Below are 57,671 nucleotides of genomic sequence, written 5' to 3'. Positions count from 1 at the left end.
ACGGTACGCACCAGGTGGTGGAACTGGGTTTCTATAGCCTCAAGATCGGCAAAGATATCCGCATGATCAAATTCCAGATTATTCAAGATAGCCGTGCGGGGGCGATAGTGTACAAACTTGGAACGCTTGTCGAAAAAGGCGGTGTCATATTCATCCGCCTCAATCACGAAAAAAGGCGAAATGCTATGCGCATCCTGTTGAGGTACGCCAGGCAGGCGTGCGGAAATGCCGAAATTCTGCGGCACGCCACCAATCAGGAACCCTGGCGCCAAACCCGCATATTCCAATATCCAGGCCAGCATGGAGCTGGTGGTAGTCTTGCCATGCGTGCCAGCCACAGCAAGTACCCACTTACCAGGCTCACCATTACGCACTTGCAAGATATTTTCTGCCAGCCATTGCGGGCCCGAGATGTAGGGCAAACCGCGATTGAGTATTTCTTCCATCAGCGGATTACCGCGTGACACCACATTGCCGATCACGTAGATATCCGGATTGAGGGACACCTGCTCAGGAGAAAACCCTTCTATCAGCTCTATGCCCTGGGCCTCAAGTTGCGTGCTCATCGGCGGATAGACATTGGCATCACAACCGGTGACGCGGTGACCAGCCTGCTTGGCCAGCACAGCGATACCACCCATAAAAGTACCGCAGATGCCGAGAATGTGGATATGCATATCTATAGTGATTATTTGGTTAGGTTCATTGTAGCAAAGTCAGTCTGACTGGCTAGGACAGGTTCGGTGCCAGCCAGCGTTCAAGATATTCTTTTGGTAATCCCCGACGACCCGCCATATCGAGCAACTGATCCTCACCTATCTTGTCCACACTGAAATATTTGGCTTCTGGATGGGCAAAGTAGAACCCGGACACAGCAGCACCCGGCATCATGGCAAACGAATCGGTCAATATCATTTCAATCTCTTCACACTTCATGACATTGAACATGTCTGGCTTCACCGTGTGATCGGGACAGGCGGGATACCCAGGTGCAGGGCGAATGCCACGGTATTTTTCCTTGATCAGCTCTTCATTGCTCAAGGCTTCATCGCTGGCAAAGCCCCATAAATCCTTGCGCACACGCTCATGCAGATATTCGGCAAATGCCTCAGCCAGGCGGTCTGCCAGCGATTTCAGCATGATGCTGCTGTAATCATCATGCGCATCTTCAAACCGTTTTTCGTATTTTTCTATGCCCAGTCCGCCAGTGACGGCAAACATGCCGATATAGTCCGCCACCCCTGAGGCTTTGGGCGCAACAAAATCTGCCAGACACTGATTGGGCCTTTGCTCGCCGTTCACCATGGGCTTTTGCGTCTGCTGACGCATGCCATAATAAGTAAAGGCGATCTCGCTACGACTGTCATCGGTATAGATCTCGATGTCATCCTCATGGACAGTATTGGCTGGTAACAAGGCGACCACCCCGCTGGCCGTCAACCATCGGCCATCAATGATTTTTTTCAGCATGGCTTGCCCCTCGGCAAACAGCTTGGTGGCAGCCTCACCGACAACCTCATCTTTCAGGATCGCAGGATACGGCCCTGCAAGATCCCAAGTCTGGAAGAAGGGGCCCCAGTCAATATATTGGGCTATTGTCGCCAGATCGATATTCTTGAACACGCGCCTGCCAATAAACTTGGGTTTAATCGGCGCATACTCGCCTATGAACTCCAGTTTGGCCTTGTTGGCTCGTGCATCCGCAATGGTCAGCATGGGCACACCCTTTTTGTTCGCATGCTGGGTGCGTACGCGCTCATAATCCAGCTCAATATCCGCAATATAAGTATCGCGTTGCTCAGGCGTCAGCAAGGATTGCATCACAGACACCGAGCGTGAAGCATCCGGCACGTAGATCACCGGGCCATCATAATGCGGCGCAATCTTGACTGCAGTATGGGCACGTGAAGTGGTAGCCCCACCGATCAGCAGTGGCATTTTCAGGCCATGGAAGTAGGGATCACGCTGCATCTCGCGGGCGACGTAGGCCATTTCTTCCAGTGAGGGGGTAATCAATCCGGACAGGCCAATGATATCTGCCCCGGTTGCCTTGGCCTGCTCGAGAATTTCGGCACAGGGCACCATCACACCCATGTTGACCACTTCAAAATTGTTGCACTGCAGCACCACGGAGACAATATTCTTGCCAATATCGTGGACGTCACCCTTGACGGTAGCAATCACCATTTTTCCCTTGGGCTTGGAGACGATACCGGTACGTGCTTCCTCTGCCTGCTTTTCTTCCTCGATAAACGGTACCAGGTGAGCCACTGCCTGTTTCATGACGCGCGCCGACTTCACGACCTGAGGCAGGAACATCTTGCCCTGGCCAAACAAGTCACCGACCACGTTCATGCCATCCATCAAGGCCCCCTCAATCACGTGTATGGGACGACCGCCGTTATTCATGACTTTCTGCCGGGCTTCTTCGGTATCTTCAACGATAAACTCGGTAATGCCGTGCACCATGGCATGTGCCAGGCGTTTTTCCACAGTAACCGGGCTGTCCTCGGTGCCACGCCAATCCAGCGTCGCTTCCTGCTTCTTGCCCCCAGCAACCAGATTGGCAGCAATTTCAATCATGCGCTCGGTTGCATCTTCACGGCGATTGAGCACCACATCTTCCACCCGCTCACGCAGCTCAGGGGCCAGATCGTCATATACGCCTATCATGCCGGCGTTGACGATGCCCATGGTCATACCGGCTTTGATCGCATGGTAAAGAAAGACCGTATGAATGGCCTCGCGGGCGGCTTCATTGCCACGAAAGCTGAAGCTGACATTGGATACCCCGCCTGAAATACGGGCATATGGCAGGTTTTCCTTGATCCAGCGCGTGGCATTGATAAAGTCCACTGCATAATTGTTGTGTTCTTCAATACCGGTGGCAACGGCAAAAATATTCGGGTCAAAAATAATGTCTTCAGGTGGGAAGCCCACCTTTTCCACCAGCAAGTCATACGCCCGCTTGCAAATCTCCGTCTTGCGCGCAAAGGTATCTGCCTGGCCAACCTCATCAAACGCCATGACAATGACGGCCGCACCATAACGACGACAAAGCCTGGCCTGCCGCAGGAATTCCTCTTCGCCCTCCTTCATGGAGATTGAATTGACGATGGATTTACCCTGCACGCACTTGAGACCCGCTTCAATCACAGACCACTTGGATGAATCGATCATGATGGGGACACGCGCGATATCCGGTTCCGAAGCCACCAGATTGAGGAAATGCGTCATGGCATGAATCGCATCCAGCATGCCTTCATCCATATTGATATCGATGACCTGAGCACCATTTTCCACTTGCTGGCGTGCTACCACCAAGGCTTCTTCATACTGCTCGTTGAGAATCATGCGAGCAAAGGCTTTGGAACCTGTCACATTGGTGCGTTCACCCACATTCACATAGAGCGAATCCTCATCAATGGTGAATGGCTCCAACCCGGCCAGCCGAGTGGCAACTGGAATTTTCGGCAAGCGGCGCGGCGGGATATTCCTGATGGTTTCCTCAATCGCCTGGATATGAGGAGGCGTGGTACCACAGCACCCCCCGGCGATATTCACAAAGCCACTCTCGGCAAACTCCTTGAGTAGCGCTGAAGTATCTGCCGGTTCTTCATCAAACCCGGTATCCGACATGGGGTTAGGCAGCCCGGCGTTGGGATAGATGCAGACAAAGGTGTCGGCAATCTTGCTCAACTCCTCGGCATAAGGCCGCATCAGTGCAGCACCCAGCGCACAGTTGAGTCCGATAGTCAGTGGGCGGGCATGGCGTACAGAGTTCCAGAAGGCGGGGACGGTCTGCCCTGAAAGAATACGGCCAGAGGCATCGGTCACCGTACCGGAAATCATGATGGGCCAGCGTTTGCCAGCTTCCTCAAAATAAGTTTCTATGGCAAACAGCGCCGCCTTGCAATTGAGCGTATCAAAGATAGTCTCCACCATGAGAATATCAGCACCCCCCGCCACCAAGCCACGCGTCTGCTCTAGATACGATGCCACTAGCTGGTCAAAGGTGACGTTACGTGCTGCAGGATCGTTGACATCCGGGGAAATGGAGGCAGTCTTGGGCGTAGGGCCCAGTGCACCCGCCACAAAGCGAGGCTTGTCCGGAGTGGAATATTTATCACAGGCAGCCCGCGCAAGCTTGGCTGCTTCCACATTCATCTCATAGGCCAGCTCGGACATGAAATAGTCATCCTGGGCCACGCTGGTCGCACCAAAGGTATTGGTTTCTATGATGTCGGCACCGGCCGCCAGATATTTCTCGTGAATTTCCTGAATAATCTGCGGCTGCGTCATGGTGAGCAACTCGTTATTACCCTTGACGAACAACTCACGCTCGCCGGCAGGCGCTGCAAAATCGGCAAAACGACCATTGGGACCGCCACGGTAATCCTCTTCCGTCAGCTTGTATTGCTGGATCATGGTCCCCATCGCACCGTCCAGAATCATGATGCGGCGCGACAATATGTCACGCAATAGCGTTTCAGTTGGGGAAATCACGTCTTGTGTCATGCAGAACCTTAAAAACTGGCGGCCGGATTAACGACCATACCGAAAATGTCAGGACGTGATTATAAAACACCTCTGGCGGTGAGGGCACTCATCAGCCCACTAAACCTCTGTATTTCTGTCATAAATATACACATTCCACTTTGGGTCAATGCTGCACCGTGTTTGCTAAGTCAGAGTGGCACCAAGCAAACTGCCTATCCAATAGGTCAGCCAACCTGCCGTGGCGCCAATCAATAACATACGCACACCTCCGTAAAGCATGCTGCGTCCACTGAACAGCGCCAGCATGGCGCCAACCACCAACAAAGCCGTGGCGGTCAAGGCAATCGCTGTTTCAAGCGTATAGCGCTGCATCGCCATCAACCAGGGCAACAAGGGAATCACACCGCCCAGCAGAAATGCCATCAAAGAGGAGATCGCCGCCAGCCAGGGCGAACCCAATTCATCAGGATTCAGACCCAGCTCTTCACGCGTCAGGGTATCCAGCCCCAACTCAGGGTCGGCAATCATGCGTTGCGCCAGTGCCTGCGCTTCCTCTGGATTCAAACCTCGCGCCTGATAGATCAGCGCCAGTTCTGCGGCCTCCTGCTCGGGATAATGCTCTAGCTCTTCTCGCTCCAGACCAATCTGATATTCAAACATCTCGCGTTGCGAGCGCATGGAAATATATTCACCCGCCGCCATGGAAAAAGCCCCGGCCAATAAACCGGCAATCCCGGTGAGCAGAATCACCTGCGCACTGGTGGCGGCACCAGCCACTCCCAATACAAGACAAGCAATGGACACGAGCCCATCATTCACCCCAAATACCGCCGCACGCAATCCCCCACTATTTCCCAGTGTGTGATGCCGCGCGCCTACGTCTTCCAGACTGGTAGGGATGGCATGGTCCGCCACTGTGCGTTTGCTAGAATACACAGAAAGCCCACGTATCTTGCTGGCAGCGAGCATATGCCGGACATGCAGCACTCCCAATCTACGCAATAGAAAACCCAACAAGCGTGTGCGCAAATCGGGTGTATAGACCGGCACTGAATGCCCAGCCTGAACAAGCGCGTGTTCCCAGATTGCGGCCTGTTTTGCCGCTTCATGTGCAAGCCCGACAAACATGGTGCGTATGACGTGACTCTTCTCAATTGCGGCAATCACATGATAGAGATATACCGCGCGTTTTTCCTCGCGCCAATTGTTCAATCCATGCGGCATATCAACCCTCGAACCGGCGATATTGCACGGCTTCAGCGATATGCATGGGTGCAATCTGCTCTACGCCAGCCAGGTCAGCAATAGAGCGTGCTACTTTAAGAATGCGCTGATATGCCCGTGCTGACAGATTTAATCGCTGAATTGCCTGCCTGAGTAAAGCCTGGCCAGCCACATCTGGTTGGCACAGTGCATCAACTTCCTTGCTGCCCAGCAGAAAATTGGCTTTCCCCTGACGCTTGAGCTGCATCGTTCTTGCGGCTTCCACCCGTTGCCGGATCACCGCACTGCGCTCACCACTTGCCGCACTGACCAGCTCATCCTCAGACAAGGCGGGCACTTCTATATGCATATCTATCCGGTCCAGCAACGGGCCGGATATTTTGGCTTTATAGCGCGCCACCTGATCCGGCGTGCATCGACATTTGCCGTTGAAATGACCTAAATATCCACATGGGCAGGGATTCATTGCGGCAATCAGCTGGAATCTTGCTGGGAAATCCGCCTGGCGCGCTGCTCGAGAAATGGTGATATGCCCAGATTCCATCGGCTCTCTCAGCACCTCCAGCACCCTGCGATCAAATTCAGGCAACTCATCCAGAAACAATACACCATGATGGGCCAGGGAGATTTCGCCCGGCCGAGGAATACCGCCACCACCTACCAAGGCAACGCCAGAAGCCGTGTGATGAGGCGCACGGTAAGGCCGCTTACGCCAGGCCTCATGCCGGAATGCCCCATTGAGCGATTGAATGGCCGCGGATTCCAGCGCCTCCTCCTCTGTCATCGCAGGCAAGATGCCGGGGAAGCGTACGGCCAGCATGGACTTACCCGTGCCAGGCGGGCCTGACATCAATAGGCTATGCCCACCTGCCGCTGCAATCTCCAGCGCTCGCTTGGCTTGCAACTGGCCTTTAACTTCATCGAAATCCGGGTAATCTGCTGCGCCCGGCAGCTCCGTCACTTCATGCTGCCCAAGCAATGTATGCCCTGCAAGGTGGGCACAAACCTCTAACAGGCTTTTTGCTGGCAACACCACAGCGTCACCCACTAGCGATGCCTCTGATGCACTATCATGGGGCAGAATAAATGCGCGGCCACTGCGGCTGGCTTTATGCGTCATGGCCAACGCACCACGGATGGCTCTTAGCTCGCCCGTCAATGCCAGCTCCCCTGCCACCTCATAATGATCTAGCTGACTGGCAGGAATCTGGCCCGAAGCAGCCAGAATGCCCAGGGCAATCGGCAGGTCATAGCGGCCACTTTCCTTGGGCAAGTCGGCAGGTGCCAGGTTGACGGTAATGCGTCGAGCGGGGAAATCAAAACGGGCTGTCTGCAAGGCAGCGCGAACCCTGTCCTTGCTTTCCCTCACCTCAGCCTCAGGCAAACCCACGATGGTAAAACTAGGCAGGCCATTGGCTAAATGGACTTCCACGACCACCTCGGGCGCATCCATTCCTACCAGCGCGCGGCTATGCAGAACAGCTAAGGACATCTCAGGCTTTAGACCCCACACGACCTTCTAATTCGGCTACCTGTTTTTCCAATTGCTGCAGTTTTTCACGGGTGCGGCGCAACACTTCAGTTTGCACATCAAACTCCTCGCGTGAAACAAGCTCCAGTTTGGTGAATGCGCCCTGTAACAGTGCATTCAAATTACGCTCTACGCCCCCTGCTGGCACAGAAGAATACATCTCTTTGATTTTTTTAGATAAATCATCAAAAAAAACTGAATCCATTTTTAATTTCCCTAGAAAAACGAATGAAGTTTATCAGGTTTTTTCATAGAAAAAATCCCATTAAAAACAATTAACTCAATCACTTATCGATATTTATCAGGTAAATATCCGCGATTTCATAGCGAAAACCATACAAAAATATCACTAACTCATTGTTTTATATAAATGTTGTTTTTATGGCACAGGTGTTGCTTATTAACCCATGCAGAATTCTCGTTGTTGTTAATTTTAAAATCCTTGAAAGGGTAAATCATGCGTACTTCGCTTCTACTTGCTGCCATTCTTGGCACTTTTGCAGCACCTGCCGCTCTGATGGCCGAAGAAGCTGCTCCAGCTGCCGAGCCAACCTCACCACATACCGTGACTTATAACATTGGCCTCACCAGCAACTACATCTTCCGTGGTACCAGCCAATCCGGTGACCGCCCAGCTGTGCAAGGTGGTGTAGATTACTCCCACTCAAGCGGTTTCTATCTAGGTACTTGGGCTTCCAGTATCAGCTGGTTGGGCGATACAGGCGCTGACGGCGCAGGTGGTGATCGTGCTTACAATAGCTCCAGCATGGAATTGGACTTGTACGGTGGTTACACTGCTGAAATCGGTGAAACTGGCATTACGTATGATGTAGGTGTATTACAGTACATTTACCCTGGTCGTAGAAACTCCGTTAGCGGCAGTTATAACGCAGATACAACCGAAATCTACGGCGGCTTGGCATACAAGTGGGTTTCAGCTAAATACTCCTGGTCCCCAAGCAAGTCTGCTTTCGGTTTTGAAGGCCGTGGTGCAAGCTACGTCGATCTGACAGCTGAAATTCCATTCGGTGACAGTGGCTACAGTGCGATCGCTCACGTGGGTCGTCAGGAATTCGGTAACGGCCCTAGCCATTTTGACTATACTGACTGGAAGCTGGGCTTGAGCAAGGCTTGGGATAACGGCGTAGTCGTTGGTGGTTACTACACTGATACCGATGCTGACCGTAGTGCATTTACTTATGGCCCAGTGTTCTCCGGTAAGGAAAACTGGACAGTCTTCGTACAAAAGACTTTCTAAACAGGCTAGTTTAGGAAATATGTTGTAAAAGGGGCAAGGCGCATGCCTTGCCTCATGCTTTTAGAATATCAATATGAGGAGGCCACTATGAAATTCGTATCCGCTATCATCAAGCCGTTCAAGCTTGACGAGGTACGTGAAGCACTCTCCGCCATCGGCGTACAGGGCATCACGGTTACCGAAGTCAAGGGATTTGGACGTCAGAAAGGCCACACGGAACTGTACCGTGGTGCCGAATACGTTGTCGATTTCTTACCCAAGGTAAAACTGGAAGTCGCCATCAAGGACGAACTGCTCGACCAGGTGGTTGAAGTGATTGAAAAATCCGCAACGACTGGCAAAATTGGCGATGGCAAGATCTTCGTCTTCAATCTTGAGCAGGTTTATCGCATCCGTACCGGTGAAACCGGCGCCGATGCGCTTTAAGGGGTATCTCATGAAAAAAATTCTCTCCATGATTGCATTGGTCAGCGCACTGGGCTTTTCAGGCTTTGCACTGGCTGAAGAAACAACTGTTATCGTTGACGAAACTGTCACCACCGAAGTGGCTCCTGCAGCCGCAGCAGAAGTGGTACCTGCGGCCGACGCTGCACTGGCATTAAGTGCTGGCGATACTGCCTGGATGATTGTGGCCACGGTGCTGGTACTGGCGATGATTATCCCTGGGCTGGCATTATTCTACGGCGGCCTGGTCCGCACCAAGAACATGGTGTCGGTACTCACCCAAGTGTTTGTTACCACTGCGCTGATGTCTGTCATCTGGATAGTCTATGGCTACAGCCTGGCATTCACTGACGGTGGTAGCCTCAATGCCTATATTGGCGGCTTCAGCAAAGCATTGCTGGCAGGGATCAAGCCTGACACATTGCTCGATGGCGGCACTATCCCTGAATATGTGTTCGTGACCTTCCAGCTTACCTTTGCAGCCATTACGCCCGCACTGATCGTCGGTGGTTTTGCAGAGCGCATGAAATTCCCGGCGGTACTGGCTTTCCTCGCCCTGTGGGTCACCTTCATCTATATTCCAATCGCCCACATGGTATGGGGCGGTGGTTTCCTCGGTGAACTTGGCGCCGCTGACTTTGCCGGTGGTACAGTGGTTCACTTGAACGCTGGTATTGCTGCCCTGGTAGGTGCCATTGTGATTGGCAAACGTGTCGGATACGGCAAGGAAGCCATGCCTCCACACAGCATCACCCTGACCATGATCGGTGCATCTTTACTGTGGGTGGGCTGGTTCGGCTTCAACGTAGGTAGTGAACTGGCTGCTGACGGTACTGCTGGCCTGGCGCTAATCAACACACAAGCCGCTACTGCAGCTGCTGTATTAGGCTGGTTGTTTGCTGAATGGCTGTTCAAGGGCAAGCCTTCCTTGCTGGGTGCTGTGTCCGGCGCGGTTGCAGGCCTGGTTGCCATTACGCCAGCTTGCGGATTTGTGGGTCCGGTTGGCGCCATCATTCTTGGCTTCGTGGCTAGCATCGTCGCCTTCTGGGCAGTGACCAGCCTCAAGGCCAAGCTGGGCTACGATGACTCCCTGGATGTATTTGGCATTCACGGTGTGGCAGGCCTGATCGGTGCTATCGGTACCGGCATCCTGATGAGTGCTGACTTCGGTGGCGTAGGCTACGAAGAAGGCGTCACCATGAGTAGCCAGCTGTACGCACAAGCTGTGGCTGTGGGCGTGACCATTGTCTGGGGCGGTATTGGCAGCTACATCCTGTTCAAGATTGTGGACGTGGTGATTGGTCTGCGTGCCAGTGAAGAATCTGAGCGCGAAGGTCTTGATACTTCTGAACACGGTGAACGTGCTTACCACTATTAATCCTTAGGCGGTATGACAATGCAAAACAGGCGCCTAGGCGCCTGTTTTGTTTTATCCGCGAGGGGGCAACAGCGTGCACTAAATCAGAGCAGCATTGCACCAATTTATGACGATTTAATCGCTTCCACCCTGAAAATTCTTCATATTGAGCCCCAAAAAACTGGCACGGCAATTGCTAGTTATTAAGCAAGCGTAATGTGCTCTTTACGTCGCAAGACTCTGAACATCTTACTGCCTAGTTTTATGCATTATCTCCTCCTCCTCAGGGCGCGTTAAGCGCCCTCTTTTTTTAGCCCTTTACATGCATCTAGGCTAAAATCAGCGTCATTCTAGAAAATGACAGGCTAATACATCCTTTATGGTTCCGCACCTGACTACTGCTTTAAACGGTCCACTCCTTACCCTGGAAAAACGCCTGCTGGAAAGTATGCCGCGTATTGAACATTGGTTCCGTACCCAATGGCTGGAAAACAGCGCACCATTCTATGCGTCTGTGGATCTGCGTAATTCCGGCTTCAAGCTTGCTCCCGTGGATACCAACCTGTTTCCTGGCGGTTTCAATAACCTCAATCCAGACTTTCTGCCGCTCTGTATACAAGCCGCCATGATCGCCGTGGAGAAAATCTGCCCGGAAGCACGCCGGTTGCTGGTTATTCCAGAAAACCATACGCGCAATACTTTTTATTTGCGCAATGTATACGCATTGACCCATATATTGCGCCAGGCTGGACTTGAAGTACGCATAGGCAGCATTTCACCGGAAATTATAGCTCCTACTTTCCTGGAGACTCATGACGGCAATAGCATCCTGCTTGAACCAGTCAAACGCCAGGGCAATCGTCTGGTGCTGGAGGATTTTGACAGCTGCGCAGTCCTCCTGAACAACGACCTGTCTGGTGGTATTCCGGACATATTACAGAACCTGGAACAGTCACTCATTCCCCCATTGCACGCAGGTTGGGCGACCCGGCGCAAATCGCAGCACTTTGCTGCGTATAACCGGGTGGTCAAAGAATTTGCGCAATTAATTGATATCGATGAATGGCTACTCAATCCCTATTTCGAAACCTGCGGTGAAATCGACTTTCATGCCCGTACCGGAGAAGAATGCCTGGCGGAAAAAGTGGAAGAACTGCTGGGGAAAATACGGCGGAAATATGCTGAATACGGCGTCACTCAAGAACCATTCGTGATTGTCAAAGCGGATGCAGGCACTTATGGTATGGGCATCATGACGGTGAAAAGCCCAGACGATGTCCGTGACCTCAACCGCAAGCAACGTAACAAGATGTCCGTAGTCAAGGAAGGCTTACAAGTTAGTGAAGTGATCATTCAGGAAGGTGTCTACACGTTTGAGCACCTCAATGATGCCGTCGCCGAACCCGTGATTTATATGATGGATCACTTTGTGGTGGGCGGGTTCTATCGCGTGCATACCTCGCGCGGTGCAGATGAAAACCTCAATGCCCCGGGCATGCACTTTGAACCGCTGGCATTTGAAACGCCTTGCTCCACCCCGGATTGTGCCGGGGCACCAGATGCACCGCCTAACCGCTTCTATGCCTATGGCGTGGTCGCCAGGCTTGCCTTGCTCGCAGCCGCGATTGAACTGCAGGAAAGCGACCCGGAAAACTAAGTATGCGTATTGTATTTATTCTTGATCCACTGGACAGCCTCAAGCCATACAAAGACACCAGCCTCGCCATCATGCGCGAAGCAGAACATCGTGGTCACAAACTGTTTATCGCCATGCAACACGATTTGCTGCTTCGTCATGACCAGCTGCGCATCCGGGTACAGGCTTTCTATTTCGACACAGGCAGCACATGGTATGCCTTGGGCGAAACAACAGAAGCTGATCCCACGGATTTTGATGCAATCCTGATGCGCAAGGATCCGCCTTTTGACAATGAATACCTCTACAGTACTTACCTGCTGGAACAGGCCGTCAAACAAGGGGCGCGCGTATTCAACAACCCAACATCAATCCGCGACTGGAATGAAAAACTCGCAGTACTCAACTTTCCGCAATTTGTACCTGACTTCCTGGTTTCAAGCCAGCACCAGTTGATCCGCAAATTTCTTGTCGAGCATCAGGATATCGTGGTCAAGCCACTGGATGGCATGGGAGGGAGCAGCGTATTCAGGCTAAAAACTGGCGACCCCAATCTGGGCGTGATTCTGGAAACCATCACCCGTCATGGGCAACAAACCATCATGGCGCAACGCTATCTGCCACAAATCACCGCAGGCGATAAACGCATCATCGTCATCGACGGAGAACCATTGCCCTATGCTTTGGCGCGTATTCCCCAGAATGGCGAAACACGTGGCAATCTTGCGGCTGGGGGTAAAGGTGTGGCACAACCACTAACTGAGCGCGATTGGGACATTGCCAATACCGTCGGGAAGGTGCTAAAGCAAAAAGGCCTATTTCTGGTTGGTCTGGATGTCATCGGCGACCACCTCACCGAGATCAATGTCACCAGCCCGACAGGGATGGTGGAAATTGCGGCACAGACGGATTGTGACCCGGCGAGCATCTTTCTAGACAAGCTCGCTACAGTCAATTAAACATAAGCCAGCCACTTACTTGGCTATCTCACGCCAACCAGATCGGGTAATAACACCACCAGCAGAGTTCACATCAACACCTACCGTTGTTTTGTTTCCTCCAGCATCAGTAATAATAGCTTTCAACTGACCTCCCGGGAGGCGAATGATTGTTAAACCAACAATCATCCCACTTTGGTTTTTTTGTCCAAATGAACTAGTTGCTCCCCTCACCATTAAGCCGGTACTAAAATCAAATGCGTACTTCCACCCAGTACCACCAATAGAGCATGCATCATTTGCTGGACTATTGGTGGCCACCGTCAAAGTTCCCAACGATAGATCTGGATCAACATTCACTCGTTCCTTAGACCCAGGGAAATCCACATACCATCCACCTGCTGCCCAATCAACAGCACTGCCAGAGATGGTGGCATTTAACCCATCTTGCACAATAGTCCTTGCTGCCAGAGAGCGGCCCACATATTGAGTTCCATTATCTCGAATTGCATAAAAAGATTGTGTTTGTGTATCTGCCAAATCCTCAGTGCCTAAATATTTACCTGTTCCGACAAAGACTATAGGATCACTCACATTCGGCACTTTACCCAGTTGAGGTGCGGTACTAACGGGTTGCCCGATACCAGCAGGATCTGTTAGTCTCGCCATTCTTGAAATAGTCGCTGATGGCTGTGTCAGATTCACCTTCCAAAGATTACCTTGCAAATCACCACCATAAATATAATTTACCGCCGCATCAAAATTACCATTTACCGCCCACCCACTAATTCTAGCAAGACCACTTGGCGTTGCCTGTGTCCCTACACCTGTTGATATTTTTTGTATCAGTGCCCCAGTAATTGCGTCGAGAATATACACATAACCCTCCCCACTACCGGGTGACACATTATTGTAGCCGGATGTAACAATCACTACCCATCGCCCTGCATTGGCATTTCCCACAGGCAACTTAGCTATCACAGCATTGCCATAGCTATACCCCAAGTCTTGGTCGAATAATGCGCAGTATGTTTCGGTATGACAAAACTCCCATAATGCTTTAGGAGCTGATTCATTGGTAATATCAAGCGCGAAATAACCACGACCACCATTGTTTAAACTGCCGACCAGAATAGTCTTCCAACTATTGCTTGTCGTATCGTACACATCAAATGTTCGAGAAGACCCATCAACATAGAACTGATGATTCGAACCATAATTTTTATCTGCCAGCTTATAAAGATTAGGCATGACATTTTTCGGAATATACGCCCAAGCCTCCACTCCATCTTGCGCTCTAAACGCATGCATCATGCCATCATTAGCACCAATATAAACCATGCCATTTCTAGTACTAGCCTGAGTTGCTTTATATTCCTGATAAGTAGGTGATACATTGTCAAGATAGTCAAAACGAGGCACTTTCACGTATACAGGAGTAGACTTCACAATATCACCCAACACATGAAGTCGCTCGCGATAAGCTTTATTGATGTGCGACTCATTGCCAGTTTGGCCAGACTGACCCCGGAGGAAGTTGATCATATTCTCTCCAGAGTTAGCCTGGGCTTTTGCATCACTGTCCAATCCAGGACATTGGGAGAGTAAATTACATTTATTGCTAAACCAAAGCTTCTCCTCAGCACTCAAATTCTCAAAGATAAATGCTTTAACCTTACCAGTCCCCTCTCCATCGAATTTGTAGATATTTCTACTCTCGGAATTTGCGCTTACTCGACTATCAAGATTCGTCATAGCAGACCAACCACTATTCTCATTCACCTCGCCAGTTTGCGTATCAATCGTCTCTGCCACAAGTTCACCAAACCAGTAATTACTCATGTAGTTAGAACTGAAACTGAAGTTATCAACCTCGGTAATATTGGCACTACTCGTTGCAGCCGCCGATGCAGCCCCCCTACGTGCAGAAACACCGGCTAATGCACCTTGCAGCCCTGAAGTTAAGCTATTAGGATCCTTCGCACTAAAATATAAACCACGTCCATTCACTGCTGCATGCCACAAATCATCCAGAGTTGATGGCTGATCAGCAGAAGGTTTGGGCCAGTTCTTTGTACCTTGCTTAATTTCCGCAAAATCTCCCGATGTTGCCTGCTCATAATCAGATCGATAATCCAACTCCCCTTCCAAACCAAGTCCTAACGTAAAGGTGTTCATATGCTGGATAGATTTTTTATCTTTGGCAGATACGGCTACATTATCCGTCATGCTAGATCGCAAATCAGTCTTGTAGTAATACATCGCAACATCGGCCAAAGTATCGCTCGCGGGAAGTGTTACCCCTAATGCAGTAGTATCGCCACCATCAAACGCCCCATCTGCACGCTTGGAGTCTGCATCTAAAGGATTATTGTCCTGATTTCCTATCGCAGTTGCCCCATCCAACTGCACTCCAGCATTGCCATTCCAGTATCCATCTGTAGTCAGTAAAGCAAAATTTTGCTGACATGAATATTGCACCGGATCTTGAGTCATTCCACTATTAATTCCATTAGTCAAACCACCATAGTGGCGCCCGACACGAGACAAAGCTTCACGTAGAGGTGTCCCTCCAGTGGCACTTGCAGCATAAAGTTTTTTATACCAACTCTGCTTATGGCTGGCATTAAAATCATCAATCATCAAATATTTATTAGCTGACACGGGATCGCCAGGATTAATTGTTATAAACCCCACTCGATAACTTTGATCTACAGTGCCAAAAGCACGACCTGCTGCAGTCTTCATTGTTTGAATACGGGTTCGATAGTAAGCATACCAATTGGCGAAATTGGTCATTTCTTCAGCATAGCTGCAAGTAGTTCCGGCACAATCTGTACGTGTTATCGCTTTAGGATAGTTTGTTACGGAGGGAATAATATCGACACGACTAAATCTTCCATACCGTGGGTATCTGAATGTGGAACTATACTTTTGTTGACAACTGCTATTAGCTGTCCCAATGGACGTAGCAGTGGCATTTGCGGTGGAATTGCAAAAGCGTACATAAGAAGGTGTGGGATGACTTCCAGACGCACTGCTTTGTAAGGCGCAAGACCGTAAACTTGAATCAGTACAATACTCTATAGGCACAATATTGTAATAATGAGGATTAGAGTTTTTGACAACAGGAATTAGATAAGTTGTCTGATCCAAATCAGCCGCTACAAACTGTCCAAAAAAATTGCCACCGCGCTCAGGGTATGAGTATGGATAGCCATTACCACTCGCCGAGGCCAGTCCAGTATTAGCACGACAATTAGAGGATGAAGTATCAGCAACAGGCGAGTTACAGTACACAATTTCAGGATAACCGGAAACGATATTAATGGTACTAGAATTCTGATTTCCTGATGAGTTTAAACCTAATCCGTTTACTCTCACCGCTGTCCACGTACTCATTGATGGTAATGTAGTAGTCAGGTCATTAGGATTTAATGCCGGAGCATAAAATATGTCCGGATTATAATAAGCCTGATTATTAGCAGCGCTATACCAAGGCGGGGTTCCCTCTGCACAGGCTGAAGATGTCACTCTGCTAACGTAAGCATTAGCAAGTGCTGGAGTGACATTAGAAGTAACAGTAAACCTATCATTACTCACTCGGGTAGCTTGATACAATTTACTCACACCAGATGTCGAGGCAGACAAATAAATATAATTACCACTACCATTACTTAAGCCATGATTATTGGATGTAGTCACCGTTAAAGTTGACCCGCTACGCGAAAACCCACTCACTGAAAGATGTGTAGTAAAAGCTCGCTTACACGTATCAGCATCATCAATATAGTCAGGCATATAACTCCATGCCATGGACCCAGAATCATCCAACACAAACATCAAATTAGGCCTAACAGCAATACCCGATGATGTTGAAAGAGGGATAGCTGCAAGGTCAGTCAATGCTGCAATAGCTGTCATGGAGAAGATAAAAAATACTACAGCACAACACGCCCTACAAGCTTGATGCAACCAATTCGAGACTATTTTTTTATTCATCCTTGCAATCCCCCATAAATTTCAACTGTCTCTGCAATTACACTGGCACCAGCACAACAGACTGTATGACGCTGGTTGTATTTCTTGGGCCATTCACTAGCACAGTAATTCTGTAATACACAGATGGTGTAGGTAGAAAAATATTCGCATCATTTGTCATACTCGATCCCATATTGGCATTAGTCGCAGGAGTTGTAGACAAAGAAGTCGAGCACACATTAGTCGAGTGGTTATAGGCCACGCCTGACACAGTACACAACCTATGGATCAGGTATTTCACACGATTACCCGCCGCATCCTTCCCTACATCAACTGCACTTTCCCACGCGTTGGCTGAATTCCAATCAGGGTCGACGCTCAACACATTGGAATAATAGCCATTTCCTAAATTAGTTTCATATAACGAAGCACGATTTGCATCCATCCAAGTCACAGCCGCTTGCACTCCACGGTCTGCCGACATGATTGATGATTGTTTGAATGCGAGATTCCCCGCAATTACATTTCCTGCATCTACGGATCGCCACAGTGCAAGGCCGGCAAGCGTCATAGCCACCAAAACCACTAGGGCAATAAACAACACAATGCCTTTTTGAGTGGAATGAGTAATATGAATAATGACTTTATTTTTCATACTCACCCCTATGATTTCCAGAGCATGTTACGGAGCACAACCGTCGTCTCAAAAACACGATAGCGGTAATGCTTCCAGTCTGGCAATGTTGCTACATGGGCAAATGATCCGCCAGCCCAAGAAGGAATATTCTGGGTCACTTCACTAGCATCCCGTTTTTGACTACGCGCAACCACCCCTACCCTCACAGCGAGTACAAGCGCCCACTCGGGAGATGAAACAGGAGTATCCTTAGTATATTTTCCAACCACTAGTGGATTACTAAGATCAGTATTCACACCGTATTCAGCTTGCATATCCACTATGCCATCCGCTAATAACTCTGGTACGTTTTCACCAAATTCAGAAAACACCTGCAAGCCTCCCTCAACGACACGGAGTTGATTACTCACCGGACGAGCACCCAAATTAAATAACTTGGCATTTGCGCTATAAGTGAAATCGGCGGGCGGAGAGAGTCCCCCTGTCGGGTTATACCTACCTGATCCTGTATGTTCTATCGCATTAGATGGCGCAGATGGGGTTGCAGTCACTTGGGAAAGCGCACAAGGTTTACCAGCCTCAGCAATCAAGAGGACATCTCCTTGAATATTCTTGCTTGCATTCGGCCCATTGAAACCAAATCGATTGGCTACCCTAAAATTCGACGAGGGCCCTGTCATTGAAGCAATCAGCGCAACCGGGACATTCACCATGGAGGCACTACCATAATTAACTTGAATCTGATCGGGATTAGTACCTGTACCCTGAGTAATCAATACCGGCACAAATGAAAAAGCTATGGATCTAGCATGTACATTGTCATAACCCTTAACTGCACATCCGGCAAATTCCATGGTTTTATTCGTCCCATAGCCAGCTTGCCGAATATCTCGCTCCATCGCCATTAGAGCCAATGCCGCATTTTGCTGAGCATCACCACCAGACATGGTAGTCCGGTTACTATCTTGAGAAATCGACAGCACTTGCGCAATGACTAACAGGCCTAACAGACCTATTACCATTCCCACCATCACCTCCACCAAACTGAAACCCCTATAATTTTTTTTCATTATCTGTCTCAAGGATTGGTATTGATATACGCAACTGTAGTGTAGCTATGTGCCTCTGTTTCTGCGGGCGTTTGCCAGAAAACAGTTACTGTTGCGGTAAATCCAGCTGTCGCATCCCCAGCGATAAGCACTATAGGTGCTTTATTTTCTGCTCCTGGCAAACGGGTTTTTACATCGGCAAGCCACAACGCCAAATCAGGCGAAGTGCCGCCCGGCAAACCGTAATTGGCAATTCCTGCAGAACCTGCTGTCCATATATTGGCTACCAATCGATTCGCAAGATAACTCGCTTCAAGACGATATTGAGAATCCGATACCGTTTTCATGGCTGAGGCCTGTAAACCAACAATGGCCAGAATACCCATGGAAAAAATCAGAATACCTATCAACCCTTCAAGCAAGATAGAGCCTTGCTGCTTGCTTAATATTGGTAGCTTCCCAACTTCTTCTATAGACTTCATGCACATACTCTAGGGTCTCCCACAGTCGTCACATTAGGGTCACAAAAATGCACACTGCCACCCCTAATCAAAATACGCATATTGCGCGCATCAGCTGCATCAATTTGTGTCGAGCTCATATCCAGCTGACGCAATACATTGCTACCATCGTTATTAAAAGTGACTCGCCCTAAACCATTAAATGTCACTTTGTTCGCGGCAGCAGGCAACGCATCTATCGTCGCAGCGGTTGCACCTTCAACTGAAGGCTTTTCCTGTATGACTTCTGGGCAATCATCAACCCCATCTGAGTCACTATCAGCGACTACCACCTGGCAACCCACCGACCAGGATGGCCCAGCACCTAATGTGAAGATCACATTGGCATTACGGCGTATCGCTTCAGCTCTGGCAAGTTGCAACCCATTATTCAAGCCATCTGCTGCTGACCTTATCTGGAAATTAACAAGCATGATGCGAAAACTGGGAATAGCAACGGCAAGCAATATCGCCACAATACTCATGGTGATTACCAATTCCACCAAGGTAAGCCCTTTTTGACATGTAGCCTTCATCAGCAAGTGCCACCATGTTTTGTAATCCAACAATTTGCAGGTACCGTTGCTTCAGGAAATTCTGTAGTCCGTCGCGCATTATCTTGATTGATGGTGAAGCCATATCCACTCATTCCCTCTGTTGCAACTCCAGAAGCAGTAATGAGGAAAGTTTGATTGCCATTAGGATTACTGCATGCATAAGTGAAATATCGCACCGCAGGACTAGCTGGCATTGCCACCTGGGCACAGTCATAGATGCGCCTGTCCTGATAACTGCGCTCCATACGGTTTCTGACATCAGACAATTGGGAAATAGCTTCTGCCACCTTGGCGCGAGCCACATATCTTGAATAGGCTGGGACAGCAATTGACGCTAGGATTGCAATGATAGCCACCACAATCATGAGCTCAATCAACGTAAATCCTTTATTGCTGAACCGCATATACTTCCCCTTTTCTACAAACATATCTTCCTTAAAAACTGACGCCATATCCACCCTCAGCCGATATGCGGCAATCCTGCACAGACAAGCGGTCTATCTTCGGAGGACTCCCGCCTTTATGCTAAAATAAAATCTTTGAATTAATTACACAATGCGCACAATCCTGTTCATTCTGATTGCCAGCTTAATGCTTGTTGCCTGTGGTACCAAAGGGGATTTATACATCCCCGAGCAAGAGTACCCGCAAAACAACACTCCGCAAAAATAACTTTCTTGAGCCAGCCCTTGACTTCATTTAATCTCAAAAACGGCACGCTGCACGCCGAAAATGTTCCATTTACTGACATCGCAACAGAATTTGGTACTCCGTGTTACGTGTACTCCAGACAAGCATTGGAATCCGCATTCACGCAGTTTCAAGCCGGATTTGCAGCGACAGACCATATGGTCTGCTTTGCAGTCAAATCCAATCCCAGCCTAGCAGTGCTTAACCTGTTTGCCCGCCTGGGTGCAGGGTTTGATATTGTGTCTGGCGGGGAGCTTGCACGTGTGCTTGCTGCAGGTGGCGATCCAGCCAAGATAGTCTTCTCTGGTGTAGGCAAAACTACAGCCGAAATGAAGGCCGCACTACAAGCAGGCATTTATTGTTTTAACGTCGAATCAGCCAGTGAACTTGAGCGATTAAATACTGTGGCAGGGCAATTAGGTAAAACAGCACCTGTGTCGTTGCGCGTTAATCCCAACGTTGATGCCAAAACTCATCCTTATATTTCAACCGGACTGAAGAACAACAAATTCGGCGTGGCATACGAAGATGCATTTAGCTTATATCAACGTGCAGCGCGCTTACCCAATATTGCCGTCCATGGCGTTGATTGTCACATTGGGTCTCAGCTGACTGAACTTTCCCCATTCCTCGATGCTTTTGATCGCGTACTGGTCCTGGTCGACCAACTTGAAGCAGCTGATATTCACATACAACATATTGATGTCGGTGGTGGTATCGGCATTTGTTATGCAGATGAAACCCCTCCTGAGTTTTCCGCCTATGCGCAAGCCATGCTGGCAAAACTAGGCAACCGTAAAGTCAAGCTGGTGTTTGAACCTGGTCGCGCATTAGTCGGCAATGCAGGTGCCTTGCTTACCAAGGTGGAATATCTCAAACATACCGAATCCAAGAATTTTGCGATTGTGGATGCCGCCATGAACGACCTGATGCGCCCTGCACTTTATGATGCATATCATGACATTGCAGCGATCACTCCAGCATCAGACGGTGAAAGCGCTGTCTACGAGATCGTAGGCCCGGTATGTGAAAGCGGTGATTTCCTGGGTCATGATCGTACTCTGTCGCTGAAACAGGATGATTTGCTTGCCATTTTATCGGCAGGCGCTTATGGCATGAGCATGAGTTCTAATTACAACACACGCCCGAGAGCAGCTGAAGTCATGGTAGATGGCGACAAAGTACATCTCATCCGCCAGCGTGAAACGATAGAGCAGTTATTCGCCCTGGAAAAGATTCTGGGCTAAACTGGTACTCAATAAGACACAGAAAAAGATGAAGAGGATATTCAAATGCGCCTGATACTTGCTATTTTCCTGCCCTGGTTGCAGTTTTTCACCATAGGCCGTCCAATTGCCGGCATCATTTGCCTGATTTTGCAAATCACCGTGATTGGCTGGATTCCAGCTGCAATCTGGTCGGTATACGCATTAAGCGAATATAAGACAGATCAGAAAATTCAGAGAGCCATGCAGAAGTAAACAACAACAAAGCCAGCAATTGCTGGCTTTTTATTTATCTATATCCTCTTAAGCAGGCCGCAACAGTTTTTCCTTAGTCCCATCGGCCACAATCTTTCCACCGTCCATCGCCACAATACGTTGCACCGCAGACATCATGGCGGCACTGTGACTAATCATGATAAGATTTCCGTTGCCCACCAACTGCGGTAAACGCGTCGCAAGTAACTGCTCACCTTCTGGATCCAGGCCCAGGCTGGGCTCATCCAGCAAAAGTATGGAGCTTTGTTGGGCAAAAGCTCGCGCCAATGCCACTTTCTGCCGCTGCCCTCCTGAGAGATTGCTCCCACGATCAGCAATCGCCATGGTCAAAGTTAACCTGCCCTGACGTAACTCTTCATCAAGACCGGATGCCCACAGTGCCTGCTCCATGCGCTCGCTTTGCGGTTTCACCCCTGCCAATAACAAGTTGGCTTCCAGCGTACCCGCAAACAATACCGGATCCTGCGGTTTATACGCCATCCACTTGGCACGATCTGCTGGTGAAATAGCATGCAACTCGTAACCATCAATCAGCACTTCGCCTTCATCCACGATACTCAAGCCAGCAATCGCTTTGAGTAATGTCGTCTTGCCTGCACCAGGCCGTCCCAGCAGCCCGATTTTCTCACCAGAGACAATGTTCAACGTTACGTTTTCAAGAGCAGCAGGGCGATCAGGATACCGTTTGGTCAAACGCAACAAGGTTATATCGCCTTTAGCTTGCGGCTTACTAACAGCAAATGAGGCATGAGGAGCCGATTGCTCTACCTCATTGCTTATACCTTGCGCCTCCTTGCCACTTTCAAGCAGTCCATCCATGCGCTTGGCAGAACGGGTAAAGTCTTCCCATTTTCCCAACACCAGGTACAAAGACGTCACCAGCATCATGGCGCGAGCAGCAAGTAATGAACAGGCAATCAGCCCACCCACCGACAATGTCCGCGCCTCTATCAGGTAAGCCCCCAACGCAAGTACTGACACCGTGGTGAATGTCATCATGCCAGCAGACAACGTATTGCTATGACTTGCAGACAGGCGACGCGCAGCCTCCAGCTCACTCACTGTCTCAGATTGAGTACGCCAGCCTTGCAACAATCCCGTTACGCCCGGCACCGTGCGTACAATCTCCATGCCTTGCAGCACTTCGCCGATATACGCCATGCGCTGCGTGGATTTATGTTCTGTCTCGCGATTAAGCCTGAGCGTCTGCAGCTGAAGCAGATAACCTATTCCAGCATAAAGCAGGGTCAACACCCCGACCAGAATCATCACGGGCCAGGCGATAAAACCGATCACCAGCATATAAAGCAGGTAAAACGGCAAATCAGCTATGGCGAGTAAATAGGTGGATGAAACAAAATTAAGCGCGTTGGTCAGGTCACGATAATGCGCCAGGAAAGTGGCCACTCCACCCGCAGGCATATCGCGATCCGCCAGCAGTTTATGCCAGAGACCTTCATCCGTCTTTCGTGCCATATCTGCCGCCACGCGTTCCACCGTCCAGTTACGGGTGACGCGCATGCCAACATCCAGCGCAATAAAGATCATCATGCCAATCACCAGCGCCCATAGCGTCTCAAAAACGCCATTGCTGACGATTTTGTCGTACACCAGCATGGAAAACAGCGGCAGGAGGATTTGGCCGCTGTTGATTAGAAGACTGGAGAGGCCTACCTCAAGCCATTGAGATTTGAGTAACAACCATAAGGAGTCAAATGGGCGGTGTGTTATTGGTGCTCCCATTAGACAGTTTGCCAAGTAACCTGCGCAATTGCCACATTAGTACTATTGTAGATAGTGTAGACGCCGTCTGAGAGGCTATTAAAGTTACTAACTATCGGATCATTGGGAGCAGTACCTAAACGAATATACTCACCAGTATTCAACGCAAAGTTGAGATTATCTTCACCGCCATGTTGGAGTACCAAAGCTGTATTGCCGACAGCCGTTGAGCTGCCTGTGACAATACTTTTTATGCTGGCTGAGTCAACAGTCAGAGTGGTAGATATAGCATTGGTGTCGCCTTGAATGTTTAATATATCAATATTTTTAACTAGGCTACTCAATGTAGAGAGGGCATAGCCTGAGCCGTTGAAGCCACTTAGAATTAAAGTGTCAGTATCTGCACCACCATCAATACTGGCAAATCGATTGGCGAAGTTATTTGCTCCATTCGAAGCATCTACTGATCCCAAGATCGTATCATTGCCACTTCCAGCTAGAACAGTGTCTTTTCCTTGCCTTGCATCAATCCAGTCATTGCCAGCACCAGCTTCAATGCGATTGCTACCACTGCTACCAATAATGATGTCGTTGCCGCTTGTACCGATCGCATTCTGAATAGTTTCTAGTCTGTCTTGGCTACTTAAGGCAGGAATTGAAGTATCTTTAATGTTAGTAGACTGAGCTGCAATCGTGTATTGATTCCCACCGATGGTGATTGTACGATTAGTGGTGCTTAAGTTGATCAGACTGAAGTCGTTGGTAGCGTTTGTACCGGATGAGTATTCATAACTTACCGTATTGTTACCAGCGCCCCCAACCAAAGTATCTTGTCCTCCTCCACCCATTAGCGTGTCATCACCCACTCCCCCTTCGATGCGATTATTCTGTGTATTGCCTCTGAGCAGGTCGTTCCCATCACCTCCAGTTAGATTTTGAATACCATTCATGTATTCATCAGTCGCAACATTTCCAGTTGATGTAATAATGGCCTTAGGAGTATTGGCTCCATGATTGACATATCCCCATCCTGTGCCATCATTATTCAGATATGCATATACATGCTGGCTTGAACTCATTGTTTCATAACTGGCAGTATTGTTACCTATGCCATTTGATAAATCACCGCCATACAGTTTGTTATTTCCTGTACCACCAATTAACCTGTCATTACCACCACCACCAATCAATGAGTCATCACCGCCGCCGCCATTGAGAGTGTCATTGGCTACACCACCTTGAATATTATTGTTTGAATTATTACCGGTCAGGTTGTTGATAGCGGTAGCTGAGCCGGTAATATGGGTGAAATGATATAAGTCATCTGCGGGAGATGAGCCAATCTTACCGGAGCCTTTCGCGTCACCATTTCCTAACGTTACAGTAACGGTACCTGTAGCATTGAGATAGCTTAGGGTGTTGTTATTGCCACTACCGCCATCCAGGGTATCGCCAGCAGTTCCAGTATTGGCGATACCTTCAATCGTATCATCCCCATTTCCGCCTAAAATGGAGTTGGCATTTTGATCACCAATCAAGTGGTCATTGCCGCCCGAGCCAACAACATTCTCGATATTGCTCAAAGTGTCCTTGGTATTACTGCCATTCAGCCCATCCCACCATGCCCTACCAGCACGCAAATCAACAAAGACTGACTGGCTCACATTGATATAGCTAATAGCGTCCGAATCGCTAGTTGCCCCAGAAGCGGTATTCTCACCTCCATCAATAATGTTGTTGCCTGTACCAACAATGATTAAATCATTGCCTGCTCCACCATTAATGATGTTATCTCCGTTGCCAGCCACGATAGTGTCATTACCAGCACCACCATTTAATGTGCTATTTCCATTGCCAGAAACTATAGAATCATTACCTGCACCTGCGGTGACTCGATTATCCCCATCACCAGCATTGATGTCATAGCCAAGACCGCGGGCTGGTAAAACAAATAATGCATTACCTTTAGCATCAACTGCGGCAAAATCAGCCTCAGTAGTTGCATCTCGATAACTGAAATAAAAGTCCTTGGCTACCTGAAAGCTGAGTGGGCCTGATGATCCTTTAATGACCGCTTGTAGTGTAAAGTCTTGATTGATGACAGCAATGCCATCTGCCGTGAGTGGATAAACAACTTCCAGACTTACACCAAATGACCCATCAGCCTGCTGCACTAATGCATCGGCTGAAATGGCCCACCCATCAGCAGTTGGGACTATAGATCCGGGGCTTCCAGTACTGAGTCTTAATGTAACACCTGCTGGAAGATTGGTAGGAATAATGACAAATGAATCAACCGTGTTAAATCCGTTGGTTGAAATGAATAGATTTTTACTCCACTCATTGCCGGAAAATTGCGAGCTCGTAGTGATGACATCATTTCCAGCATTGCTACCTGTGATAATTTCTCGGTAAGCTTGCGCTGCTGCTTCCCCAGCATTTGTCGTATGAGTAGCATCATTGGGATCACGAGCACCCGTTGGCAAATCAGTTCTAAATGCGGTACCTGTCTTGAACTCTGCACTCACGTATAGCTTGCCATCAATCACAGGAAACCCAATGTTTTGTAAATTCTGTAATGTCTCAGTCGTTTCAATCCGATTACCAACGCGATAAGTAGCAGGCTGATCCACCCGCGGCGGAATAATCGCGTCCATCATCTCGCCGCTGTTGTTACCGCGGCCATTGATGCTGCCACGCTGAACTTGCGATGCCTGGGGCAGGGTGGGTGCTTGTGGCAAGGGAGCGGCAGGGGCAGCGGGAACCGCTGTTTGCGGATTCATCGCCATGAACAGGGAGCTGTAATCAATTTCGTCAGGTTGCAGCTCGGTGAGGCGGGTATCAATGTTTTCACTGATGATACGCAGGTTGCCTGCGTCAGCAGCATCCACAGTACCCACCTGTTTGAACAGGTCTGTGAGGCTGGTGTTGAACTGATCGCCGAACTGTACTTTGGCAGCATCCGGCTCCAAGGCATCCAGTGCACCGTTGGGGATAATGACAAAAGTACCATCGGCAAACCCTAGCACCAGATCAACGTCGGCCACATCGACGGATTTCAGTGCGCCGTGGCTTTCCGTCAGGCGGATGACGCCATCTGCATCGGCATTGACGCGCGTAACGTTGGTCACGTGGTTTTGCTTGGTACTTGGTCCGTTACGTTGCTCAGTGACTGCGGGTTGGGTAATTGCCATGATCTGGTACTCCTTGCTATCGATTTACCACCAGCTTCAGCCGGTGGCGTTTACAACATGGTGCCTATATCGCTTAACGGCGATTCTGGCCACTGGATTGTTTATTTGCCTCTTCGAGCAGGCCTTCCATCAATGCACGCTGTTCAGCGGGCGAGAATCTGCCCATCATTTCAGTAATATTGGTGCGCAGTTCCATCGAGTCATCGGTCATACGCGTCATCATGTCGCTCATGCGCGCAAGGTCAGTCCCCTGGCGTACTGTCGTCTGGATCAACTCAGAGAAATGATCATTCAGCTGGGTTAGCATGTCCGCATTACCACGTTCCATCAGGCTCAAGATCGTCCCAAGCTGGCGGCCTACACGTTGCAACTCACCGCGGAACTGCGAAACGGATTCGTTGTGATCGGCCATGGCACGCATCATTTCACTGCGCTGCTTGCTGAAGTTATCCAGCTCCGCCTGCAATGCCCTATCCTGCAAACGCGAGGATTCACTCAGGCGCTCCTCAATACGGCGCAATACGCGAATTTCTTCAGTTGCAATTTCACGGCGGAACTTGAGTTCTGCTGGATCCATACCTGCAATGTGTCCACCACCAGTGCCAATCAAGCCACCTACGCTATCCAGCACCACTGGTTCAGCGCCCCCCACAACCAGGCCATTGCCCTGATTCTGTTGTGTAACTGCAGTACGAGTAAGGGCTTGCTCAATATGTTGCGCAACCTCAGAGCCAAGCAGGGAAAGCACTTCCTGGCTACAGCGACGCACCGCAACCATCATGAAACCCAAAATAATGGAACCTAACAAACCATAGAGTGATGCAGAGAAGGCAATCCCCATGGAGCGCATAGGTGCACGCATACGTGCCACCATGTCACGGAATACTTCCACCGGGCTATCGACCGCCAAATTAACCGTGGCAAAACTGGAAATCAGGGAAGCAATGTCATCCAACGTGGCCAACAAACCGATGAATGTACCCAGCAGGCCCAGACCCACCAGCAGGCTGGTCAAGAACTGGGGCAAGGCATTGCGGTTCACCAGGCGACGCCCGGCGCTGTTCAGCTCGGCATCAATCGCGACTTGTTCCTGGTGGGCAATGCCACGGCCACTGGATGTTGCCATCATGCGCAACACGTAGGCAATATCTCCGTCGTATGCCTGTGCCCTGTCTTGCAGTTGGGCCGGGCCTTCTCCTGATTGTATCGCCGAGGTGAAGTCATCTAGCCTGGCCGCCTCTTTAAGCAGGCGGTGCACAGTCATCAGAATCAGGATGCCACCGAGCAGGGTGATGAAAAAGATCACATAATTGATCTGCGGATGTGGATTCTCGACCAGAGTTTTCAGAATAGCGTTGTGATAAAAAGCCGCGCCCAGCAACAATAGAACGAATGGCAATGCCGCGTAAAAATAATAGATTCTTAGTCGCTTAAGCATGAGGATCTTACCTTTAACAAATAATCTTAAAATTGATCTTGAATTATCTTGGATCGCGGAATACACGATCCCCGAACCGCATCATCGGCGACAGCAGATAGGAAAGGACCGTACGCTTGCCTACCACAATATCCGCTGTAACCGACATACCAGGAGAAATCGGCCCAGCCGCTTTGGCCAGTTTGATGTCACTGATACTCCCTACATCTACCCTCACCCGGTAGTAATAACCTTCGTGTTCATCAAACAATGTATCTGCACTCACTTCAGTCACCTTGCCAGGCAATGCTCCATAGGTCGCGTAGTCAAATGCCCCTATGCGCACCCGTGCTGGCAATCCATTGCGCAGGTTGGCCCGGTCATCCGGCCTGGATTTGGTTTCCACCACGATATGTTCATCTTCTGGTGTGATCTCCAGCAAAGGCTCACCCGGGCGAATCACGCCACCTACCGTAGACAACATCATGCGATTAATAAAACCTGCCATGGGCGCACGTACCACATTGCGGTCCAGGCGATCTGCACTCGTTTCAAACTCAAGCGTGGAGCGTTGTAACTCAGCTCTCACATCAGTGAGTTGCGCGGTGGCATCTGCCCGGAAGCGCGCCCACAGCTCACCAATTTTGGATTCACTCTCCGATTGCGCAGCTCTCAGCCTAGGCAATGTCGCTTCCGCTTCCTTAAGCTGAGACTCCATGCGCTGTAGTCTGCTTTCTGCATCCAGCAACTCCATCTTGGATGCCGCACCATTCTTTTGCAGGCCATCAACCAGCTTGTGTTGCTGGCGGGCCAGGTCAATTTCAATCACCAGGTTTTTACGCCTGGTTTCAATTTCTGCAATCTCGCCACGTCTTTGCGCACTCTGATCACGTAACACGCGCGACTCTTCATTCACACTGGATACCCGCGCCTGCAAAGCCGCTGACTCCACTTGCCTGACCTCAGGATCATGCAGATCGACTGGGAAATCAATACTGGTCTTGCCCCTGGCTTCAGCCAGCAATCGCGCTTCACGACCGCGCAATGAATCACGCTTGGTACGCTCTTGTCCAAGATCTGAGCGCACCTTGATATCCGTCAATTCCACCAATGGCTGGCCGGCCTTGACCACTTCACCTTCCTGAACCAGGATGGTACGCACGATGCCGCCTTCCAGATGCTGCACAATCTGTGCCTTGCCTGCCGGTACAACACGGCCCACTGTGCGCACAATCAGGTCTACCTGTGCCAGAGCCGCCCATGTCAACAAGCTGGCAACTGCAAGCACCACAACCAGTACAAAGGCGCGCTGCGGTGTCATGGCAGCCCATTGACGGCTTACCCAGCTCATCACTCGGACTTGCTTGCTGCCGGGATCACCGACACCAGCGAACTATCCGACCTTGCATTGCCATCTACGATAGACACATTGATGCGATCAGCAGGCAGTTTCATCTCGATCAGGAGATTACGCACCGCCATGGCACGATAGAAAGCCAGACGGCGTGCCTCGGTAAAGCCTGGAGGCACTGTGACTTCCAGCGTTGCGGCACCCCTTTCAACAATCGCCTCCAACGGGCCGCGCAAGCCTGTTGCTTCATCGCTGGAGATGGTAATGGCATCATCCACGAAGTCCACCACCAAGCCACCCTGTGTCCCTTGTACCGTCATGCTTGGTTCTTCAGCCCTGATACTGGCCGTAACCACTCGACGCGGGCCACCTTTACCGATGGATTTCTCATGCTGCAATGCGGCCAGCTCTTCCTTGAGACGCTTGGCTTCCTGATCCTTGCCCTTCAAGGCTGCCAGTTGCAGCTGCAAAGCATCCACCTGCAAACGCAACCTGGCAGCATCGTCATCCGATTGATTGGAAGTAGGTTCAATCGCCTCCATATCAGACGGGGTCAATTGTGAGACTTTCAACTGCTGCTCACTGGGCGGTGCCACCGGGGTTTCTGCAGTGACATGGCGGCGTCCCAGCTCCATCGCAAAGATAAATACGGCGATGGTCATGATGACGACAACAAACAACAGATTCAGTACCAGATTACTGACGGCGTCGACGTAACCTGGCCAGAAAATCCCGCTGTCTTCCTGTTCGTGATCAACTTGCATGCATATTCCTCTTTTATTCCTTGATCAATGGCACAGCAGCGCCATCTTCAGCTGGGGTCAGGGGAGTCACCACGGTGCTACCCTCATCAAGCTCTGCATTTTTAGCCGGAGCCGCGCTGAACCCTGGCGTACCCAGGGCAAGGGAAGTGGCAGGCTGCGATTGACCAAGCAAACGGCTGATTTGTGACAAGGCATCAATTTCCTGCGCATGCAGTGTCACCAGTCTGGTGCGAGCCTGATACCGGCGATCATAGACATCCAGCAGATCCAGCAGAGACTGATTACCAGCAAACATTTTCTCGGACATGGAATTTGCCGCTGAGGTAATCGCATTCAACTCGCGATACCCAGCCACCAATTGCTCACGGGAAGATTCGAGAATGGCATATTGTGAAATCATGGCCTGGGTGATACGGCGTTGCAGATCATCCACGCGATAACGTACTTCCTCGATGCGCGACAACTTTTCCTTGGTCATGTAGTAATCACCACCGCCATTCAGCAGGTTCCAGTTCAAGACCACCATAAAGCGCTTGTCGTCCTGCTCACCTACGGGGCCACCTGCGTTATTCGTGGTCAGGCGTGAAAGCTCGAGATCCAGACGCGGGGCATAACGTGTACGCGCCACATTCTGGTCGATCTGTGCCGCTTTTAGCTCTTCACGCAAGGAAGCAATGTCCGGGCTGTTATTCATTGCAATTTTGACCGCATCAGAGGCTGTCTCCGGGATCACGCCCATGTCCTTGCGATCAGGCAGCTGGATTTGCTGGGGGGCCATATTGGTCAGGCGCAAAAACTCCACACTGGCCGCAGAATGGGCAGCTTCCTGCTGGGTGCGGGCAGAACGGGCTGACAGGCTACGCGCACGAACACGTTCTCTATCCGCACTGCTGGAGGCACCTGCATTAGCGCGCTTATCCACATAACTGAACAACTCGTTCAGCTGGTTCTCATATCCAAGAGACAAATCAGCAATCAGGCGGCTAGTGGTCAATCCCAGATAGGCATTAACGGTAGCCAACCATGCATCGCCCTGGCTGCCACGACGGCTTTCTTCGCGGGAGCTGATCACAGCCTGGCGACGCTTCCAGTCATAAATGGATGGTAAGTCCAGTAATGGCTGGCGCAAGGTAATGGCGCGGTCAGTGCGAGTATGGGTAGACTCTTCCATACGCGAGCCAGTACGGGCATCAATCGCAGAAGAAGGCGAGGAAATTTCACGGCCCTTGCCATAACGTACAGACAGATTAGGCAACAGCAAGGCTCTAGCCTGCTTGGATTGTGCCTCAGCCTGGTTCACACGCTCATCCGCCACGTGTACATCCCGGCTGAAATCCACTGCCGCATCGGTTGCACCACGCAAATCCATGGTATCCACGACATTGGCTGGGTTATCAGATGCGCGATTATCGGCGTACTCGCTACTCAGGTACTCATTATGAATTTCATTGGCCACGGCCACTGGGATCGCCCCCACGCCGAACAGGCGCGACAGGCTTAATTCACGGACTTCTGCTACCGACTGCCCTTGGGTAGGCAAGTCCAGGTTGAGCGGCTGCAAACCAATAGGGGAGATGTTGAGCTTGGCAGCTTGTTGAGGCTGGTTTTGCATGGTGTTGGGAACTGCCACAACAGGAGCAGCAGGCGGCTTGGCAAGTTGTTCTGGCGTAGCAGGTGCAATCACCAGTTGCGGCTGTCTCATGCCCTGCTCGGTTGCCCTGACCGCCTCGCTAGCGGCGTTTGCCGCTGCGGTGGCAGCACTAGCTGCAGCAGTGGCTGCAACGGCAGCGGCATTGGCTGCCTGGACGGCTGCATGCGCCGCACTGGAAGCAGCTTGCAAAGGCGTAGCAGGTGCTGTTGTCTGGTCCCCTTGCGGCTCCGCAGCCCAAGCTGCAGAAACCACCAACATAGGCCACGTGCACTTAAGCACGAAGTGTTTACGTTTGCTCAACACATTAAACCCTTACAATTTTTATAATTTGAATGATGATTGTGATGACGCCGCCAGCGAATGGTTACCCATCCAGTCGCTTCAATATAGCCTAGATTCAAGCCCGTCATTGTCAACGATTGTTAACCCACACCCTGCACAACCTTTTGTATTTCAATAAAAACAACCCACACGCTTCAACCATCAGTGCGCAAGTAACATGCCAGCAATCAGCAAGCCTGCATATAAATTCTGCGAGCTAGTCTAAAGGACATGTATGCCCACTGTCAGCGTTTGACCTACCTTTTTAAGGGGTTTTAGTCCGATTGGACTATAGATGAATCAAGCCTGTCGTGCTCCGAGCAGGCGCCGAAAAGCCCGCCCACACAGTGATAGCCGCTGAAAAATCGTCATAGCTGCCGACTTTTCAACGCTTTCTTGCAGGTTTAATCAAAAATGACCGTTTTGTTTGCATAAAGCAGGATACGGTTTTCAATATGCCAGCGCACCGCACGTGATAACACCACACGCTCAAGATCTCGTCCTTTCTGGATCAGGTCTTCCACCTGGTCACGATGAGAGATACGTGCAATATCCTGCTCAATGATAGGACCCTCATCCAATACTTCCGTGACGTAATGGCTGGTAGCCCCAATCAATTTAACGCCTCGTTCGAATGCACGATGATAAGGTCTTGCACCAATAAAGGCCGGCAGGAAAGAGTGATGGATATTGATGACGCGATGTGGATAACGCCTGACAAACTCCGGTGAAAGAATCTGCATATAACGCGCCAGCACGATCAGGTCTACCTGGTGTTCATCAAACAAGGCGAACTGTCGTGCCTCGGCATCGGCTTTATTGTTCTTGGTGACTTCAATATGAACAAACGGGATGTTGTGGAAGGCTGCCAGGCTTTCTGTATCCCGATGGTTGCTGATGATGAGCGGAATATCGCAATCCAGCTCGCCGCTTTTATGGCGGTGCAGTAAATCTACCAGACAGTGATCATACTGTGAGACCATGATGGCCATACGCGGGCGCTTGCGTGAAGCATTGAGCTGCCAGTCCATCTCGAACTGCTCGGCAATTGGCGTAAAGTGCTCGGCAAAGTTGTCCTGATTGATCACTGATCCCTCCAGATCCCACTCCACGCGCATCAGGAACAGGTTATTCTCCGCATCCTGGTGCTGGTCAGCATGCAGGATATTGGCATCATGCCGATAGAGGAAGTCAGCAATCGAGGCAACAATCCCTTTACGATCTGGGCAGGTCACGAGCAGTGTGGCAGTGTTTTTCATCATGGGCTCAGCAGGCGAGTTGGCGCAAAAGGGCTATTATACTGACATTTAAGCCCTATGCAGGTTGACTATATATAACCCTATGGCGCGCATACGGCACTGCGAAAGTGCTGTGAACAGGCCACTGGTATGTGGTATCTTTTCTACAGATAATCAATACAGCCGCCAGCCTCGGCCACACAAGAACGTGAAAAAACAATTACCCTACTTTTTACTGCTATTCCTGATCCCCGTCCTAGTGGTGCTGTGGTGGTGGGGTCTGTTTTCCTCAGCGACTGTTGAAATCAGTGAGCGCGGCAACTATCGCTACGCCTATCTGGAGGCGGAAGGCCCCTACTCCAAACTATCATTGAAGCAGGAGGAAGTTCTCTACGAACTACAACAGCAACACATCAAGCCCGGCCCTGAGATCACGCTGATATTCAGTGATCCACGGACCACATCCTATAAAGAACTACACGCCCGGGCTGGCTTTATCATTACTGCTGACGCCACCCCGGCAGCACCACTGAAAGTCGACACTGTACCCACACGCAAGGTATTCGTTGCACAAATCAAGGCACACCCCCTGCTGGCTTATGGCAAAACCTATTCAAAACTGCTGGAGTTCGTGAAATCCAAGCAAACCACACTGAACCTGCCTACAGTAGAAATCGTGCATGACAGTGTATTATCCGTAGAAATGCCGCTGGAACCCTCCCCACAATCTGAAAAGACTGCAGGAGTAACGCCTTGAATTTTATCGCTCTCATTGGAGCATTAGCGCTCACCTACTATCGACCACATCACAAGCTAGACTGGTTGCAGGAGATTGTTTCCCCGTTTGCCAACCTGCTGGAACGTAACTTCAACGGCGGAAATCGCCTGCAAGGCCTGACTGCGTGGATATTGACCGTATTCGTTCCAAGCCTGCTGATTGGTATCCTGTATTACATACTGCTTGAAATCAACGTCATTCTCGGCATCCTGTTTGGCGTCGTCATTCTCTATTTCACTTTGCGACTCAGCCAGTTCGGTCCACGTGCTGAACAAATCATCGCCGCCTTGCGTGACCGCAATATAGACGAAGCGCGTATTCTGCTCGCCAACTGGGAAAAGGTGGAAACCGATAACCTGAATACAGCACAGATTGCCAAATTAAGCATAGAAACTACCTTGACCCGTGCCCACTACGGCCTGTTCGCCCCTATTTTCTGGTTTGTCATCCTGGGCCCGGCCGGTGCGTTACTCTATAGGCTGTCTCATATCGTGACCATGGAATGGCAACCACAGGAAGCAACGCCATTCAACCAGCTAGCCCGCAAGATATTTTCATGGCTCAACTGGCCACCTTCTTTTGTCACCGCAGGCAGCTTTGCCATTGTGGGTGATTTTGAAGATGCCGTGTATTGCTGGCGTGCGCAGGCAGAAAGCTGGCCGGATAAGGCACTGGGCATGATACTCGCCAGTGGTGCTGGCGCGCTGGGTGTCAGGGTGGGTGAACCTTTACCGCTCAAAGGCGTCTTGGTATTCAGGCCAGAGATTGGCTTGGGAGATGAGGCTGATGCAGATTACCTGCGCAGCGCGGTCGGCTTGGTCTGGCGTGTACTGGTATTAATGATAGGATTATTGTTGTTGCTGACGTTTGCACACTGGCTAGGCCAGTAAATACAAGGTCTGCAGCAGCTCACAAGAGTTACTCAGAGAAAATAATGGAAATAGTATTAGCAAATCCCCGCGGTTTTTGTGCCGGTGTTGATAGAGCGATCATCATCGTTGAGCAGGCGCTGGAGAAATTCGGCGCGCCTATTTATGTGCGCCACGAAGTGGTTCACAACAAATTTGTCGTAGATGACCTGAAAAAGAAGGGCGCGATCTTTGTTGAAGAGCTGGAGGAGGTACCTGCAGGCAACACCGTCATTTTCAGTGCTCATGGCGTTTCAAAAGATGTGCGTGCAGAGGCAGAATCCCGCGGACTACAAGTGTTCGATGCAACCTGCCCACTGGTCACCAAGGTGCATATAGAAGTCGCCAAAATGCGTGCCGCAGGCAAGGAAATCGTCATGATAGGCCATAAAGGTCATCCTGAAGTGGAAGGCACGATGGGGCAGTCTAAAGGTGGCATGTACCTGGTGGAGTCGCCCGAGGATGTCGCCACCCTGATTGTCAAAGATCCTGCCAAACTGGCATATGTAACTCAGACTACCTTATCCATTGATGATGCAGCTTCCATCGTCAGTGCACTGCAGGCAAAATTCCCGGACATCACCCCACCGCGCAGTGATTCTATTTGCTATGCCACCCAGAACCGCCAGGATGCGGTCAAGGTGATGGCCAAGGATTGCGATCTGGTCGTGGTGGTCGGTTCACCCAATAGCTCCAATTCCAACCGCTTGCGAGAAGTGGCGCAAAACCAGGGTATAGAGTCCTATATGGTGGATAACGCCTCATTGCTGGATCCAGCCTGGATCATTGGCAAGAAGCGTGTCGGCGTCTCTGCTGGCGCATCAGCCCCAGAAGTGTTGGTACAGGAAGTGATTGCGAAGCTGAAGGCACTGGGTGCCGCCGATGTACAGGAATTGAATGGTGTAGTGGAAAATGTGGTGTTCAAGATACCAAGAAATTTGGCCGAGGCTTAAGCTGTCATTGACATGAAAAAGGGCGGATACTCCGCCCTTTTTCACAAGCTTAGCTAAACAATTCTTAGGATTTCTTGCGTAGATTGTCCAGACTGAATGCCGTAGGCGCATGCAAGGCCAGCGTGATATAGCCGCCAGCAATTGCCAGGTACTGCATCAGGCCGATCAAACCGCTACCTGGGGTTGGATCAGGCAGTTTGAGGAACACCGCAACGAAGATGGCATACACAGCCAGTATATAAGCAGACAGTTTGGTCTTGAATCCCAGGAACAAGGCCAGGCCAAATACCAGCTGAACCAGGATCATGAGGGGAGCAAACAGGCCCGGCAAGCCAAAGTGGCCAAGATACACTTGATAACTCTCATATCCTGACGGGTTTTGCAAAATGATGGCTAGCTGAAACAGAATGGAAACCAGGAAAATCTGCGCGAGCAAAATGCGCCCAAGAAAACCTAAAAACTTAGTCATTATCTTACCTTCTCTTCCGAACGCACAATTGCCATGTGCTTTAGATTTAATTATAGAATCGCCTCTGGCGAAAAAGAGATGATGCCCGTAAGCGCCAACAGCTGCAAGCCGATAAAGGAATAGATTCCGTGAAAACCTTACTTATCATCGCGTCACTACTGGCACTAAATGCCTGCACCCCAGGTGATACCTCTGGCGGGAAAATTGCCGAGAACCAGCGGGCAGCACTCGAAAAAGCCAAGGATGCCGGCCATACCCTGGAACAAGCTGCCCAGCAACGCGAGCAGCAAATTAATGAATCCACCACTGAGTAAATGGTCACTATGAATTTCTACGTCAAGACTGCCGACTGGCAAACCTATCAGACCCAGATTTCCAATATTCGTGAACAAGTATTTATCCAGGAACAACAAGTCCCGGCAGAACTGGAATGGGATGGCCTGGATAGCACCGCTCTCCATCTCCTTGCACTGGCAGAGGATGGCAAGCCTATTGGCAGTGCCCGCGTTCTCAGTGATGGCAGTATAGGCCGCATGGCGGTTTTAAAAGCGTGGCGGGACAAAGGTGTTGGGCATGCCTTGTTGCGCGCTGCGATTGAAGCGTGCAGGCAAAACGGCTGGCTGGATATCCATCTATCGGCACAAACGCACGCAATTCCATTTTATGAAAAATCAGGCTTTAAGATTGCCAGTGATGAATACATGGATGCCGGCATCCCGCATAAAGCCATGAAACTGCATATAAGTAATTGATTACCCGTGGCGCTGATTTGCCCAGCCACTGCTGCTTGGGTAAAATACGCCGTTTAGTTCGTTACCACTCCTTAAGGATATCAAGATGTCAAAAATCGTTTTCAAGGCCGGTGAAGCCACCATTTTCAGTGAAGGCAAAGACGTTACCGCGGCCATGCCAGAGATCCTGATTGGCGCCGTTGATGGTCCAGTCGGCGCTGCATTTGCCAACATGATGGCACAAAGCAAAGGCCACACAGCGATGTTTGCCGTGCGCGACATCAACCAGCTGGTGCGCCCAGCCACCATGATGGTACCTAAAGTCACCCTGAAAGATTCCATCAATGTCGAACTGTTCGGTGGCGTGGTACAGGCTGCTACAGCTGACGCGATTCTGGACTGTGTGATCGAAGGCATTATCCCCAAGGATCAAGTAAACGACCTGTGTATCGTGAGCCTGGTCTGGATCGATCCAGGCTGTGGTCCATTAGCCAAGGAAGGCAAGCTGGACAAGGCTGACATGTACAAGAACAACTATGAAGCCACCAAGCTGGCAATCAAGCGCGCGCTGAACGACGAACCTACGATTGACGAGCTGATTGCCAATCGCCACAAGATCAAGCACTGCATGTGGGAAGAGAGCTGGGGCGATATCTAACACTCAACCCTGAGTTCTTAGGCAATACTTAAAAAAGCCCGCATTGCGGGCTTTTTTATGCCTCAAGCCACCCCACCTTGATTACCAATAGTAGGTAGCACTCGCTATCACCTGCCTGCGAGCACCCAGCCAGCAATCCCCTCGTGCAAGACAAGTGGAGACATACTCCTTGTCAAACAGATTGCTGGCATTCAGCGCATAGCGCCATGAGCCGTAATCCAGCCCTAGCATTGCATCCACCAGAGTTGCATCTGGGGCCTTGATCTGATCATTAGAGTCCGACGAACTGCCTAGATAACGCACACCCAACCCTGCACGCCAACCATTAATCTCAGCGATTGAGAACCGCTTGACGGCCCACGCTGAGGCCAGGTGCTTGGGAATGGTTTCCACCTGATTGCCCTTCTCGGAGGCAATATTGGTCTTGCTGTACTGCGCATCGGTGTAGCTGTAGCTGGCAATGATATCCAAATGATTGGGCAAGGACGTGACCGCCTCAAGCTCCAGCCCACGCGAGTGGATTTCACCTTTCTGCACAGAGTTTGTAGGACTGAGAGGGTCTGGTGTGGTGCGATTCTTGTCATGAATATCAAACAGTGCTGCGGTGAAGCGACTACGTGAACCTACAGGCTGGTACTTGATACCGACTTCCCACTGCTTGCCTTCCTGGGGCTTGAATAGCTCTCCTCCCCTGCTGGTACCAGCCACCGGTAAAAAAGATTCCGCATAACTCACATAAGGAGCCCAGCCATTGTCTGCCACATAGCTCAGACCATAACGCTGCGTCAGCGCATGATCACGCTGTGCATCTGAACCATCCTTCTGGTTTTTGGCATCGTCCCGCCTGATGCCAGCCGTGAGTATCCAGTGCCGGTCAAATTTCACCTGATCCTGCAGATAGACACCAGTCTGGAATAGTCGCGCCACCGGTTGATCGGTTAACGACAGGCCAGAAGTATCCACGGGGTTATACACCGGGTCATACACATCAATCGGGTTCCCGGTGCCACTATCAGACCCACTGGTTCTGGCCTGGCGGAAACGCGCGTAATCCAGTCCCAGCAGCACCGTATGTTCAACACTGCCAGTATTGAATTTAGCCTGCAAGTGATTATCGATATTAACCGTCGTGGAATCGCTGATTGATACATCCACATAACGATTCAGTACCCGCTGGCTGGCGTCTATGTAGGGATTGCTGCTGAAGCTATTGGGATAAAGGCTGCGGTAATCATTGCGGCTACTGGTATATCTGGCATTCTGCCTGAAGCTGATCGTGTCATTGAACGCATGATCAAATGCCCATCCCAGATGGGTAGACTCTGTCGTATACCGGTCAAAACTGGGATCACCGATATAGTTGTCACCAGGAACCTTGCCATTAGGGTTGCTGCGCAATACGCCTGACCAGGGCAGAAACTGCGGGGTAGGCCTGCCATCATTGAGCTGGTATTGCCCCAACAGCGTCAGGCTGGTTTTGTCACTGGGTTTCCAGGTGAGGGAAGGCGCTATCAATGTACGTTCGTCATAGGCATGCTTGACCTGGCTGTCACTGTCCCGTCCCAGCAATACCAGCCGATAGAATAATGTGTCCGAATCAGCGACTGGGCCAGTGAAATCCGCCTGTATCTGCTTGCGCTGATAATTGCCCAGGGAAACACCCATCTCACGTTTTGCAATCTCCTGCGGACGTTTCGAGACCAGATTGACGATACCGCCTACCCCACCGCCCCCATACAGCATGGAGGAAGGTCCACGCAATATCTCGACCCGCTCCATGGCATAGGGATCAGGTCGCGTAGTTTCAGAATAGAAGGTATTGATACCGCGCAAACCATTGAGATATTGCGTGGCATCCATGCCGCGCACCGCATAACTGTCGGCCCGGGAATCCAGTCCATACTGGTCAGCCACCACACCAGCGCTGTAACGCAATACTTCCTGTATGGATTGAGCGCGCTGATCTTCGATCTGATCCGCAGTAATGACAGAAATGGACTGCGGGGTTTCGAGGATGGAAGTATCGGTCTTGGTAGCCGTGGCACTGCGTTTGGCGGTATATCCCCGGACAAAACCGGTCGGGCTTTCTTGCTCGGTTTGAGTATTCACCTGGACTTCAGGCAGTTTTTCTTCCGCAGCCTGCGCACTCCAGGGAACCAGCATGAAAGAAACGAGTATCGCGCATTGATAATAAAATGATGGAGGGTTCATGATGCTCCTGCAAAGTGTTGAAAACACACAGCAGCAAACCCGGCCAAGTGACACACTGAACCGGAACATGCCAGACTGCGCATAATCCCCGATTCAGATGCACTGCATTATCAAATTACAATTAATTATTTATTTTAATAAAACTCATTAGCAATTATATAAAATAGTCTCTTGAGAATCCACCTGTTATGAAAACAAGCTGTAATGCGTAAATATCTAGTTGTACTACATCGCTGGTTTGGCCTGACCATGGCCGTATTCCTGTTCATTGCCGGAGCAACGGGGGCTGTCATTTCCTGGGACCATGAACTGGATGAGTGGCTAAATCCCCACCTGTTCAAGGCCAATAGCACTGGCCAGTATCAGGATGCACTCCAGCTTGCCAATACCCTGGAACAGCGTGACTCAACAGTCTTGGTGACCTATTTACCCTTGAATATCGAGGCAGAACACACGTTGGGCATAGGCGTTAACCCACGCATGAACCCGCAAACGGGCAAAGCTTATGCGCTGGGCTACAACCAGATTGGCCTGAATCCGGTCAATGGTGAAATACAGGGCAAGCGCTTGTGGGGTGAAGTATCCCTGAGCCGGGAGAACCTTCTGCCTTTTCTCTATAAACTGCATTACAGCATGCATATTCCCGACGCTTGGGGCATAGAGCTAGGCGTACTGTTCATGGGTATCATCGCCATTATCTGGGTCTTGGATAACCTGATCGCCCTCTGGATATCCTTCCCCAACGTCAAGTCATGGCGTAAATCCTTTGCTTTTCGCTGGAAACAGGGTGGGCATAAACTTAATTTCGACCTACACCGTTCTGGCGGCGTCTGGGTTTGGCTGCTGCTATTACTGCTGGCAGTCACCTCTGTCTCCATGAACCTTAACTTTCAGGTCATGCGCCCCATTGTGGAAACATTCTCGACGCTGACGCCCAATCCTTTTGCCTCTCGCATCCCCAATCCTGAAGACCAGCCTATAGAACCTGGAATCAAGCGAGAAGCCATACTGGAAATTGCCAAGAAAGAAGCGGTTAAACGAGGCTGGACAGCACCCGCAGGTGCGGTGTTTTATTCACCTGCTTTTGGCATTTACGGGGTAGGCTTCTTTGAAGCAGGTCATGATCACGGCGATGGTGGCCTGGGTAACCCCTGGTTGTATTTTGACGGCAAGAACGGAGCTCCCACCGGGACTGTGATTCCTGGTAGTGGCAGTGCTGGTGATATCTTCATGCAAGCCCAGTTCCCGCTGCATTCCGGGCGCATATTGGGCATACCGGGGCGAGTGATGATTTCCATCATGGGTGCAGTGGTTGCCATGCTGAGCATAACCGGGATCATCATCTGGCTACGCAAGCGCAAAGCCAGGCTCATCACAAAAGCGGCTTAAGTCACCAAGATCAGGAAAACACTAGCTGGCGTTGCTCAGTGGCAGGGCTACCAGAGTCGCGCTTCTGTAATTGCTGCAATATCTTGCGTACTGGTACCGGCAATGCAGCATTGATGGCCTGCGATAATTCCATCCATGCCCAGCCTGGTTCTTGTAATTGCATTGGCAACTCCAACGCCAAGACTGGCTGTGGCTGAATATGCAATATGAAATGGGTAAATGCATGGCTCAGCAGAGGTAATGGCTCCAGCAGCGCCAAGCCACGCATGTGCAGGTGTTGCTGTGCCCACGTTACACCGTCTTCCTCCAATGCCAGCTCGGGCAGGCTCCACAAGCCGCCCCAGATGCCACTCCCTGGACGCTTTTCAAGCAATACCCGATCACCATGCCGCAAGATCAGCATTTGTACCTGCTTTTCAGGAATCACCTTGCGTGGCTTGGACGCAGGCAACTCTTTTACCCGTTGCTGCAGATAGGCTCCACAACTGTCCTGCAAAGGACAATCCAGGCAACGCGGGCGGCTGCGTGTGCATAAGGTCGCGCCCAAGTCCATGAGGCCCTGAGCATATGCGCCCATTTCCTGCTCGGGCTGCATCTCTTGCGCAATCTGCCACATCCCCTTTTCCACCCGTGGTAATCCCGGCCAACCCTCCACCAGAAAATGGCGCGCAAACACACGTTTCACATTGCCATCCAGAATCGGCTGGGAAAATCCAAATGCAAAAGAAGAGATGGCCGCCGCGGTTGAACGGCCTATGCCAGGCAATGCCTGTATCGCGTCAAAATCCTGCGGGAAATCTCCATCATGCTGCTGCACAATGATTTGCGCCGACTTGTGCAAGTTGCGCGCACGTGAGTAATATCCAAGGCCGCTCCAGTGTTGCATCACGTCCTCCTGGCTTGAGGCCGCCAGGCTGGCAATATCCGGGAAGCGCTGCATGAATTTCTGGTAATAGCCAATGACGGCGGTTACCTGTGTCTGCTGCAGCATGATTTCAGAGACCCAAATAGCATAGGCATCGTGCGTATTTTGCCAGGGTAGATCATGACGGCCATGCACCTTCTGCCAGGCGATCAGGCGCTCTGCAATAGGAATCAGACTGGAAGCTACTGACATGTGAATGCTTACAAACCCAACAGCTTATTGAGTTTTTTCTTGGCTTTTTCTTCAGGAGTGGCTGCGGGCGGCTGCGCCGTGCTCTCACCACTGCTATCCTGCGCCTTCTCATCAGGCTTCTTTTTGTTGAGCAATGACTTGAGGGCATCTTCACGATTACCTTCCAGCAAGTTTTTCACTGCCTCGCCCTTGGCACCGCCAGCCCCCTCAAGCAACTTTTTTTGTGCAAGCGCCGTTGCCAATCCTGCAAAATCGATCGCATAAGCTGGCTTGGCAAACGTGCCACTGAGCTTGACCGGTACAGTCAGTCCATTCAACTCCTGCAAATCCGCGCCACCTTGTCCCTTGAGCGAAGCCACCACGGTCGGTTTGGCCAGGTAATCCAGCTTTTCGTTGGCAATATCCACATTACCGCTACCCGTGATACGGAACAACGGCGCCTTCATACTCATATCATTATTATGGGCCACGCCATTCTTGATATTGAAGCTAGCCACCATCTCGCTAAAGTCAGTTTGCTTGCTTTTATCCCCCTCAACACTGCTCTTGCCCTTGAGCATATTGAGTTTATCCTTGGCTCCACGCAGGGTACCGGCAATATCAATGCCTTTCACCGCACCATTACTTAAATTGAGGGCAGCCTTGCCATTCAGCGCCTGCTTGAGCGCGCTCACCGTATCACCCTTGGTAGTCACATCCAGGCTGAGACTACCCTTGCCATTTAACATGTCGTTATTGATGGCATCCACCAGCAAAGGCCCCACCGCGATACCTTTCATATCCTGCTTGATGGCAATACTTGGTGTCGCACGCGCGTCAACCAACAGGGCGCCATTCATGGAGCCCTCATAGAGATTAGCGGAAAAAGGGGATAATTCGGCCACCCCCGAGTCCGCTTTTAGTTTGATACGTACATTGGTGCTTTTCACGTTGGCAAGCTTGAGCCAGCCTATGCGCAATTCGCCATTAGCATTAAGCTGGCGCAGGGCACTTAAATCAATAGGCGCATCGGGATTGGCTGGCTTTGCCGCCTCTTCTTTCTTGGCAGGCTTGGCTTCTGAATCCGTGATGTAACGGTCCGCATCCACCTTGTCGATATCAACATCAAAATGATAGATAGGTTTGGCAAACCGGCTAATGCCAAACTTGCCCTTGATGGTAGTTTCATCCAGCTTGACATTGAAAGAGCTGACATTCAGCTGCTCACCATCTGCCTTGATGCCCAGCTTGAGGCCAGACAAACGGTACTGCTCATAGATGATGCTGCCGATATTGACGTTGCCCTGTAATAGCAGACTCTTCAGCGCAGACAGGTCAGTAGCCGACACATTGCCCTTGGCTGCAGGTTTAGCCACTGGCTTGTCCACAGGCTTGGCTGCTGTTTTACTCCCTAATAGCTTATTGAGATCCAGCTTGTCCCCATTCAGGTTGAACTTGATATCAGGCTTGGCAAAACCGGCCACCGCCACATCGCCCTTGAGCTTGGTATCTTCAACATCCAGGCTAAATTCGCTGTTCACTTTTTCCTGTTTAACGTCAGCCAACAGCTTGAACACAAAATCACCGCGGGCTGCCCCTTTGGGCAAGGCCTTGTCCTTGATGTCGATCTTGCCGACCAGCTTGGGCAACTCAAACACCAGTTGCTCCAGATTGCCCTTGAATGGTGAAGAAAATTTACTCTCTACGCTGCGCTCCGCCTGCTTGATGGAAACCTCACCATTGATGCCACTGCTTTGCAACTCACGTGGCGAGCCCTTGATATCCGCTAATATCAGCTTGGCTTTCAGGATATCCATGCCTCTTTCCTGGCTGAATGCCAGTTCCGCCTGCTCGCCACTCACTGTATCTTTCTGCACTACCAGTTTGGGAGCAGCGATATCTGCCGTTAACTTTGCACCATCCAGGTTACCGGAAAACGCCAGCTTCAAGCTGTTAACCAGCAACTCCATATTGTCAGGCCTCGCGTCCACATCCCCGGTCAGCCGGATATCAGCGCCATTTATCGTGGCAATATCTCCCTTGATCACCGCATCCAGCTTGCTGGCAGCAAAATGCTTGGCTTCAATATCGGCCATGAAATTGCCGTTGAGTTTAACCGTTGCATTCACCCTGGGCTGGCTTGTAATCAGTTGAAAATCTGTCGCCAGGTCAAATGGCGTAGCCAGAGCAACACGCCCTGTTTCCAGGTTGAATTTGTTGATACTGTATTCGCTACCGGCCTGCTCATCGCGAAAACTCACGGCAGAATTACTGACATTGATGCCTGAAATATCAAACTTGATCTGCTCGGATGGCTCCTCCTCATCCTGACTCAGCAAATCATCAAAATTGGTAGTGCCATCCTTGTACCGCACGATATTGGCTCTAGCACCATCAACGTATACGGTATCCACCACCAGGTCCTTTTTGAGCAAGGGCAATAGTGCCAGAGATACCTTGAGACCATTGACGGCAGCGAACTCCTTGTCACTGTTGTGCTCCGAGAGGGAGATCTTGCCAAGGTCTGCACCCAGCTTGGGCCAGAAGGCGAGCTTGATATCCCCTTCTATATTCAGCGTACGTTGCTTCTTATCCTTCACCAGCTTGACGATCATCGGTTTGTAATCATTGGGATTAAAGGTGGCGGCAAACACCACCACGATAATGACCAGCACCAGCACAAAACCACCGAGGCCAAACAAGGAGTATTTAAGAAGTTTATTCATTAACTCTTCCTGATTGTTGGGAGCGAAGAAGGAGAAAGTTTAACACTGCCTGCCAGTATCAGGCAGTCGGAAATGGTCTGTTGCCTGCTGTGCTTCTGACAGGAACACAGCAGGCAATAGACCATGAAAGCCTTACCAGTAATAAGCAAGCACGATAATACCCAGGACAATCCGGTACCAGGCAAATCCCTTGAAGTCGTGGTTGGCAACGTACCGGATCAAGGTCTTGATCGCAATCAATGCCGCTACAAACGCCGTGATAAAACCCACAGCAAACATGGCAATATCCTCTGCCACAAACAACGCACGATTCTTATACACGTCATAGAACGTTGCCGCGATCATCACCGGAATCGCCAGAAAAAATGAAAACTCGGTCGCCGTTTTGCGGTTAAGGCCGAAAATCATGCCGCCCAGAATGGTAGCCCCTGAACGCGAGACACCGGGCATGATGGCAAGCGCCTGCGCACAACCGACCTTGAGCGCTTGCAAAGCGCCAAGCTCATTAAGGCTGGATGTTTTCGCAGCGGGTGCTTTATCGTGCGAATACAGGTTTTCCACCAGCAGGATCACAAAACCACCGACGATCAAGGCGACTGCCACCGTGATTGGTGAGAACAGGTGCTCCTTGATGAAACCATGCAGCGCAAGACCCAGCAAGGCAGCAGGAAGAAAGGCAATAAACAGGTTGATGATAAAACGTTGTGATGCTGAGGTATGCAAACTGGTCGCAATGCCTGTCAAACGCGTACGGTATTCCCAGCATACCGCGAGAATTGCACCAAGCTGGATCACGATCTCGAATACCTTGCCCTTGTCATCGTTGAAGTTGAGCAAGTCCCCAATAATAATGAGGTGACCCGTGCTGCTGATAGGAAGGAATTCAGTCGCCCCTTCTATGATGCCAAGTACAAATGCTTTCAGTAGCAGTATGAAATCCATGTTCTAGTTACTTTTCTTAAGATTCTTGATAATTGATGTTGAGTGGCTAGCACCACTTAAACGCTGCTGCCTGAACGTGTTCTACCGGAACACAATGAAATCAGTATGAAATAAAATCACCGAGCTTACATTGTCAGCAGTGCTTATTTAAGCAAAGAGAATGCCCGAGCCATGAGTTCCACCTGACTGGTGGGCACTTTGCCATCCGGGCTTAGCTTGTCGATAACCTTGGGGAGATACTCCGCAAGCTTGCTGCCAAACTCATCTGCAGGCAGATCAAATTTGTGCGCCATGGACTTGATCGCTTCCTGGCCAAACACCTGCAATATCTGCTGCAAGGAAATAGGCAGATTGGCGCCTTGTCCCAGCCATGAACTGACCTCATCACCAAGACCGCTTTCACGGAGCTTGTTGAGTACGCCTTCGGCGCCACCATACTGATTGATCAGATCCAGCCCAGCCTGCAGCATGGGGTTGGCATTGCTTCCACCTGCCAGCTTGCCCATCATGGAACCGGCAATACTATCGAACAAACCCATTATTTTTCCTATCCAGATTCAATAATCATTCACCTGCATGCATTGATTGCAGGCAAGCTACATCAAAAACGCTCACCATGACGCAAATAACGCCAGGTGCCTACCGGCAATTTACCCAAGGTGACGCTACCTATCCGCACGCGCTTGAGTCCAACCACCGTCAGCCCCACCAGTTCACACATGCGACGTATCTGGCGCTTGCGTCCTTCCCGCAAGACAAATCGCAACTGGTCCTCATTCTGCCAGGAGACTTTGGCGGGCTTGAGTTGAACGCCATCCAGACTCAAGCCAAAATTGAGTTTCTTCATGCCATCCTCACTCAACTCACCCTCAACCCGAACCAGATATTCTTTTTCTACGTTGGAATCCTCGCCTATCAGTTGACGGGCCACACGACCATCCTGCGTCAGTACCAACAAGCCGGTAGAGTCAATATCCAGGCGCCCAGCTGGTGCCAGGCCATGCAAATGCCCACGCTTGAATACTTTCTGGCTAGGGTCTTCTGTCCACTGATTATCCGGATGCACCAGCACCACAGCTGGCTGGTAACCATCTTCCGCCTGCCCTGACACATAACCGACAGGCTTGTGCAGCACAATGGTGACAATTTCAGCCTGATGCTGTTGCGCCTCTTTACTGATCTTGATCTCGACATCAGGGGAAACGCGAGTCCCCAATATATCGACCACCTTGCCGTCCACAGTCACCCAGCCATTGACGATAAACTCATCCGCCTCGCGCCGTGAGCATAGTCCAAGCTCTGCCATGCGCTTGGACAAACGCGGTTGTTCTGGCTGGCTGGAAACCGGCGCTGGTGAAAACTTGGGATTGGTCTTCCTGTCCTGATTGAATGTCCCTTGCTCAAACCCATCCCTGAACTTGCCACCTCGGCGGGGGGTGTCACGGTCAGCAAACTGGCGTGGCTGTTCTTCTTTTTGAGCACGCAGCGACCGCGCAGGAGATGGCTGATGACTCCCTGGCTTTCTTTCCGTTCTTTCTCTCGTCGCTCCGTCCGCACCTCTTCTGGCCGCATCCGGCCTGGCTTGACGCTCCCGCGTAGGCGATGCTGCTGCAGGCCTTGATTGCGTTTTCTCAGGCAGTACCGCTTCAGGAGGCCGGATTTTTGGTGTAGGTGCGGTGGTACGAGAACGCTTTGAGGGATCAGCGCGACGCACCGGTGGCTTGCCTGCTTCTTTAGTCGCAGAAGGGGTAGAACCAGGTTTCAATTTAAGCGTTGTCATGGCGTGATTTTAACATAGCAGCCAGGGCAGGTCTGAACAGCTTCAACATCCTGCATGATGCACTTGAGACAAGCCTATAATGGCCTTCCTTCATCCTTAGTCAGCAAGCCTCCATGTTTAAAGCCATCGAGCATCTTCTTGAATTCACCATCTTTCGCAGTCGCTGGCTCTTGGCACCCATGTACCTGGGCCTGGTCGGAGGCCTGGTCATCTTGCTGGTCAAATTCTGTCAGGAGTTCATGCATATCGCCAGCCATGTACTAGAAGCACAGGAGCAGGAAGTTGTACTTTCCCTGCTTGCCCTGGTGGATATCACCCTGGTCGCCAACCTGCTGATCATGGTCATTTTCAGTGGCTATGAGAACTTTGTTTCCAAGATCGATGTAGCAGAAAATGAAGACCGCCCCGAATGGATGGGCAAAGTTGACTATTCGGGCCTCAAACTGAAACTCATAGGCTCTATCGTCGCGATCTCTGCCATTGACCTGCTCAAGGCGTTTGTCCACCAAAGCAGTAGCGACTCAGAACACCTCAGCAACACACAAATGGGATGGATGGTAGGCATTCACATCACCTTTATTGTCACTGGCCTATTATTTGCGATCATGGATCACATTGCCGAGAAGAATAAGCACCATTAATGAAGTGTTAGCAACAATTGGTAGAGTGGCTATTTTCAAACCACATTGCACTTAACATGGAGTAGAAACGATGGCGACCTTAAAACTTACCCAAATTGGTAATTCACTCGGCGTCATTCTGCCTAAAGAATTCCTTGCCAAAATGAAGTTGAAAAAGGGTGATGAAGTTTTTGTGACGGATACGCCGACAGGTGTTGCACTCAGCGCTTACAACCCCGATTTTGAAGATCAGTTAAAGTTAGGCCGCGAATTCATGCATGAATATCGAAATACCTTTAAAGCCCTGGCTAAATAATGGCTTGGCGCTGGATAGATAAAAGCATGCTGCTGCATGACGAAAGTCTGGCTGAACATGGTGGCGATTCCGGCCTGCGTGATGAAGGCCTGTTGGACTCAGCATTGGCGCGTCCTGTTAATGAATTACCTGACATTGCTGCGCTTGCTGCATCCTACTGCGTAGGCTTGGCAAAGAACCATCCCTTCGTCGATGGCAATAAACGAGCTGCATTATTGGCAACTGGTTTATTTTTACTTTTGAATGGAAAACGATTAACGGCAACCCAAGCAGAAGCTACTTTAGCCGTACTCAATGTCGCGGCAGGGAAAATCAGTGAAGAAGCTTTTGCCGAGTGGATACGCCAGCATTCCGCCAAGCGTTAATGCTTACAATTTCAATCGAATGATCAAGCTCTATGGTTTTAAATAAGAAAAACAGGCATCAAGCCTGCTTTTCTTTATCGGGCTCCCGCAATTAAACCTTTTGGTACACCTCAGAGCCTTTTTTCACGAACTCAATCGCTTTTTCCTGCATGCCCTTACTCAGCGCCTCTTTTTCATCTACACCTAGTTTGTCAGCATAGTCGCGCACATCCTGCGTGATCTTCATTGAACAGAAGTGCGGGCCGCACATGGAGCAGAAATGCGCTTGTTTGGCGCCTTCCTGAGGCAAGGTTTCGTCGTGGAATTCCTTGGCCTTTTCCGGATCCAGACCGAGGTTGAACTGGTCGTCCCAGCGGAATTCGAAGCGTGCCTTCGATAGTGCATTATCGCGGATTTGTGCGCCCGGGTGGCCTTTGGCCAGGTCAGCGGCGTGGGCAGCAATCTTGTAGGTGATGATCCCTACACGGACATCCTCCTTATCTGGCAGACCCAAATGCTCCTTGGGTGTCACATAGCAAAGCATGGCGCAACCATACCAACCGATCATCGCGGCACCGATACCGGAAGTGATATGGTCGTAACCTGGGGCAATATCAGTGGTCAATGGTCCCAGGGTATAGAACGGGGCCTCCCCACAGTGCTCAAGTTGCAGATCCATGTTCTCCTTGATCAGGTGCATAGGCACGTGACCGGGGCCTTCTATCATGCACTGTACATCGTGTTTCCAGGCGATCTGGGTCAGCTCGCCCAGTGTCTTCAGTTCGGCAAACTGGGCTGCGTCATTGGCATCATAGATGGATCCTGGGCGCAGGCCATCACCCAAGGAGAAGCTCACATCATAGGCTTTCATGATGTCGCAGATGTCTTCGAAGTGCTCGTACAGAAACGACTCTTTGTGATGCGCCAGACACCATTTAGCCATGATGGAACCACCACGGCTGACGATGCCTGTCATACGCTTGGCCGTCATGGGGATATAAGCCAGGCGTACGCCCGCGTGGATCGTGAAATAATCCACACCTTGTTCAGCCTGCTCGACCAGCGTATCACGGAAGATTTCCCAGGTTAGGTCTTCCGCTTTGCCGTTCACTTTTTCCAACGCTTGATAGATAGGTACGGTACCAATCGGCACCGGGCTATTGCGAATGATCCACTCCCGGGTTTCATGGATGTTTTTACCCGTGGAAAGATCCATCACGGTGTCGCCACCCCAACGCGTGCCCCACACCATCTTCTCCACCTCTTCAGAAATAGAGGACCCTAGTGCCGAGTTGCCGATGTTGGCGTTAATTTTCACCAGGAAATTACGCCCTATGATCATAGGTTCGATTTCAGGGTGGTTGATGTTCATGGGGATAATTGCTCTGCCGCGTGCCACTTCATCCCTGACGAATTCAGGCGTGATCACCTTGGGAATACTCGCCCCAAAGTGCTGGCCGGCATGCTGGGTTTGCAGCAGCTCAGACATATTCTCCCTCCGCTGGTTTTCACGGATGGCAATGTATTCCATTTCCGGAGTGATAATGCCTTTGCGCGCATAGTGCATCTGGCTGACGTTCATGCCTGGCCTGGCGCGACGTGGCTTGCGGGTAAGATTGAATCGCATGGCAGCCAAGGCTGGGTCTATCTTGCGTTGCTGCCCGAACTCGGAGCTGGGACCGTCCAGTTGCTCGGTATCATTGCGCTCTTCAATCCACTTGGCACGCATCGCCGGCAAGCCATCCCGGATATCAATGGCGATCTCTGGGTCAGTATAAGGACCGGAAGTATCATAGACCACGACCGGCAGGTTCTTTTCCGCGCCAAATGCGGATGGCGTGTCAGACAGGGTAATTTCACGGAAAGGTACGCGGATATCAGGGCGCGAACCTTCTATGTAGATTTTGCGGGAATTAGCAAACGGTTGCTTGGTGCCTGCATCAATTTCAGCGGTTTCATTCAGAAACTTGGCATGCAGGTTTTTATTGGTGGCATTCATTCAGGGCTCCAAAAATGCAGGGAGCGATGGAAGTGTCATAGGGGATTATCGGATGATAAATAGCGAGACCCATGAAACCTACAGCAGCTTCCCTACGGCGGGATGATCCGCGTCAGGTTCAAAGGGTAACTCTCACTGCACTCCCAACCACCAACATCTTTGATCAGGAAATGCAGACCCCCAGCTAGGTTCTGAATTTACGTTAAAACCCTGATGGAATCAAGCTTATAGTCAACAACCCAGGCTGGGTTGCACATGGCTCACGCTGCCATCGGTCAGTAGCCACGCAACCGCCTTCACGCGCGAATCTGCCCGGCACGCATCAACATAGCCAATGGCACCTGGCGTGTCTGCCACATAGCGCAGCATGGCTTCCTGTGACCGGACTACATGCGGAGGGGGCGTTCCATGAAAGTACAAGGCGTTCCAATACTCCAGCTGATCTTCCGGTGGACTATCAAGGATCTGGAGTGAAAACTTCTGGCGTAACACATTATCTGGCGACAAGTTGACTGGCTGAATGCGTTTACTGCTTGCCCAGTAAAGCTTCTTGCGCCAGAAAATAAGGGCAAGCTCAGGCTTGCTCGTTACCTTCACACTTTCCGCCTTGGGGATGATAATGGCAATCACCTCTCCTTCTGCGCCCGCATGCAAGGGCAGCAGCCAGATCAGGAACAACAGTGATGTAATCAAGCAGCGCATCAAAACAAAATGGCAAATGAAGCCATGACACCCTTGGGAGACTCGACGCGCTCACGATCCCCACCCACGTACTCCAGCTTCAGCACTTGTGAAGGCGTCACACGCCAGGCAGTGCCCAATACCCAGCGCTCACTGGAGCCTTCTGCGGGACGCTGAAAGTTTTCCAGGCGGCCTATGGCAAACCATTGATTACCCAAAGGAGCCACGGCTTGTACGTAGGCACCGCTGCCACCATCATTGCCATTGGTATAATACCGTTGCAGAGCCTCGGCACTTAGCTCCCACCCTTTGTGCTGCACCATGAAATCCAGGCCTACCATGCGGTAGCGCGTGCTGACCAGATCCAGGTCCTCCACGGTGTCGAGTAGTGACAACCCCCAATTGAATTTGCCGGTAATCTCGAAACGCATACCCTTGGTGTCCTTGTAAGGGATGCTGTCTCCGCGGTCACGACTACGTTCCTGCATGGCTTCTATAAACAGTTTGTATTCGAAGGCTTTGTCAGAAAATGGGGCGGCGCCATAAAACATGACGCCATTCACCGCCTCTGGAAACATGCGACTGGTGACCAGCGGGCGCGACCATGTCCAGACCAGGGGAGCGGCGTGCATCACATTCCAGCGGCCCGTTGGCGTGAGGAAACGTCCCGTACGCAGATTCAGCTTTTCTGAGAGGTTGAAATCCAGATAGAACCGCTCGATATCGAGATAGGAGTCTTTGCCGGTAAAGCCGTCACCGCTGCGCCAGGTCAGTGGTTTTTCTATTTCAATTTCAGAAAAGAAACGCAGGCGACCACCATTATCCCAGGTCACAAACAGGCTTAACTCATTGAGCTTTGCGTCCGTTTTACCGCCGGGATGTAGATTGATGCCAGCACTGGTATAGCCACCGAGCTTGAAGCCATCGATAAAGCTGGCTTCATTCAAATCAGGTTCTTCCGCAACAGCAATCTTGCAGATGCCCAAGGCGAAGGCTACACTGACTGCAATAAGCAAGTGCATGTTGCGCATGTTTTTCTCCGGATAATCTACCTGTGATTTCAACCAGGCACTTCAACCTCTACTGGACAGCATGATGGCAAGCGCCATCCAGGCTTTCACGTTTACCGCGCATTCTCGCACTGAATAACATGCCGAGAAAAGCACTACCGATCAGGCATATCCTGTTATCCGCATTTTTGCTTGCAGTCCTGTTACCCACCATTCTCATTACCGGCCTCGCATTTTATGAAGCGCGTACCGTCTTGAAGAATGAAATCCAGAACGGCATGCAAAATCAGGTATCCGCCACCGCACAAGAAATCGACCGCATGATGTTCGAACGCCTGCAAAATATCGCCTCCTGGAGCGAACTGGATGTGATGCAGGATGTACGCATCGGCGATATCGACAAACGCTTATCCAGCTTTCTTGCGGAATTAAAAGACAGTTACGCGGACATTTATACTGAGTTATACGTGGTGAACCCTAAAGGCATCATTGTGGCATCAAGCCATCCTGCCCATCTCGGCAAGTTCGCACCCAGATTGCACCCCTGGCTACATACCTTAATCCGACACCAAGTAATGCATATCGCTACCCTCAACCAAGATCAGCTGCCCATCTACAGTGATATCCAGGACGACCTCAATGAAACCAAAAGTGCTGGGACTCTGGTCGCTGTATTCAACTGGCACCAGGTTGAGCTGATCTTGCAAAGCGCAGTAGCAGGGCGCAGTGCAGCCGCACTGTTTGATAAAAACAATGCCATTCTCGCGGCTACCTCACGCTGGGATAAAATCCAGGCCTCGAGAAAACTGGTGGCATCGGCCAAGACTGCGGGTTACCAGGGATATCACGGCTTTTCCTGGCAGGTCAAAATCGCACAAAGTCGTTCCCAGGCATTAACCCCGGTACGACATATGTCCTATATTTTCTTTGGCTTGCTGATAGCGACAGTATTACTTGCGACCTTGATTGCAATACCAGTGGCTCGCAGCATCACCCGCCCACTTGCCAGCCTGACCGAGTTTGCCAATCGCTTTATTCGTATTCCTAATGAGGCTGCTCCGCCTACAGGAGGGCCTGAAGAAATTAACGCCATGTCAGAGGCATTTGCCAAAATGATCAGTGACCTTGACCGCTCCAAACAAAGCTTGACCCGGGCTGCCAAGCTTGCTGTGGCGGGTGAAATGGCGGCGGCCATGAGCCATGAGGTACGCACGCCACTGGGTATTTTGCGTTCATCCGCCCAAATTCTGCTGCGCGAGCCTTCACTCACGCAGGAAGGACGTGAAGTATGTGGTTTCATCATCAGCGAAACCGAACGGCTTAACAAGCTGGTCAGTACGCTGGTTGACTCGTCCAAACCCCGGCTGCCCGAACTGCAGGCCACTGATCTCACAGGCCTGGCACAGCTATGCATCTCCATGCTACGTAGCCAGGCCGCCAAAAAACAGATCACGCTCACGCTCGCTGACAGCCCTGCTGTGATGTGTGCTTGCGACAGCGAGCAAATGACACAAGTCATCCTCAATCTGTTACTGAATGCCCTGCAGATATTGCCGGAGGCCGGGCATATCACCCTGGCAGTCAGTCAAACCACAGAGCATGCTTGTATCAGCATCGCCGATAATGGCCCAGGCATTGCCCCAGAGTATCGTGAACAGATTTTTGATCCCTTCTTTTCTCAGCGACATGGCGGCATCGGCTTGGGATTAGCCGTGGTGCGGCAAATCATAGTGGCCCATCATGGCGAAATCAGTGTTCGTCAGAGTGACATGAATGGTGCAGAATTCGTGCTGCAAATCCCGTTGAACGGAGTATGAACATGATCAAGCAGAAGCGCATCCTTGCGCTTGACGATGAACCCAATATGCGACGCTTGCTGGAAATTAGCCTCAAGCAGGCCAATTACCAGCCAGTGATTGCCCAACATGGGCAGGAAGCGCTGGAAATCCTGCGCCAGGGCGGGATAGACCTGGTGGTCAGCGATATGCACATGCCGGTGATGGATGGGCTGAAACTGCTGACAGCCATGCGTAACGAGCACCTGGAGATTCCGGTCATTATTGTGACGGCGCAAGGCGAAATACACACCGCTGTGGAGGCCATGAAACTGGGAGCCGCTGACTATATCCTGCGGCCATTCGACCTTAGCACCCTGGAAATTGCGATAGATCGTGCGCTTTCACTCAGCCGCCTCAAGCTGGAAAACCGTTTTCTGCGAGACGAGGTCAGCCGTGCAACTGCCAGCCTGGTCGGCCAAAGCACTGCTATGCAATTGGTACACAAAGCCATCAGCCAGGTGGCTCCCGAGAAAGCCACGACCCTGATTGCAGGGGAAACCGGTACAGGTAAAGAGCTGGTCGCCCATGCCATTCACCAATTATCCCCTCGTAAAGACGCTTTGTTTGTCGCCGTCAACTGTGCTGCCATTCCTGGCGACATGCTGGAATCAGAGTTGTTTGGTCATGAGCGCGGGGCTTTTACAGGCGCCATCAAGGAGCGTATCGGCAAGTTCGAGCTGGCGGATGGGGGAACCTTGTTTCTCGATGAAATCACCGAAATGCCCATCGGCTTGCAAGCCAAATTATTAAGGGCCTTACAGCAAGGCGTGATCGAACGGCTGGGCAGTAATCGTTCCATTACGGTCGATATCCGCGTGGTTGCCGCCACCAATCGAGATCCGCAACAAGCCATTGCCGATGGCAAGCTACGTGAAGATCTTTATTACCGCCTGAATGTGTTCCGTATCGACCTGCCTCCCCTGCGAGCCCGCATCAGCGATATCCCGCAGCTATCCCATCATTTCCTGCAATCACGCAACCTGAGCATCAGTCCTGCAGCCTTATTGGCACTGCAGGCTTATGCATGGCCAGGAAATGTGCGTGAATTGGAAAATATTCTGGAGCGGGCAGCCATCATGAGCAGTGGTGCAGAGATATCCATACAGCATCTACCAGCAGACATTGCCGGACGACAACCTGCAATCGATACGGTAGATACGACACCACCAGCAGCCATTGAAGCCCCATTAACTACACTCCCTCTTGCCACAGAAGCACTTGAGAAGAAAATGATCACTGCGGCACTCCTGCAAAGCAGTGGCAACAAGAGCAAAGCAGCACGCCTGCTGGATATCAGCGAACGCTCACTCTGGTATAAGCTGAGTCGCTATACTCTGGAAGAAGTGTCCAGCGCTCAAACAGAATCACCATAGAAAGCCAGCCCGGCATTGAAACTCTGGCGACTGGCGCTATAATCGGTACACCAATAGCCATGCGATGGATAATGTGATGCATAAGGATGTAGAACAAGCCCGCTTCAATATGATAGAACAGCAGATCCGCACCTGGGAGGTGCTGGACGGCAGCGTACTGGATCTACTTGGCAAAGTACCGCGCGAGGCCTTTGTGCCAGAGCAATACCGTGGCCTGGCTTTTGCCGATCTTGAAATTCCGATTGGCTTCGGACAAACCATGCTCTCTCCCAAGATGGAAGGTCGCATCCTGCAGGCATTGGACATCAAGCCGACAGACAAGGTGCTGGAAATTGGCACTGGAAGCGGTTATCTGACTGCATTGCTCGCTGCACAGGCCAAGGAAGTACATAGCATAGAAATTAATGCCGCATTGAGCCAGGCTGCCCAACTCAAGCTGGCCCAGCAACAGATCAGCAATGTCATTTTCCATGTAGGCGACGGTACCCCTGGCTGGCCAGGCAACGCGCCTTACGATGTGATCGTCTTCACCGGCTCCCTACCTTTGTTACCGGAGCAAGCGCAACAATCCTTGAATATTGATGGTCGCCTGTTTGCCGTGATTGGGGAAGCCCCTGCCATGGAAGCCATCATGATCAGGCGTGTCAACGCCACGACCTTCCGCCAGGATATCCTGTTCGAAACCTGCATCCCCGAATTGGGCAACGCTCCGCAACCAGCCCGCTTCGCTTTCTAACACCACCCCCGTCTCAACAGCGGCAAGCTTGCCGCTGTTGACGCCTGCATAGATGGACACCCTTGTTCGTCGCAAAAAAATAAACGTTTGAATCCCGCACACATTCTCTGACTCCAGACCCTGTCCATAAACCTCTCCATCCTGGCTAACACGCTGACGATATTGTGACTGTCAGCACAATATGCTGCCCGGTATCAGGTTAGAATGCCTGACAATAAAACCTTGACCCAGCATTAACAGACTCAGCAGAGATGAATACCATGATATTTGTTTGCACGCATACCCGCGCACTCATCCTTGCACTAGCAGGTTTGATTTCATTCCAGGCGCAGGCTGACAATGGGCAAAACCTGCTGGATATTTACCAAATGGCGATCAGCAATGATCCCACCCTCGCTTCTGCGCGCAGTGGTAATCTGGCAGCGCAGGAAAAGATAGAGCAAGGCAAGGCGTTGTATCGCCCAACCGTCAACTTCACCACCGATGCGAGCCACTCGGAAACCGATATCCGCTATCTGGGCAGTAATGCGATTTTCCGTAATGCGGGTCGGGAATCTTATGAAACGTTCGGTTATGGCGTCAATTTCAGCCAACCCATTTTCCGCAAGGAAAACTGGGTGCAATATAAGCAGGCACAAACCCAGGTTTCAC

At 50.7% G+C, this 57,671-nt stretch carries 50 protein-coding genes and 1 riboswitch (2 of these 51 only partly in view); of the genes, 22 read left to right on the top strand and 28 right to left on the bottom strand.

Going from position 1 to position 57,671, the window contains the following annotated elements; translation table 11 throughout:
* From mpl to LG201_RS12120, 5 genes are all read right to left on the bottom strand, one after another.
* Positions 1-677, bottom strand: the 5' portion of a protein-coding gene (mpl, locus tag LG201_RS12140; RefSeq protein ID WP_226772467.1) for a UDP-N-acetylmuramate:L-alanyl-gamma-D-glutamyl-meso-diaminopimelate ligase. It extends 709 nt beyond the left edge of the window; only the first 677 of its 1,386 coding nucleotides appear in the window; it begins with the start codon at positions 675-677; its stop codon lies off the left edge, out of view.
* Between the two features lie 52 nt (positions 678-729).
* Positions 730-4,518 (bottom strand): methionine synthase, encoded by a 3,789-nt coding sequence (gene metH, locus LG201_RS12135; RefSeq protein WP_226772466.1) that lies wholly within the window; start codon positions 4,516-4,518, stop codon positions 730-732.
* 165 nt (positions 4,519-4,683) lie between these two features.
* Positions 4,684-5,712, bottom strand: a complete 1,029-nt coding sequence (locus LG201_RS12130) for a VIT1/CCC1 transporter family protein (protein WP_226772465.1) — start codon at positions 5,710-5,712, stop codon at positions 4,684-4,686.
* Positions 5,713-5,725: 13 nt separating this feature from the next.
* A complete protein-coding gene (locus tag LG201_RS12125) occupies positions 5,726-7,216 on the bottom strand; it encodes a YifB family Mg chelatase-like AAA ATPase (protein ID WP_226772464.1) in 1,491 nt (496 codons plus the stop codon).
* 1 nt (position 7,217) lies between these two features.
* A complete protein-coding gene (locus LG201_RS12120) occupies positions 7,218-7,460 on the bottom strand; it encodes an accessory factor UbiK family protein (protein WP_226772463.1) in 243 nt (80 codons plus the stop codon).
* Positions 7,461-7,712: 252 nt separating this feature from the next.
* On the opposite strand from LG201_RS12120, the gene LG201_RS12115 reads away from it, so the two are divergent.
* The 5 genes from LG201_RS12115 to gshB all read left to right on the top strand — a co-directional run bounded on the left by LG201_RS12115 (position 7,713) and on the right by gshB (position 12,909).
* The gene (locus LG201_RS12115) at positions 7,713-8,513 is read left to right on the top strand and encodes a TorF family putative porin (protein ID WP_226772462.1); all 801 of its coding nucleotides are present in this window, start codon (positions 7,713-7,715) and stop codon (positions 8,511-8,513) included.
* 87 nt (positions 8,514-8,600) lie between these two features.
* Positions 8,601-8,939 (top strand): P-II family nitrogen regulator, encoded by a 339-nt coding sequence (gene glnK / locus LG201_RS12110; RefSeq protein ID WP_025869913.1) that lies wholly within the window; start codon positions 8,601-8,603, stop codon positions 8,937-8,939.
* 10 nt (positions 8,940-8,949) lie between these two features.
* Positions 8,950-10,335 carry an ammonium transporter gene (locus LG201_RS12105; protein WP_226772461.1) on the top strand — a complete coding sequence of 462 codons (1,386 nt, stop codon included), beginning with the start codon at positions 8,950-8,952 and terminating at the stop codon, positions 10,333-10,335.
* Positions 10,336-10,693: 358 nt separating this feature from the next.
* The gene (gene gshA / locus LG201_RS12100; RefSeq protein ID WP_226772460.1) at positions 10,694-11,971 is read left to right on the top strand and encodes a glutamate--cysteine ligase; all 1,278 of its coding nucleotides are present in this window, start codon (positions 10,694-10,696) and stop codon (positions 11,969-11,971) included.
* A 2-nt stretch (positions 11,972-11,973) separates the two neighbouring features.
* Positions 11,974-12,909, top strand: coding sequence for a glutathione synthase (gshB, locus tag LG201_RS12095; RefSeq protein WP_226772459.1), 936 nt, complete (start codon positions 11,974-11,976; stop codon positions 12,907-12,909).
* A gap of 15 nt (positions 12,910-12,924) precedes the next feature.
* Here the strand turns inward: gshB and LG201_RS12090 are convergent, their stop codons facing one another.
* The 6 genes from LG201_RS12090 to LG201_RS12065 are packed head-to-tail and all read right to left on the bottom strand — an operon-like array spanning position 12,925 to position 20,064.
* Positions 12,925-16,890 carry a pilus assembly protein gene (locus LG201_RS12090; RefSeq protein ID WP_226772458.1) on the bottom strand — a complete coding sequence of 1,322 codons (3,966 nt, stop codon included), beginning with the start codon at positions 16,888-16,890 and terminating at the stop codon, positions 12,925-12,927.
* A 37-nt stretch (positions 16,891-16,927) separates the two neighbouring features.
* The gene (locus tag LG201_RS12085; RefSeq protein WP_226772457.1) at positions 16,928-17,524 is read right to left on the bottom strand and encodes a pilus assembly PilX family protein; all 597 of its coding nucleotides are present in this window, start codon (positions 17,522-17,524) and stop codon (positions 16,928-16,930) included.
* An 8-nt stretch (positions 17,525-17,532) separates the two neighbouring features.
* A complete protein-coding gene (locus LG201_RS12080) occupies positions 17,533-18,576 on the bottom strand; it encodes a PilW family protein (protein ID WP_226772456.1) in 1,044 nt (347 codons plus the stop codon).
* An 8-nt stretch (positions 18,577-18,584) separates the two neighbouring features.
* On the bottom strand, positions 18,585-19,037 hold the full coding sequence (locus LG201_RS12075) for a type IV pilus modification PilV family protein (RefSeq protein WP_226772455.1): 453 nt from the start codon (positions 19,035-19,037) through the stop codon (positions 18,585-18,587).
* The gene (locus LG201_RS12070; RefSeq protein WP_226772454.1) at positions 19,034-19,591 is read right to left on the bottom strand and encodes a GspH/FimT family pseudopilin; all 558 of its coding nucleotides are present in this window, start codon (positions 19,589-19,591) and stop codon (positions 19,034-19,036) included. The genes LG201_RS12075 and LG201_RS12070 overlap by 4 nt, the downstream gene beginning before the upstream one ends.
* The gene (locus tag LG201_RS12065) at positions 19,591-20,064 is read right to left on the bottom strand and encodes a type IV pilin protein (protein ID WP_319006057.1); all 474 of its coding nucleotides are present in this window, start codon (positions 20,062-20,064) and stop codon (positions 19,591-19,593) included. Before LG201_RS12065 ends, LG201_RS12070 begins: the two co-directional genes overlap by 1 nt.
* Positions 20,065-20,167: 103 nt before the next feature.
* Here LG201_RS12065 and lptM point away from each other — a divergent pair, with 103 nt between their 5' ends.
* Genes lptM through LG201_RS12050 form a run of 3 tightly spaced genes read left to right on the top strand, consistent with a single transcriptional unit; the run spans position 20,168 to position 21,783 of the window.
* Complete coding sequence (lptM, locus tag LG201_RS12060) at positions 20,168-20,284, top strand: LPS translocon maturation chaperone LptM (protein ID WP_226772453.1); 117 nt, start codon at positions 20,168-20,170, stop codon at positions 20,282-20,284.
* Between the two features lie 17 nt (positions 20,285-20,301).
* Positions 20,302-21,549 (top strand): diaminopimelate decarboxylase, encoded by a 1,248-nt coding sequence (lysA, locus tag LG201_RS12055; protein ID WP_226772452.1) that lies wholly within the window; start codon positions 20,302-20,304, stop codon positions 21,547-21,549.
* 45 nt (positions 21,550-21,594) lie between these two features.
* Complete coding sequence (locus LG201_RS12050; protein WP_226757965.1) at positions 21,595-21,783, top strand: YqaE/Pmp3 family membrane protein; 189 nt, start codon at positions 21,595-21,597, stop codon at positions 21,781-21,783.
* A 48-nt stretch (positions 21,784-21,831) separates the two neighbouring features.
* Here the strand turns inward: LG201_RS12050 and LG201_RS12045 are convergent, their stop codons facing one another.
* From LG201_RS12045 to purU, 7 genes are all read right to left on the bottom strand, one after another.
* Positions 21,832-23,547, bottom strand: a complete 1,716-nt coding sequence (locus LG201_RS12045) for a peptidase domain-containing ABC transporter (RefSeq protein ID WP_226772451.1) — start codon at positions 23,545-23,547, stop codon at positions 21,832-21,834.
* Positions 23,547-26,573: a beta strand repeat-containing protein gene (locus LG201_RS12040; RefSeq protein WP_226772450.1), complete on the bottom strand. Its 3,027-nt coding sequence runs from the start codon at positions 26,571-26,573 to the stop codon at positions 23,547-23,549. Before LG201_RS12040 ends, LG201_RS12045 begins: the two co-directional genes overlap by 1 nt.
* Positions 26,574-26,793: 220 nt before the next feature.
* A complete protein-coding gene (locus LG201_RS12035) occupies positions 26,794-28,158 on the bottom strand; it encodes a hypothetical protein (RefSeq protein WP_226772449.1) in 1,365 nt (454 codons plus the stop codon).
* A 43-nt stretch (positions 28,159-28,201) separates the two neighbouring features.
* Complete coding sequence (locus LG201_RS12030; protein ID WP_226772448.1) at positions 28,202-29,488, bottom strand: HlyD family type I secretion periplasmic adaptor subunit; 1,287 nt, start codon at positions 29,486-29,488, stop codon at positions 28,202-28,204.
* Positions 29,488-30,252, bottom strand: coding sequence for a hypothetical protein (locus LG201_RS12025; RefSeq protein ID WP_226772447.1), 765 nt, complete (start codon positions 30,250-30,252; stop codon positions 29,488-29,490). Before LG201_RS12025 ends, LG201_RS12030 begins: the two co-directional genes overlap by 1 nt.
* 13 nt (positions 30,253-30,265) lie before the next feature.
* Complete coding sequence (locus LG201_RS12020; protein WP_226772446.1) at positions 30,266-32,161, bottom strand: TolC family protein; 1,896 nt, start codon at positions 32,159-32,161, stop codon at positions 30,266-30,268.
* Between the two features lie 467 nt (positions 32,162-32,628).
* A complete protein-coding gene (gene purU, locus LG201_RS12015; protein ID WP_226772886.1) occupies positions 32,629-33,483 on the bottom strand; it encodes a formyltetrahydrofolate deformylase in 855 nt (284 codons plus the stop codon).
* A 187-nt stretch (positions 33,484-33,670) separates the two neighbouring features.
* Between purU and LG201_RS12010 the strand changes: the two genes are divergently transcribed.
* From LG201_RS12010 to ispH, 3 genes are read left to right on the top strand one after another with little or no spacing between them, the layout of a single operon-like run.
* Positions 33,671-34,219 (top strand): GyrI-like domain-containing protein, encoded by a 549-nt coding sequence (locus LG201_RS12010; RefSeq protein ID WP_226772445.1) that lies wholly within the window; start codon positions 33,671-33,673, stop codon positions 34,217-34,219.
* Positions 34,216-35,130: a CobD/CbiB family protein gene (locus tag LG201_RS12005; RefSeq protein WP_226772444.1), complete on the top strand. Its 915-nt coding sequence runs from the start codon at positions 34,216-34,218 to the stop codon at positions 35,128-35,130. The genes LG201_RS12010 and LG201_RS12005 overlap by 4 nt, the downstream gene beginning before the upstream one ends.
* Positions 35,131-35,174: 44 nt before the next feature.
* Positions 35,175-36,101, top strand: coding sequence for a 4-hydroxy-3-methylbut-2-enyl diphosphate reductase (gene ispH, locus LG201_RS12000; protein ID WP_226772443.1), 927 nt, complete (start codon positions 35,175-35,177; stop codon positions 36,099-36,101).
* Positions 36,102-36,165: 64 nt separating this feature from the next.
* Here ispH and LG201_RS11995 read toward each other — a convergent pair whose 3' ends face one another.
* A complete protein-coding gene (locus LG201_RS11995) occupies positions 36,166-36,570 on the bottom strand; it encodes a DoxX family protein (protein WP_226772442.1) in 405 nt (134 codons plus the stop codon).
* 128 nt (positions 36,571-36,698) lie between these two features.
* Here LG201_RS11995 and LG201_RS11990 point away from each other — a divergent pair, with 128 nt between their 5' ends.
* From LG201_RS11990 to fae, 3 genes are all read left to right on the top strand, one after another.
* Positions 36,699-36,884, top strand: a complete 186-nt coding sequence (locus LG201_RS11990) for a hypothetical protein (protein ID WP_226772441.1) — start codon at positions 36,699-36,701, stop codon at positions 36,882-36,884.
* Complete coding sequence (locus LG201_RS11985; protein ID WP_319006056.1) at positions 36,885-37,322, top strand: GNAT family N-acetyltransferase; 438 nt, start codon at positions 36,885-36,887, stop codon at positions 37,320-37,322.
* 85 nt (positions 37,323-37,407) lie between these two features.
* On the top strand, positions 37,408-37,959 hold the full coding sequence (gene fae, locus LG201_RS11980; RefSeq protein ID WP_226772440.1) for a formaldehyde-activating enzyme: 552 nt from the start codon (positions 37,408-37,410) through the stop codon (positions 37,957-37,959).
* An 81-nt stretch (positions 37,960-38,040) separates the two neighbouring features.
* On the opposite strand, the gene LG201_RS11975 is transcribed toward fae, so the two are convergent.
* The gene (locus LG201_RS11975) at positions 38,041-40,170 is read right to left on the bottom strand and encodes a TonB-dependent siderophore receptor (protein WP_226772439.1); all 2,130 of its coding nucleotides are present in this window, start codon (positions 40,168-40,170) and stop codon (positions 38,041-38,043) included.
* 204 nt (positions 40,171-40,374) lie between these two features.
* Between LG201_RS11975 and LG201_RS11970 the strand changes: the two genes are divergently transcribed.
* Positions 40,375-41,559, top strand: a complete 1,185-nt coding sequence (locus LG201_RS11970; RefSeq protein ID WP_226772438.1) for a PepSY-associated TM helix domain-containing protein — start codon at positions 40,375-40,377, stop codon at positions 41,557-41,559.
* A gap of 10 nt (positions 41,560-41,569) precedes the next feature.
* Here LG201_RS11970 and mutY read toward each other — a convergent pair whose 3' ends face one another.
* The 5 genes from mutY to LG201_RS11945 all read right to left on the bottom strand — a co-directional run bounded on the left by mutY (position 41,570) and on the right by LG201_RS11945 (position 48,103).
* On the bottom strand, positions 41,570-42,676 hold the full coding sequence (mutY, locus tag LG201_RS11965; RefSeq protein WP_226772437.1) for an A/G-specific adenine glycosylase: 1,107 nt from the start codon (positions 42,674-42,676) through the stop codon (positions 41,570-41,572).
* An 8-nt stretch (positions 42,677-42,684) separates the two neighbouring features.
* A complete protein-coding gene (locus LG201_RS11960; protein ID WP_226772436.1) occupies positions 42,685-45,381 on the bottom strand; it encodes an AsmA family protein in 2,697 nt (898 codons plus the stop codon).
* A gap of 132 nt (positions 45,382-45,513) precedes the next feature.
* Positions 45,514-46,323: an undecaprenyl-diphosphate phosphatase gene (locus LG201_RS11955; RefSeq protein ID WP_226772435.1), complete on the bottom strand. Its 810-nt coding sequence runs from the start codon at positions 46,321-46,323 to the stop codon at positions 45,514-45,516.
* 143 nt (positions 46,324-46,466) lie between these two features.
* Positions 46,467-46,862 (bottom strand): YidB family protein, encoded by a 396-nt coding sequence (locus LG201_RS11950; RefSeq protein ID WP_226772434.1) that lies wholly within the window; start codon positions 46,860-46,862, stop codon positions 46,467-46,469.
* 62 nt (positions 46,863-46,924) lie between these two features.
* Positions 46,925-48,103 (bottom strand): pseudouridine synthase, encoded by a 1,179-nt coding sequence (locus LG201_RS11945; RefSeq protein WP_226772433.1) that lies wholly within the window; start codon positions 48,101-48,103, stop codon positions 46,925-46,927.
* Positions 48,104-48,216: 113 nt separating this feature from the next.
* Between LG201_RS11945 and LG201_RS11940 the strand changes: the two genes are divergently transcribed.
* From LG201_RS11940 to LG201_RS11930, 3 genes are all read left to right on the top strand, one after another.
* Positions 48,217-48,744 (top strand): TIGR00645 family protein, encoded by a 528-nt coding sequence (locus LG201_RS11940; protein WP_226772432.1) that lies wholly within the window; start codon positions 48,217-48,219, stop codon positions 48,742-48,744.
* A 70-nt stretch (positions 48,745-48,814) separates the two neighbouring features.
* Positions 48,815-49,039 (top strand): AbrB/MazE/SpoVT family DNA-binding domain-containing protein, encoded by a 225-nt coding sequence (locus LG201_RS11935; protein ID WP_226772431.1) that lies wholly within the window; start codon positions 48,815-48,817, stop codon positions 49,037-49,039.
* The gene (locus tag LG201_RS11930) at positions 49,039-49,404 is read left to right on the top strand and encodes a type II toxin-antitoxin system death-on-curing family toxin (RefSeq protein ID WP_226772430.1); all 366 of its coding nucleotides are present in this window, start codon (positions 49,039-49,041) and stop codon (positions 49,402-49,404) included. Before LG201_RS11935 ends, LG201_RS11930 begins: the two co-directional genes overlap by 1 nt.
* A 91-nt stretch (positions 49,405-49,495) precedes the next feature.
* Here LG201_RS11930 and thiC read toward each other — a convergent pair whose 3' ends face one another.
* From thiC to LG201_RS11915, 3 genes are all read right to left on the bottom strand, one after another.
* Positions 49,496-51,382, bottom strand: a complete 1,887-nt coding sequence (thiC, locus tag LG201_RS11925; protein WP_226772429.1) for a phosphomethylpyrimidine synthase ThiC — start codon at positions 51,380-51,382, stop codon at positions 49,496-49,498.
* A gap of 72 nt (positions 51,383-51,454) precedes the next feature.
* Positions 51,455-51,574: riboswitch (TPP riboswitch) on the bottom strand.
* Between the two features lie 39 nt (positions 51,575-51,613).
* Positions 51,614-52,084 carry a substrate-binding domain-containing protein gene (locus LG201_RS11920; protein ID WP_226772428.1) on the bottom strand — a complete coding sequence of 157 codons (471 nt, stop codon included), beginning with the start codon at positions 52,082-52,084 and terminating at the stop codon, positions 51,614-51,616.
* Positions 52,084-53,094: a hypothetical protein gene (locus tag LG201_RS11915; protein ID WP_226772427.1), complete on the bottom strand. Its 1,011-nt coding sequence runs from the start codon at positions 53,092-53,094 to the stop codon at positions 52,084-52,086. Before LG201_RS11915 ends, LG201_RS11920 begins: the two co-directional genes overlap by 1 nt.
* A 119-nt stretch (positions 53,095-53,213) precedes the next feature.
* Here LG201_RS11915 and LG201_RS11910 point away from each other — a divergent pair, with 119 nt between their 5' ends.
* From LG201_RS11910 to LG201_RS11895, 4 genes are all read left to right on the top strand, one after another.
* Entirely contained in the window at positions 53,214-54,890 is a 1,677-nt protein-coding gene (locus LG201_RS11910; protein WP_226772426.1) for a sensor histidine kinase, read from the top strand.
* A 2-nt stretch (positions 54,891-54,892) separates the two neighbouring features.
* A complete protein-coding gene (locus tag LG201_RS11905) occupies positions 54,893-56,284 on the top strand; it encodes a sigma-54-dependent transcriptional regulator (protein ID WP_226772425.1) in 1,392 nt (463 codons plus the stop codon).
* A gap of 76 nt (positions 56,285-56,360) precedes the next feature.
* Positions 56,361-57,020, top strand: coding sequence for a protein-L-isoaspartate O-methyltransferase family protein (locus LG201_RS11900; protein ID WP_226772424.1), 660 nt, complete (start codon positions 56,361-56,363; stop codon positions 57,018-57,020).
* A gap of 260 nt (positions 57,021-57,280) precedes the next feature.
* Positions 57,281-57,671: the start of a TolC family outer membrane protein gene (locus LG201_RS11895; RefSeq protein WP_404809752.1), read on the top strand. It continues 980 nt past the right edge of the window; the window shows 391 of its 1,371 coding nt (coding positions 1-391); it begins with the start codon at positions 57,281-57,283; its stop codon lies off the right edge, out of view.

Origin of the sequence: Methylobacillus gramineus (assembly GCF_020532675.1) — a bacterium.
In the GTDB taxonomy this organism is placed as follows: domain Bacteria; phylum Pseudomonadota; class Gammaproteobacteria; order Burkholderiales; family Methylophilaceae; genus Methylobacillus; species Methylobacillus gramineus.
This window is presented reverse-complemented; position numbering and strand designations above follow the sequence as displayed.

What these genes read in the sequence shown, in the direction of transcription:
- LG201_RS11955 (WP_226772435.1), bottom strand. Translation starts at nt 46,323, where the DNA reads ATGGATTTCATACTGCTACTGAAAGCATTTGTACTTGGCATCATAGAA.
- LG201_RS12075 (WP_226772455.1), bottom strand. Translation starts at nt 19,037, where the DNA reads ATGAAGTCTATAGAAGAAGTTGGGAAGCTACCAATATTAAGCAAGCAG.
- ispH (WP_226772443.1), top strand. Translation starts at nt 35,175, where the DNA reads ATGGAAATAGTATTAGCAAATCCCCGCGGTTTTTGTGCCGGTGTTGAT.
- glnK (WP_025869913.1), top strand. Translation starts at nt 8,601, where the DNA reads ATGAAATTCGTATCCGCTATCATCAAGCCGTTCAAGCTTGACGAGGTA.
- lptM (WP_226772453.1), top strand. Translation starts at nt 20,168, where the DNA reads ATGCGCACAATCCTGTTCATTCTGATTGCCAGCTTAATGCTTGTTGCC.
- LG201_RS11985 (WP_319006056.1), top strand. Translation starts at nt 36,885, where the DNA reads ATGGTCACTATGAATTTCTACGTCAAGACTGCCGACTGGCAAACCTAT.
- LG201_RS12050 (WP_226757965.1), top strand. Translation starts at nt 21,595, where the DNA reads ATGCGCCTGATACTTGCTATTTTCCTGCCCTGGTTGCAGTTTTTCACC.
- LG201_RS11950 (WP_226772434.1), bottom strand. Translation starts at nt 46,862, where the DNA reads ATGGGTTTGTTCGATAGTATTGCCGGTTCCATGATGGGCAAGCTGGCA.
- fae (WP_226772440.1), top strand. Translation starts at nt 37,408, where the DNA reads ATGTCAAAAATCGTTTTCAAGGCCGGTGAAGCCACCATTTTCAGTGAA.
- LG201_RS11940 (WP_226772432.1), top strand. Translation starts at nt 48,217, where the DNA reads ATGTTTAAAGCCATCGAGCATCTTCTTGAATTCACCATCTTTCGCAGT.
- LG201_RS11900 (WP_226772424.1), top strand. Translation starts at nt 56,361, where the DNA reads ATGCATAAGGATGTAGAACAAGCCCGCTTCAATATGATAGAACAGCAG.
- LG201_RS12080 (WP_226772456.1), bottom strand. Translation starts at nt 18,576, where the DNA reads ATGAAAAAAAATTATAGGGGTTTCAGTTTGGTGGAGGTGATGGTGGGA.
- LG201_RS11945 (WP_226772433.1), bottom strand. Translation starts at nt 48,103, where the DNA reads ATGACAACGCTTAAATTGAAACCTGGTTCTACCCCTTCTGCGACTAAA.
- LG201_RS11970 (WP_226772438.1), top strand. Translation starts at nt 40,375, where the DNA reads ATGCGTAAATATCTAGTTGTACTACATCGCTGGTTTGGCCTGACCATG.
- LG201_RS12085 (WP_226772457.1), bottom strand. Translation starts at nt 17,524, where the DNA reads ATGAAAAATAAAGTCATTATTCATATTACTCATTCCACTCAAAAAGGC.
- LG201_RS11905 (WP_226772425.1), top strand. Translation starts at nt 54,893, where the DNA reads ATGATCAAGCAGAAGCGCATCCTTGCGCTTGACGATGAACCCAATATG.
- LG201_RS12125 (WP_226772464.1), bottom strand. Translation starts at nt 7,216, where the DNA reads ATGTCCTTAGCTGTTCTGCATAGCCGCGCGCTGGTAGGAATGGATGCG.
- LG201_RS12030 (WP_226772448.1), bottom strand. Translation starts at nt 29,488, where the DNA reads ATGAGCTGGGTAAGCCGTCAATGGGCTGCCATGACACCGCAGCGCGCC.
- LG201_RS12120 (WP_226772463.1), bottom strand. Translation starts at nt 7,460, where the DNA reads ATGGATTCAGTTTTTTTTGATGATTTATCTAAAAAAATCAAAGAGATG.
- metH (WP_226772466.1), bottom strand. Translation starts at nt 4,518, where the DNA reads ATGACACAAGACGTGATTTCCCCAACTGAAACGCTATTGCGTGACATA.
- LG201_RS11910 (WP_226772426.1), top strand. Translation starts at nt 53,214, where the DNA reads ATGCCGAGAAAAGCACTACCGATCAGGCATATCCTGTTATCCGCATTT.
- LG201_RS12070 (WP_226772454.1), bottom strand. Translation starts at nt 19,591, where the DNA reads ATGAAGGCTACATGTCAAAAAGGGCTTACCTTGGTGGAATTGGTAATC.
- LG201_RS11920 (WP_226772428.1), bottom strand. Translation starts at nt 52,084, where the DNA reads ATGCGCTGCTTGATTACATCACTGTTGTTCCTGATCTGGCTGCTGCCC.
- LG201_RS11960 (WP_226772436.1), bottom strand. Translation starts at nt 45,381, where the DNA reads ATGAATAAACTTCTTAAATACTCCTTGTTTGGCCTCGGTGGTTTTGTG.
- LG201_RS12045 (WP_226772451.1), bottom strand. Translation starts at nt 23,547, where the DNA reads ATGGGAGCACCAATAACACACCGCCCATTTGACTCCTTATGGTTGTTA.
- mutY (WP_226772437.1), bottom strand. Translation starts at nt 42,676, where the DNA reads ATGTCAGTAGCTTCCAGTCTGATTCCTATTGCAGAGCGCCTGATCGCC.
- LG201_RS11930 (WP_226772430.1), top strand. Translation starts at nt 49,039, where the DNA reads ATGGCTTGGCGCTGGATAGATAAAAGCATGCTGCTGCATGACGAAAGT.
- LG201_RS11915 (WP_226772427.1), bottom strand. Translation starts at nt 53,094, where the DNA reads ATGCGCAACATGCACTTGCTTATTGCAGTCAGTGTAGCCTTCGCCTTG.
- LG201_RS12020 (WP_226772446.1), bottom strand. Translation starts at nt 32,161, where the DNA reads ATGTTGGTGGTTTCTGCAGCTTGGGCTGCGGAGCCGCAAGGGGACCAG.
- gshA (WP_226772460.1), top strand. Translation starts at nt 10,694, where the DNA reads ATGGTTCCGCACCTGACTACTGCTTTAAACGGTCCACTCCTTACCCTG.
- thiC (WP_226772429.1), bottom strand. Translation starts at nt 51,382, where the DNA reads ATGAATGCCACCAATAAAAACCTGCATGCCAAGTTTCTGAATGAAACC.
- LG201_RS12115 (WP_226772462.1), top strand. Translation starts at nt 7,713, where the DNA reads ATGCGTACTTCGCTTCTACTTGCTGCCATTCTTGGCACTTTTGCAGCA.
- LG201_RS12065 (WP_319006057.1), bottom strand. Translation starts at nt 20,064, where the DNA reads ATGGCGTCAGTTTTTAAGGAAGATATGTTTGTAGAAAAGGGGAAGTAT.
- LG201_RS12105 (WP_226772461.1), top strand. Translation starts at nt 8,950, where the DNA reads ATGAAAAAAATTCTCTCCATGATTGCATTGGTCAGCGCACTGGGCTTT.
- LG201_RS11935 (WP_226772431.1), top strand. Translation starts at nt 48,815, where the DNA reads ATGGCGACCTTAAAACTTACCCAAATTGGTAATTCACTCGGCGTCATT.
- LG201_RS12035 (WP_226772449.1), bottom strand. Translation starts at nt 28,158, where the DNA reads ATGCTTAAGCGACTAAGAATCTATTATTTTTACGCGGCATTGCCATTC.
- LG201_RS12025 (WP_226772447.1), bottom strand. Translation starts at nt 30,252, where the DNA reads ATGCAAGTTGATCACGAACAGGAAGACAGCGGGATTTTCTGGCCAGGT.
- LG201_RS12090 (WP_226772458.1), bottom strand. Translation starts at nt 16,890, where the DNA reads ATGAATAAAAAAATAGTCTCGAATTGGTTGCATCAAGCTTGTAGGGCG.
- LG201_RS11995 (WP_226772442.1), bottom strand. Translation starts at nt 36,570, where the DNA reads ATGACTAAGTTTTTAGGTTTTCTTGGGCGCATTTTGCTCGCGCAGATT.
- gshB (WP_226772459.1), top strand. Translation starts at nt 11,974, where the DNA reads ATGCGTATTGTATTTATTCTTGATCCACTGGACAGCCTCAAGCCATAC.
- LG201_RS11975 (WP_226772439.1), bottom strand. Translation starts at nt 40,170, where the DNA reads ATGAACCCTCCATCATTTTATTATCAATGCGCGATACTCGTTTCTTTC.
- purU (WP_226772886.1), bottom strand. Translation starts at nt 33,483, where the DNA reads ATGAAAAACACTGCCACACTGCTCGTGACCTGCCCAGATCGTAAAGGG.